Origin of the sequence: Phycicoccus elongatus Lp2 (assembly GCF_000367525.1) — a bacterium.
GTDB lineage: Bacteria > Actinomycetota > Actinomycetes > Actinomycetales > Dermatophilaceae > Phycicoccus_A > Phycicoccus_A elongatus.
In genome coordinates, this window is sequence record NZ_HF570956.1 from 2485020 (window position 1) to 2531097 (window position 46078).

Annotated in this window: 43 protein-coding genes; 26 read left to right on the top strand and 17 right to left on the bottom strand. The window is 69.0% G+C overall.

Features of this window, described 5'->3' with window-relative positions; genetic code table 11:
• Positions 1-49 precede the first annotated feature (49 nt).
• The 3 genes from tpiA to BN10_RS11955 all read left to right on the top strand — a co-directional run bounded on the left by tpiA (position 50) and on the right by BN10_RS11955 (position 1563).
• Positions 50-844 (top strand): triose-phosphate isomerase, encoded by a 795-nt coding sequence (tpiA, locus tag BN10_RS11945; protein ID WP_010851507.1) that lies wholly within the window; start codon positions 50-52, stop codon positions 842-844.
• 70 nt (positions 845-914) lie between these two features.
• Complete coding sequence (gene secG, locus BN10_RS11950) at positions 915-1157, top strand: preprotein translocase subunit SecG (protein ID WP_010851508.1); 243 nt, start codon at positions 915-917, stop codon at positions 1155-1157.
• A gap of 55 nt (positions 1158-1212) precedes the next feature.
• Entirely contained in the window at positions 1213-1563 is a 351-nt protein-coding gene (locus BN10_RS11955) for an RNA polymerase-binding protein RbpA (RefSeq protein WP_010851509.1), read from the top strand.
• Between the two features lie 17 nt (positions 1564-1580).
• On the opposite strand, the gene BN10_RS11960 is transcribed toward BN10_RS11955, so the two are convergent.
• Genes BN10_RS11960 through tkt form a run of 5 tightly spaced genes read right to left on the bottom strand, consistent with a single transcriptional unit; the run spans position 1581 to position 7912 of the window.
• A complete protein-coding gene (locus tag BN10_RS11960) occupies positions 1581-2072 on the bottom strand; it encodes a DUF3806 domain-containing protein (protein ID WP_010851510.1) in 492 nt (163 codons plus the stop codon).
• 5 nt (positions 2073-2077) lie between these two features.
• Positions 2078-3010: a glucose-6-phosphate dehydrogenase assembly protein OpcA gene (opcA, locus tag BN10_RS11965; RefSeq protein WP_010851511.1), complete on the bottom strand. Its 933-nt coding sequence runs from the start codon at positions 3008-3010 to the stop codon at positions 2078-2080.
• On the bottom strand, positions 3007-4551 hold the full coding sequence (gene zwf / locus BN10_RS11970) for a glucose-6-phosphate dehydrogenase (protein ID WP_010851512.1): 1545 nt from the start codon (positions 4549-4551) through the stop codon (positions 3007-3009). Before zwf ends, opcA begins: the two co-directional genes overlap by 4 nt.
• Positions 4548-5660 carry a transaldolase gene (gene tal / locus BN10_RS11975; protein ID WP_010851513.1) on the bottom strand — a complete coding sequence of 371 codons (1113 nt, stop codon included), beginning with the start codon at positions 5658-5660 and terminating at the stop codon, positions 4548-4550. Before tal ends, zwf begins: the two co-directional genes overlap by 4 nt.
• Positions 5661-5662: 2 nt before the next feature.
• Positions 5663-7912, bottom strand: a complete 2250-nt coding sequence (gene tkt, locus BN10_RS11980; protein ID WP_010851514.1) for a transketolase — start codon at positions 7910-7912, stop codon at positions 5663-5665.
• 169 nt (positions 7913-8081) lie between these two features.
• On the opposite strand from tkt, the gene BN10_RS11985 reads away from it, so the two are divergent.
• On the top strand, positions 8082-9023 hold the full coding sequence (locus BN10_RS11985) for a heme o synthase (protein ID WP_010851515.1): 942 nt from the start codon (positions 8082-8084) through the stop codon (positions 9021-9023).
• A 20-nt stretch (positions 9024-9043) separates the two neighbouring features.
• Here the strand turns inward: BN10_RS11985 and BN10_RS11990 are convergent, their stop codons facing one another.
• Positions 9044-9988, bottom strand: a complete 945-nt coding sequence (locus BN10_RS11990; RefSeq protein ID WP_084311204.1) for a COX15/CtaA family protein — start codon at positions 9986-9988, stop codon at positions 9044-9046.
• 259 nt (positions 9989-10247) lie between these two features.
• Between BN10_RS11990 and BN10_RS11995 the strand changes: the two genes are divergently transcribed.
• Complete coding sequence (locus BN10_RS11995; protein ID WP_198014126.1) at positions 10248-11027, top strand: polysaccharide deacetylase family protein; 780 nt, start codon at positions 10248-10250, stop codon at positions 11025-11027.
• On the opposite strand, the gene BN10_RS12000 is transcribed toward BN10_RS11995, so the two are convergent.
• Together BN10_RS12000 and BN10_RS12005 are read right to left on the bottom strand one after the other, a co-directional pair.
• Positions 11028-11804 carry an ABC transporter permease gene (locus tag BN10_RS12000; RefSeq protein ID WP_010851518.1) on the bottom strand — a complete coding sequence of 259 codons (777 nt, stop codon included), beginning with the start codon at positions 11802-11804 and terminating at the stop codon, positions 11028-11030. It abuts the gene before it with no gap.
• Positions 11801-12505, bottom strand: a complete 705-nt coding sequence (locus BN10_RS12005; protein ID WP_010851519.1) for an ABC transporter ATP-binding protein — start codon at positions 12503-12505, stop codon at positions 11801-11803. The genes BN10_RS12000 and BN10_RS12005 overlap by 4 nt, the downstream gene beginning before the upstream one ends.
• Positions 12506-12587: 82 nt before the next feature.
• Between BN10_RS12005 and BN10_RS12010 the strand changes: the two genes are divergently transcribed.
• From BN10_RS12010 to BN10_RS12060, 11 genes are read left to right on the top strand one after another with little or no spacing between them, the layout of a single operon-like run.
• Positions 12588-13247 (top strand): phosphatidylserine decarboxylase, encoded by a 660-nt coding sequence (locus BN10_RS12010; RefSeq protein ID WP_010851520.1) that lies wholly within the window; start codon positions 12588-12590, stop codon positions 13245-13247.
• Entirely contained in the window at positions 13244-14224 is a 981-nt protein-coding gene (pssA, locus tag BN10_RS12015; protein WP_010851521.1) for a CDP-diacylglycerol--serine O-phosphatidyltransferase, read from the top strand. The genes BN10_RS12010 and pssA overlap by 4 nt, the downstream gene beginning before the upstream one ends.
• A 48-nt stretch (positions 14225-14272) precedes the next feature.
• The gene (locus tag BN10_RS12020; protein WP_010851522.1) at positions 14273-14998 is read left to right on the top strand and encodes a helix-turn-helix transcriptional regulator; all 726 of its coding nucleotides are present in this window, start codon (positions 14273-14275) and stop codon (positions 14996-14998) included.
• Positions 14995-16428 carry a Fe-S cluster assembly protein SufB gene (sufB, locus tag BN10_RS12025; RefSeq protein ID WP_010851523.1) on the top strand — a complete coding sequence of 478 codons (1434 nt, stop codon included), beginning with the start codon at positions 14995-14997 and terminating at the stop codon, positions 16426-16428. The genes BN10_RS12020 and sufB overlap by 4 nt, the downstream gene beginning before the upstream one ends.
• 1 nt (position 16429) lies before the next feature.
• Positions 16430-17650 carry a Fe-S cluster assembly protein SufD gene (sufD, locus tag BN10_RS12030; RefSeq protein ID WP_010851524.1) on the top strand — a complete coding sequence of 407 codons (1221 nt, stop codon included), beginning with the start codon at positions 16430-16432 and terminating at the stop codon, positions 17648-17650.
• Positions 17647-17994, top strand: coding sequence for a non-heme iron oxygenase ferredoxin subunit (locus BN10_RS12035; protein ID WP_010851525.1), 348 nt, complete (start codon positions 17647-17649; stop codon positions 17992-17994). The genes sufD and BN10_RS12035 overlap by 4 nt, the downstream gene beginning before the upstream one ends.
• Before the next feature lie 3 nt (positions 17995-17997).
• Entirely contained in the window at positions 17998-18753 is a 756-nt protein-coding gene (gene sufC / locus BN10_RS12040; protein WP_010851526.1) for a Fe-S cluster assembly ATPase SufC, read from the top strand.
• A gap of 8 nt (positions 18754-18761) precedes the next feature.
• Positions 18762-20102 (top strand): SufS family cysteine desulfurase, encoded by a 1341-nt coding sequence (locus BN10_RS12045; protein WP_010851527.1) that lies wholly within the window; start codon positions 18762-18764, stop codon positions 20100-20102.
• Entirely contained in the window at positions 20102-20560 is a 459-nt protein-coding gene (gene sufU / locus BN10_RS12050; RefSeq protein WP_010851528.1) for a Fe-S cluster assembly sulfur transfer protein SufU, read from the top strand. Before BN10_RS12045 ends, sufU begins: the two co-directional genes overlap by 1 nt.
• A complete protein-coding gene (locus tag BN10_RS12055; protein WP_010851529.1) occupies positions 20557-20886 on the top strand; it encodes a metal-sulfur cluster assembly factor in 330 nt (109 codons plus the stop codon). The genes sufU and BN10_RS12055 overlap by 4 nt, the downstream gene beginning before the upstream one ends.
• An 8-nt stretch (positions 20887-20894) precedes the next feature.
• Entirely contained in the window at positions 20895-21422 is a 528-nt protein-coding gene (locus tag BN10_RS12060; RefSeq protein ID WP_010851530.1) for an acVLRF1 family peptidyl-tRNA hydrolase, read from the top strand.
• A 3-nt stretch (positions 21423-21425) separates the two neighbouring features.
• On the opposite strand, the gene ypfJ is transcribed toward BN10_RS12060, so the two are convergent.
• Complete coding sequence (ypfJ, locus tag BN10_RS12065) at positions 21426-22349, bottom strand: KPN_02809 family neutral zinc metallopeptidase (protein WP_010851531.1); 924 nt, start codon at positions 22347-22349, stop codon at positions 21426-21428.
• Between the two features lie 155 nt (positions 22350-22504).
• Between ypfJ and BN10_RS12070 the strand changes: the two genes are divergently transcribed.
• On the top strand, positions 22505-24106 hold the full coding sequence (locus tag BN10_RS12070; RefSeq protein WP_040753357.1) for an ABC-F family ATP-binding cassette domain-containing protein: 1602 nt from the start codon (positions 22505-22507) through the stop codon (positions 24104-24106).
• 93 nt (positions 24107-24199) lie between these two features.
• On the opposite strand, the gene BN10_RS12075 is transcribed toward BN10_RS12070, so the two are convergent.
• Entirely contained in the window at positions 24200-25585 is a 1386-nt protein-coding gene (locus BN10_RS12075; RefSeq protein ID WP_010851533.1) for a TrpB-like pyridoxal phosphate-dependent enzyme, read from the bottom strand.
• A gap of 285 nt (positions 25586-25870) precedes the next feature.
• Here BN10_RS12075 and BN10_RS12080 point away from each other — a divergent pair, with 285 nt between their 5' ends.
• Entirely contained in the window at positions 25871-27745 is a 1875-nt protein-coding gene (locus BN10_RS12080; RefSeq protein WP_010851534.1) for an ABC transporter ATP-binding protein, read from the top strand.
• Here BN10_RS12080 and BN10_RS12085 read toward each other — a convergent pair.
• Together BN10_RS12085 and BN10_RS12090 are read right to left on the bottom strand one after the other, a co-directional pair.
• Positions 27706-29010, bottom strand: a complete 1305-nt coding sequence (locus tag BN10_RS12085; protein ID WP_010851535.1) for a hypothetical protein — start codon at positions 29008-29010, stop codon at positions 27706-27708. The two genes, BN10_RS12080 and BN10_RS12085, sit on opposite strands and share 40 nt — an antisense overlap.
• 31 nt (positions 29011-29041) lie before the next feature.
• Positions 29042-29851 carry an SURF1 family cytochrome oxidase biogenesis protein gene (locus tag BN10_RS12090; protein WP_040751676.1) on the bottom strand — a complete coding sequence of 270 codons (810 nt, stop codon included), beginning with the start codon at positions 29849-29851 and terminating at the stop codon, positions 29042-29044.
• 34 nt (positions 29852-29885) lie between these two features.
• On the opposite strand from BN10_RS12090, the gene moaA reads away from it, so the two are divergent.
• On the top strand, positions 29886-30896 hold the full coding sequence (gene moaA, locus BN10_RS12095; protein ID WP_010851537.1) for a GTP 3',8-cyclase MoaA: 1011 nt from the start codon (positions 29886-29888) through the stop codon (positions 30894-30896).
• A 9-nt stretch (positions 30897-30905) separates the two neighbouring features.
• Here the strand turns inward: moaA and BN10_RS17840 are convergent, their stop codons facing one another.
• A complete protein-coding gene (locus BN10_RS17840) occupies positions 30906-31211 on the bottom strand; it encodes a DUF3099 domain-containing protein (protein ID WP_010851538.1) in 306 nt (101 codons plus the stop codon).
• A 187-nt stretch (positions 31212-31398) separates the two neighbouring features.
• Between BN10_RS17840 and fabG the strand changes: the two genes are divergently transcribed.
• From fabG to BN10_RS12115, 3 genes are read left to right on the top strand one after another with little or no spacing between them, the layout of a single operon-like run.
• A complete protein-coding gene (gene fabG / locus BN10_RS12105) occupies positions 31399-32112 on the top strand; it encodes a 3-oxoacyl-ACP reductase FabG (protein ID WP_010851540.1) in 714 nt (237 codons plus the stop codon).
• A 49-nt stretch (positions 32113-32161) separates the two neighbouring features.
• Positions 32162-32920 carry an enoyl-ACP reductase FabI gene (gene fabI / locus BN10_RS12110; protein WP_010851541.1) on the top strand — a complete coding sequence of 253 codons (759 nt, stop codon included), beginning with the start codon at positions 32162-32164 and terminating at the stop codon, positions 32918-32920.
• Between the two features lie 25 nt (positions 32921-32945).
• Positions 32946-35153 (top strand): tetratricopeptide repeat protein, encoded by a 2208-nt coding sequence (locus BN10_RS12115; protein WP_010851542.1) that lies wholly within the window; start codon positions 32946-32948, stop codon positions 35151-35153.
• Positions 35154-35480: 327 nt separating this feature from the next.
• Here BN10_RS12115 and cphA read toward each other — a convergent pair whose 3' ends face one another.
• From cphA to glgC, 4 genes are all read right to left on the bottom strand, one after another.
• A complete protein-coding gene (cphA, locus tag BN10_RS12125; RefSeq protein WP_010851544.1) occupies positions 35481-38342 on the bottom strand; it encodes a cyanophycin synthetase in 2862 nt (953 codons plus the stop codon).
• Between the two features lie 43 nt (positions 38343-38385).
• Complete coding sequence (locus BN10_RS12130; RefSeq protein WP_010851545.1) at positions 38386-39258, bottom strand: cyanophycinase; 873 nt, start codon at positions 39256-39258, stop codon at positions 38386-38388.
• Between the two features lie 3 nt (positions 39259-39261).
• Positions 39262-40722 (bottom strand): phosphoserine phosphatase SerB, encoded by a 1461-nt coding sequence (serB, locus tag BN10_RS12135; protein WP_010851546.1) that lies wholly within the window; start codon positions 40720-40722, stop codon positions 39262-39264.
• A 105-nt stretch (positions 40723-40827) separates the two neighbouring features.
• Positions 40828-42081, bottom strand: coding sequence for a glucose-1-phosphate adenylyltransferase (glgC, locus tag BN10_RS12140; protein ID WP_010851547.1), 1254 nt, complete (start codon positions 42079-42081; stop codon positions 40828-40830).
• 97 nt (positions 42082-42178) lie between these two features.
• Here glgC and glgA point away from each other — a divergent pair, with 97 nt between their 5' ends.
• The 4 genes from glgA to BN10_RS12160 all read left to right on the top strand — a co-directional run bounded on the left by glgA (position 42179) and on the right by BN10_RS12160 (position 46023).
• Positions 42179-43387, top strand: a complete 1209-nt coding sequence (gene glgA, locus BN10_RS12145; RefSeq protein WP_010851548.1) for a glycogen synthase — start codon at positions 42179-42181, stop codon at positions 43385-43387.
• 52 nt (positions 43388-43439) lie between these two features.
• Complete coding sequence (locus tag BN10_RS12150) at positions 43440-44225, top strand: ABC transporter ATP-binding protein (RefSeq protein ID WP_010851549.1); 786 nt, start codon at positions 43440-43442, stop codon at positions 44223-44225.
• Between the two features lie 107 nt (positions 44226-44332).
• Complete coding sequence (locus tag BN10_RS12155) at positions 44333-44803, top strand: NfeD family protein (RefSeq protein ID WP_010851550.1); 471 nt, start codon at positions 44333-44335, stop codon at positions 44801-44803.
• A 56-nt stretch (positions 44804-44859) separates the two neighbouring features.
• Entirely contained in the window at positions 44860-46023 is a 1164-nt protein-coding gene (locus BN10_RS12160; RefSeq protein ID WP_010851551.1) for an SPFH domain-containing protein, read from the top strand.
• Positions 46024-46078 lie beyond the last annotated feature (55 nt).

Genomic DNA, 46078 nt, shown 5'->3' on the forward strand with positions numbered 1-46078 from the left:
CGGCATACCAACCACCTTGCCGGACGCAACGAGAGAAAGGTGACGCCTGATGGCGACCCGCACCCCGCTCATGGCGGGCAACTGGAAGATGAACCTGGACCACCTGCAGGCAACCCATCTGGTGCAGAAGCTCGATTGGAGCCTGCGCGACGGCAAACACGACCACGGGGCCGTCGAGGTTGCCGTCCTGCCCCCCTTCACCGACATCCGCAGCGTCCAGACCCTGATCGACGGTGACCGGCTGCCGCTCAAGTACGGCGCTCAGGACCTGTCCGTCCACGACTCCGGCGCCTACACCGGCGAGATCTCGGGGGCCTTCCTGGCCAAGCTCGGCTGCACCTATGTCGCGGTCGGCCACAGTGAACGCCGTGAGTACCACAACGAGACCGACGCGGTCGTGAACGCCAAGATCAAGGCGGCCTACACGCACGGACTCACGCCGATCTTCTGCTGCGGAGAGGGCCTGGAGATCCGGCAGGCGGGCGAGCAGGTGGCGCACGTCCTGGGCCAGATCGAGGCCGGCCTCGACGGGCTGCCCGCCGAGCAGGCCGCCTCGATCGTCATCGCCTATGAGCCGATCTGGGCCATCGGTACCGGTGAGGTTGCCACGCCCGAGGACGCCCAGGAGGTCTGCGCAGCGATCCGTACCAAGGTTGCCGAGCTCTACAGCGGAGACCTCGCCGACGGCATCCGCATTCTCTACGGCGGCTCGGTCAAGTCCGGCAACGTCGCGGCCATCATGGCCAAGGAGGACGTCGACGGGGCACTTGTTGGTGGCGCCTCCTTGGATGCCGAGGAGTTCACCGCGATCTGCCGCTTCCGCGACCACCTGCAGACGTCCTGACGGCTGCTCGGGTTATCCTGATCGCCGCGACCTCGGTCGCGACCGTTCGATACTTCTGATTGGTGATCCCGTGAACGCCGTCCGCATCGGCCTACAGGTCCTCCTCGTCCTCGGAGGCCTCTTCCTGACCATGCTCATCCTCCTGCACAAGGGCAAGGGTGGCGGTCTGTCGGACATGTTCGGTGGAGGCATGTCCAGTTCGCTGGGTGGCTCCTCGGTTGCCGAGCGCAACCTCGACCGAATCACCATCTCGGTGGCTGTCGTGTGGTTCACCTGCATTGTCGGGCTCGGGATCCTCGACCGATTCGCCTGAGCCAACCCGTCCCGCACCGCCGCGGGACCGTCTGCTGTGAAGGAGCGCCGCTGTCATGGCTGGTGGGAACGCAATCCGGGGAAGCCGTGTCGGCGCCGGGCCGATGGGCGAGGCCGAGCGGGGCGAGACGGCACCACGCGTCTTTGTGACCTTCTACTGTGCCAACGGGCACCAGACCCGTCCGAGCTTCGCGCGGGAAGAGGGCGTCGTGGTCCCCGAAGAGTGGGACTGCCCACGCTGCGGCTTCCCGGCGGGCACCGATCAGGACAATCCGCCGGCTCCGCCGCGTGTCGAGCCCTACAAGACGCACCTTGCCTATGTGAAGGAGCGTCGCTCGGACACCGACGGCGCCGCGATCCTCGAGGAGTCCCTTCAGGCGCTGCGTGACCGCGGCCTGATCACCTGATCTGCCGACCGATCAGCTCAGCGCGACGCGGCCACGCGGGCGAGGTGCCGCACCACGCCCTCGACCCAACCGGTCTCCCGACGCATCCACCGCGCCGCGACGAGATTGCTCGGCACCACTGTCGTCGTGCCACGGCGGGACTCCAGGCCCACATCGCTCCCGAAGGGGTCGGTGATGAAGGCCCAGCGAAAGCCGCCATGCCGAGCCAGGTGCTCACCCAGCGCGGTGGCCACGGCATCGAGGTCGGCGCGGCTCACCGTGTCATCCGGCAGGCTGCGCAGCCGATCAAGGGTGTGGCCGATCGACGCGATGTCCTCGGGGTCGGCGCCAAGGGTGATCGCTTGTCGTAGGCGCTCCTCGACCTGCGCGTGCTGACCTGCGTCGAGAGCGGTCGTGATGATGCTCTCGACGACGGCGTCCGAGCCATCCAGATCGTCGGCAGAGGGCACCTCGGTCGACTCCGCGGCGTGGTCGCCCGCCCCGCTGGGTTTCTTCCGGAACCAACCCATGATCGTCAGCTCCGTGCAGTTCCCACGCCGGCCAGACCCACGGTGAGGGCCTCCTGGTAGACATCGTCCGGGTCAAGGCGCCGCAGTTCTTCGGCCAGGCACTCGGCATCCGAGCGGTGCGCGAGGGCGATCGTTCGGTCGGGTTGGCCGGGTGTGGACAGCGTGGCGGCGTTGCCGTTGACCGGCCGGTGGAGCTCGAGAACCCCACTCGCGCGAGTCAACTCGACCGCGATCACCCCGGAGGACTCCTTCGAGCGGCGCAGTCTCACCGGGCACTTCAGTCTTGCGTGCAGCCAGGCCGCGAGCAGATCCGCGGACGGTGAGTCCGGGGCTCCGACGACGACCGCACTCTCGACCGACTCATAGGGAGCCTGATCAAGCGCGGCCGCGAGCAGACCTCGCCAGCGCGTGATCCGGCCCCAGGCAAGATCGGTGTCGCCGGCCGCATAGGCGTCGGCGAGTCGGCGCAGAGCGGTCCGGGGGTTCTTGGCCAGATACACCGAGTCCGTGATCCGCCGCTGGGCCATCGAGCCGATCGGGTCCTTGGCTGGGGCCTTCGGGGCGTGGCGCGGCCACCACACGACGATGGGGCTGTCGGCGAGCAGCAAGGGGGTCACGATGCTGTCCGCGTGGGCGACGACTCGGCCCACCAGTCGGGCCACGACCACCTCGCTGGCGCCCGCATCGCCGCCCACCCTGATCTGGCCGTCGAGGCGGGCGCGCCCGCGGGTCTCGCCCTGCACGATGACGATGATTCGACAAGGGTGCTGGCGGCTGGCCTCGTTGGCGATCGTGATGGCCTCTTCCGCCTCCACGTCGTCCACGACGACGACGAGGGTGAGGACCCTGGACAGGGCCATGGCGCCCACCTCGGAGCGGATCTTGACCAACCGTTTGGACAACTCCGTCGTCGTGGTGTCGGGCAGATCGACGATCACGGGAACCTCCACTCGCGGCCGTCACGGCGCATCAACTTGTCGGCCTCCGCCGGGCCCCACGTGCCGGCCGGGTACTGGTCGAGGCCGCCCTTCATCCCTGCCCAATGCTTCTCGATCGGGTCCAGGATCTGCCAGGACAGCTCGACCTCCTCGTGCCGGGGAAAGAGCGGTGGGTCCCCGAGCAGGACATCGAGGATCAGACGTTCGTAGGCCTCCGGCGAGGTTTCGGTGAAGGCCCGGCCATACCCGAAGTCCATGGTCACATCGCGGACCTCCATGGTGGCGCCGGGAACCTTGGCGCCGAAGCGCAACGTCACGCCCTCGTCCGGTTGCACCCGGATGACGATGGCGTTCTGGCCGAGTTCCTCGGTCGCGGTGTCGTTGAACGGCAGGTGCGGCGCCGTCTTGAAGACCAGGGCGATTTCGGTGACCCGCTTGCCCAGCCGCTTGCCGGTGCGGAGGTAGAACGGCACCCCCGCCCACCGGGCGTTCGCGACGTCGAGGCGCACTGCGGCATACGTCTCCGTCGTGGAGCCGGCCTTGACCCCCTCCTCCTGGAGGTAGCCGACGACCTGCTCGGCGCCCTGCCAACCCTCGGCATACTGACCACGAGCGGTCGCCGACCCGAGGTCCTTGGGCAGGCGCACCGAGGAGAGGACCTTCTCCTTCTCGGCGCGCAGATGATGGGCCTCGAAGGAGACCGGCTCCTCCATCGCGGTCAGAGCGAGCAACTGCAGCAGGTGGTTCTGGATGACGTCGCGGGCCGCACCGATGCCGTCGTAATAGCCGGCGCGGCCACCGATGCCGATGTCCTCGGCCATCGTGATCTGGACGTGGTCGATGTAGTTGCGATTCCAGACCGGCTCGAACATCGAGTTGGCGAACCGCAGGGCGAGCAGGTTCTGGACCGTCTCCTTGCCCAGGTAGTGGTCGATCCGGAAGACCGAGTCGGCGGGGAAGACGCCCTCGACGATCTTGTTGAGTTCCTGGGCTGATGCCAGATCGTGCCCGAACGGCTTCTCGATGATGACGCGCCGCCAGGAGTCCGAAGGACCGCCGGCCAGGCCGGAGCGTTGCAACTGCTCGCAGACCAAGCCGAAGAATCCGGGTGGAATTGACAGGTAGAAGGCGTGGTTGCCGCCTGTGCCGCGGTGCTCGTCGAGTTCCTTGACGACCCGCGCCAGCTCGTCGAAGGCGGCATCGTCGTCGAAGCTGCCCGGGACGAACCGGAAACCCTCGGCCAGGGACTTCCACACCTCCTCGCGGAAGGGGGTGCGGGCGCCGGCCTTGACCGCGTCGTGGACGATGTCGCCGAAGTCCTGGGTCGCCCAATCCCGGCGGGCGAAACCGACGAGGGAGAACCCGGGCGGCAGCAGGCCACGGTTGGCCAGGTCGTAGATCGCCGGCATCAACTTGCGACGCGCCAGGTCGCCGGTGACCCCGAACATGACAATGCCGCAGGGCCCGGCGATCCGGGGGAGACGCTTGTCGCGTTCGTCGCGCAGCGGGTTGCGTTGCGGCGTGACTCGGGCCGGGCTCATCGGGCTCGCTCGAGGGCGGCGGTGACTCCGTCGAGGAGTTCGGCCCAGGACTTCTCGAACTTCTCGACGCCCTCACGCTCGAGTTGGTCGACGACGTCGGAGTACGAGATGCCGAGGCCTTCGAGGGCATCGAGCACGGCGGCCGCGTCGCCGTAGTGGTCGGTCACCGTGTCACCGGTGACAACCCCGTGGTCCGCGACGGCGTCGAGTGTCTTCTCGGGCATCGTGTTGACGGTGCCGGGGGCGACCAACTCCGTGACATACATCGTGTCGGGGTATGCCGGGTCCTTGACTCCCGTGGACGCCCACAAGGGCCGCTGAGGCCGGGCGCCGGCCGCTGCCAGGGTCTCCCACCGCGCCGAGGAGAAGACCTCCTCATAGGCCTGATAGGCAAGGCGCGCATTGGCGATCCCGGCCTTGCCCTTGAGGGCCTTGGCCTCCTCGGTGCCGAGGACATCGAGGCGCTTGTCGATCTCGGTGTCGACTCGCGAGACGAAGAACGAGGCCACCGAGTGAATCGTCGACAGGTCCCGACCGGCCTCCTTGGCCTGCTCGAGGCCTGTGAGGAAGGCGTTCATGACGGCGCGATACCGCTCGAGGCTGAAGATGAGGGTGACGTTGACGCTGATTCCCTCGGCGAGGGTGGCGGTGATCGCCGGCAGCCCCTCGACCGTCGCAGGGATCTTGATGAGCACGTTGGGGCGGTCCACCGCGGCGTGCAGGGCCTGGGCCTGGTCGACGGTGGCCGCGGTGTCGCGCGCGAGCCGCGGATCGACCTCGATCGAGACCCGACCGTCCACCCCGTCCGTGCGCTCGTAGAGAGGGGTGAAGAGGTCGCAGGCGGCCCGGACGTCGTCGGTGGTCATCGCGAAGACGGCGTCGTCGACGCCGGAATCCGCCGCCGCGAGGTCGGCGACCTGCGCGGCATACGCCTCACCATCGGCCAGTGCCGCCTGGAAGATGGAGGGATTGGTCGTGACGCCGACGACGCCCTTGGTCTCGATGAGATCGGCGAGATTGCCGGATTCCAGCCGCTCCCGGGAGAGGTCGTCGAGCCAGATCGAGACGCCGGCGTCGGCCAGGTCGGTGAGTGCCTTGTTCGTCGTCATGGTCACTTTCCCCTCGAGGTCTTGGCAGCGAGCCGGTGTGTCGCCTTCGCGGCCGGCTTGTCGGTGCGAGCGCTGTCGGGCGTGACTGCCGGGATCACGTCGGCGTCCGCCGCAGCCTTGAGCGACCGCTTCGCTGCGGCCACGACCTTGTCGGCCGTGAAGCCGAACTCGCGGAACAAGGTCGCGGCGTCGGCTGACGCACCGTAGTGGTCGATGCCGATGACCTCGCCGGCGTCCCCGACGAGCTCGCGCCACCCGGTCGGCACTCCCGCCTCGACAGCCACCCGCGCGCGCACCGCCTTGGGCAACACCTTCTCGCGGTAGGCCGCGGACTGCTCCGCGAACCACTCGACACAGGGCATCGACACCACGCGCGTGCCGATGCCGGCCTTCTCGAGGGTGGTTCGGGCCTCGACGGCGAGCTGCACCTCGGAGCCCGTGGCGACGAGGATCACCTGCGGGGTCGCGGTGCTGGACTCGAGCAGGACGTAACCGCCTTTGGCGACGCCCGAGGCCGGTGCGGCCGCGCCCTTGCCACGCTCGACCACGGGGAGCGCCTGCCGCGAGAGGGCGAGGCCGGCCGGGGCAGCCCGCTCGAGAATGGCCAGCCAGGCGGCCGCGGTCTCGTTGGCGTCGGCCGGGCGGACGACCGAGAAGCCGGGGATGAGCCGCAGGCTGGCCAGGTGCTCGATCGGCTGGTGCGTGGGTCCGTCCTCCCCGAGCCCGATCGAGTCGTGGGTCCAGACGAAGGTGACCGGGAGCTGCTGGATGCAGGCCAGGCGGACGGCAGCCCGCATGTAGTCGGAGAAGACGAGGAAGGTGCCGCCGTAGGGCCGCGTCAGGCCCTCCAGAGCGATGCCGTTGAGGATCAGGCCCATCGCGAACTCGCGGATGCCGAAGTGGAGGGTGCGGCCGTAGGGGCCGCCCTTCCACTCGTGGGTCTGCTTGGACCTCGGGATGAAGGACGGCTCGCCCTCCATCGTCGTGTTGTTGGACTCGGCGAGGTCGGCCGACCCGCCCCACAGCTCAGGCATGACCGGAGCCATGGCGCCGAGGACCTTGCCGGAGGCGGCCCGCGTCGCGATGCCCTTGGCGTCGGCCGGGAAGGTGGGCAGGGCCTTGGCCAGCCCCGCGGGCAATTCGCCCTTGACGAGCCGGTCGAGCAGGGCCGCGCCGTCCGCGTTGGCCTTGCGCCAGGTCTTGTAGGCCTTGTCCCACTCGCGATGGGCCGCCTTGCCGCGGACCTTGACCTTGCGAGCGTGCGCCAGCACTGGGGCGTCGACCTCGAAGGTCTTGGCCGGGTCGAAGCCCAGCAACTGCTTCATGCCCTGGATCTCGGGATCGCCGAGGGCGGAGCCGTGGGACTTGCCCGTGCCCTTCTTGGTCGGGGCCGGCCACGCGATGACGGTGTGGAGGCGAATGAGGGTGGGGCGCTTGGCCTTCCGGCTCTTGGTGAGTGCGTTGTAGAGGGCGTCGACGTCCTCGGTGTAGTCGGGGGTGCCGGCCGGGTCGTTGCTCTTGCGCCAGTCGACGTCGACGACATCCCAGCCGTATGCCGCGTAGCGCGCGGCGACGTCCTCGCTGAAGGAGATGTCGGTGTCGTCCTCGATCGAGATCTGGTTGGCGTCGTAGACGACGGTCAGGTTACCGAGTTCCTGGTGACCGGCCAACGATGACGCCTCGCCGGAGACGCCCTCCATGAGGTCTCCGTCGGAGGCGATGACCCAGATGTGGTGGTCGAAGGGGCTCTCACCGGGCTTGGCGTCGGGATCCAGCAGGCCGCGCTGGCGCCGCTGCGCCATCGCCATGCCCACCGCGGAGGCCAGGCCGGACCCCAGCGGCCCGGTCGTGATCTCGACACCCGTCGTGTGGTGCACCTCCGGGTGACCCGGCGTCTGCGACCCCCAAGTGCGCAGAGCCTTGAGGTCGGCGAGCTGCAGGCCGTAGCCGGAGAGGAAGAGCTGGATGTACTGGGTCAGGCTGGAGTGCCCGCAGGACAGCACGAACCGGTCACGACCCAGCCAGGTCGGATCGCTCGGGTCGTGGCGCATGACGTTCTGGTAGAGCAGGTAGGCGACTGGAGCGAGGCTGATCGCCGTGCCCGGGTGGCCGTTGCCGACCTTCTGCACGCTGTCGGCGGCCAGGATGCGCACCGTGTCGACCGCACGGACGTCGAGGTCGGTCCACTGGGCCTTGCGCGCCAGCGGGCGCTTGAGGCTGGGGGAGCGCTTGGCAGAGGCGGCAGCAGCCACGTCAGGGCCTTTCTGTTCGACGTGAACGGCGCGCGCTGTCGGCGCCGGGTGGGGTGCACGATCGGATCCAGCCTAGTCACTCGGGTCGAGCACTCGGGCGGTGACCACGCGCGGCTTCACGGTCGGTAGACTCGCTGGGACCACCACTCGTCGTGAGAAGGCATCCTTCGTGTCCGCTGTTGCCCCGTCCGCGCCCGCGCAGACCTCTCCGGGTGGCTGGCGACGACAGGTGGCGAACTACGTCGCCCTGACCAAACCACGGATCATCGAGCTACTGCTCGTGACGACCGTTCCGGTCATGTTCCTCGCGCACCGCGGCGTGCCGGACCTCTGGTTGGTGGCTGCAACTGTCATCGGTGGCTACCTGTCGGCGGGTGCTGCGAACACCTTCAACATGGTCTACGACCGCGACATCGACGCCCTCATGCACCGGACCGAGAAGCGGCCGATCGTCACCGGCGAGGTCTCCGTGCGGGCCGGGATGGTCTTCGGTGTGTTGCTCACGGTCGTGTCGACGGTGTGGTTCGCGTGGTTGGTGAACTGGCCGTCCGCGGTCCTCTCCGTCGCCGCGATCGCCATGTATGCCGTGGGCTACACGATGCTCCTCAAGCGGCGGACCTCGCAGAACATCGTCTGGGGTGGCGCCGCCGGGTGCATGCCAGTCCTCATCGGTTGGTCGGCGGTGACGGGCACGGTCGGGTGGCCGGCGATCATCCTCTTCCTCGTCATCTTCTTCTGGACGCCGCCGCACTACTGGCCCCTGTCGATGGCCTTCAAGGACGACTACGCCAACGCACACGTCCCGATGCTGCCCGTGGAACGCGGCGCGGCCACCGTCGCTCGCCAGATCGTCGCCTACTCGTGGGCCATGGTGGCGACATCGCTCGCCCTTGTCCCGGTTGCCGGCATGGGGTGGATCTACCTCGTGACCGCCCTGCTCAGCGGTGGCGTCTTCATCACCGAGGGCCACCGCCTGCTGCGCCTGGCCAAGGCCGGCGCGGCCTCGAAGGTGCTCAAGCCGATGCGGCTCTTCCACTTCTCGATCACCTATGTGACCTTGCTCTTCCTCGCGGTTGCGATCGACCCGATCCTGCACCTCGCCATCGGCTGACCGAGCCCCCTTTCGCGCCGTCAGGCGTGGCGCGTGCGAAGCGCGACCATCGCTCGCGTCAGGGTGACGACGAGGAGGGCGGCCAGCAGCATGTGCCCGAGCACGAGCAGCCAAGGCAGGTCAGTGAGGTACTGCGCGTAGCCGACCACTCCTTGGGCCACGGTGACGAGGAGCACCGCATGCCAGGCGCCGGCTGCGCGGTTGTCGTCGGACCCGGTGAGGCGAACCGCAACCCACGTGGCCACGACCAGACCGACGAAGAGCATCACCGCGTCGGCATGCAGCCAGGAGATGGTGCGCGGGTCCAAGCCGAAGCGCGCCGGGGTGTCGGCATCCCCTGAGTGCGGTCCCGAGCCGGTCACCACCGTGCCGAGGGTGAGCACGATGGCCGCGACGAGGCAGGTCACGGTGCCGAGTTGTCGGACGAGCGAGGGGACCAGCGATCGTGCAGCCACGTCCGGCTCGTGACGGGTCAGGTGGAGGCGGGTGGCGATCGCGACCAATCCGGCAGACACGAGGAAGTGCGTGGCGACGGTCACCGGGTGCAATCCGGCCAGGACGGTCAGGCCGCCCAGCAGGGCCTGCAGGACGATGCCGCCGAGCACGAGCAGACTGTCGCGCTTGAGGTGTCGTCGAGGCGCGACCTGCCAGACGGCGATCACGGCGAGCAGAGCCGCCACCCCCAGGACGCCCGTGAGCGTGCGGTTCCCGAATTCGATGAACTTGTGGATGCCCTGCTCCTGGTGCGGGACCGGGACGTAACTCCCCGGCACGCACTGTGGCCAAGTCGGGCAACCCAAGCCGCTCCCGGTGAGTCGGACCAGCCCACCGCTGACGATGATGAGGACCTGCAGCATCGCGTTGACCCACAGGATCCGGTCGAACCACCGCGCGAGCAGTCCCTGGACCGGACCGGCGGGACCAGTGGGGGTGGCGTCGACGCGGGTGACCTGGCTGGACGGCATACTCACACCTGCAGGGTACGAGCCGCCCGCGGGTGGTCCACCCGCGGGGGCGGTCAGCAGAGAGGGTGACGTGGGCAGGCAGGAGGTCTCGCGTCGAGCCGCGGTGCTCGGAGCGCTGGGCGTGGTCGGGGCGGCCGCCGGATGTGCGGACACGGCCCCAACAGCCACGCCCACGTCGTCATCCACCCCTTTCGGGTCCTCGACGCCGACCCCCACCCCGAGTGCCACGCCGACACCGGCACCCACTCCGACACCGTCCGTGACCGACACCCCTGAGCCGGCACCCTCGACGGCGCCGTCGGGACCGATGTCGCCGCCATGGGCGGCGGCACCCATCCCCACCCGGGCCGCGACCGTGGCCGCCTTCTCCGGGCGGCGGCCCGGGCAGTGGGGCCTGGATGTCGAGGGGGTGACCTCCCGGCTCGAGCAGGCACTGGGGGTTGCGTTGACCTTCGATGCCTGCGGCGGAGGCAACGGTGGCGACGGCTACGACGCCGCCCTCATCGACCTTCTCCGCGCGCGGCAGGTGCCCGCCACGCTTTTCCTCAACCGCCGGTGGATCGTCGCCAACCCGGCCCTCGCCGCTGAACTTGCGGCCGACCCGCTCTTCGAGCTCGAGAGCCACGGCGTGCGGCATGTGCCGCTCTCGGTGACCGGCAGCGAGGCCTATGGAATCGCCGGGACCGCGTCGGTGGGGGAGGCCTACGACGAGGTCGTGGCCGCCAACGACTGGTTCGCTGCGACGCTCGGGCGGACCCCGTGGTTCTTCCGGTCGGGCACCGCGCACTACGACGAGGTGGCGGTGGCGATCAGCAGGTCCGTCGGCCAGGCAGTCGCCGGCTTCTCGGTCAACGCCGACGCCGGTGCCACCTACACGGCGACACAAGTGGCCGGCGAGCTCGCCCGCGTGCGGCCGGGCGACATCGTGATCTCCCACATGAACCGCCCAGGTCGCGGCACGAGCGGGGGGTATGCCGCGGCGCTGCCGACGTTGCTCGACCGCGGCGTGCGTTTCGTGCGCCTGCGCGACGGGTTCTGACTAGGGGGCCCACCGGAACAAGCGACCGGCCAGGGCCCAGCACGCCGCCGACCAGGCGAGCAGAACCCCCAGGGCACCCCATGACCAGGTGCCATGCGCCAGGGCGCCGCGCATGGCCTCACCGAGGGCACCCGAGAGGAGTGCACTCGCCAGGGGTTCGGCCCACGTGGGCAGGGTGGTGACCGGGAGCAGCAGACCGAGCCCGAGGAAGAGGACCCACGCAAGGTTGGCCAGGGCCAGGACGGCTTCGGCCCGCAGGGTGCCGGCGATGAGCAGACCCAGACCGAGGAAGGCCGTTGTCCCCAGCACGCCAGCGACGAGCGCGGCGGGAATTCCCACGAGCTGGGGGCGCCAGCCCAGGGCAAGCGCCAGCCCGCCGAGGAGCAGGACCTGCACGAGCAGGACCGCGCCGACGGCGATCAGTTTGCCCATGAGCAGTCCGGAGCGCCCAAGGGGGCTGACGCCGTACATGCGCAGCACGCCGTACCTGCGGTCGAAGGCCGTGCTGATCGCCTGACCCGTGAAGGCCGTCGACGCGACGGCCAGGGCCAGCACCCCCGGTGCTGTCACATCGATCCGGTGCACGTCGCCGAGCGCCGGATAGGGACTCAGGGTGAGACCGACCAGGGCCATCGCCGGCAGCACCACGGACACGAGCAACTGCTCGCCATTGCGCAGCAGGGTCAGGGTCTCGAAGCGTCCCTGCGCGAATAGCCGCGCCGGACGGGCGGCAGCGCGCGGCCGAGCCGTCGATTCGGGCGCGGCGGAGGGGGTCATCGTAGGTCTCCGGTCAGCGCGAAGTAGCGGTCCTCGAGGCTCTCCCCATTTCGCACGTCGTCGACCGTGCCGGTGGCCAGGACCCGACCGCGACCCATCACCACGACGTCGTCGGCCACCCGCTCGGTCTCCTCGAAGGAGTGGGTCGTGACGACGACGCAGGCCCCTCGCTCGGCCTCCTCACGCATCAGCTCCCACACCTCGCGCCGAGCGTGCGGATCCAGCCCGGCTGTCGGCTCGTCGAGGAAGACGACATCCGGGCAGCCCACGAGAGCTGCTGCGAGGCCCACGCGTTGGCGCTGCCCGCCGGACAGCCGGCGCAGGGGAGTGCCGGCGAAGGAGTCGATCCCCAAGCGGCGGGTGAGGGCCTCGACATCTCGCGGCGCGGCATACAAGGCGGCGAGGTGACAGAGCAGGGCGAGGGGTTTGGCAGTGTTGGGGAGTCCGCCGTCCTGGAACATCACACCGACCCGCGCTCGATGATCGGGTCCCGCCCGCCAGGGGTCCGCCCCCAACACCCGTGCCGTGCCGCCGTCGGGTCGCTGCAAGCCCTCGAGACACTCGATCGTCGTCGACTTGCCGGCGCCGTTGGGGCCGAGGACCGTCGTGACCCGACCGGCCTCGGCCTGCCAGCTGGCCCCGGCGACGGCGACGACCTGGCCGAAAGTGCGCACGAGGTCGGTGATCTCGACGGCGGCCATGGCCCCGATCCTAGGCAGCCCGATGGTCGCAGCCGACAGGCGCCACCCAATAGGGTCAGGGGCAACGACGGGAAGGACCACCATGCTCTCCATCGACCGCGAAGCCGGACCGGCCACCGCGATCGCTGCCATTCCCGCGGCGCTGGCGCTGGCCGCACGACGCCCCGGGCTCGCCACCGTGCTCGCCGCCCTGCCGGCCGGAGTGGCGCTCTTCTTCCGCGACCCCGAGCGGACCCCTGACCACGCGGCGGTGCCGGCCGACGAGGTGCGCTCCCCGGCCGACGGCAAGGTCATGTATGCCGGCCCGGGCCAACCCGACGTCGCCCCCGAGGGCGAGTGGAACCAGGTCTCGATCTTCCTTTCCGCCTTCGACGTCCACATGAATCGGGCGCCCTTCGGTGGGCGCGTGACCGAGGTGGAGTTCCGGCCGGGGAAGTGGCTGGCGGCCTACAAGCACGAGAGTGCCTACCTCAACGAGCGCAGTGACATCACGGTCGAGCAGGAGGTCGACGGTGAGGTGCGACGCGTGCACTTCCGCCAGATCGTGGGCCTGATGGCGCGTCGTGTCGTCACCCGCGTCCAGGTGGGCGATGTGCTGCACACGGGGCAGCGCATCGGTCTGATGAAGTTCGGGTCGCGGATGGATGTCTTCGTGCCACCGCACGTGCCCCTGTCGGTCCGCAAGGGGGATCGGGTCGTCGCCGGCGAGACCGTCCTGGCCCGATGGCCGGGGATGCCATGAGTGACGACCAGTCCTCGCGCTGGCGTCGGCCGAGTGGTCGCCGCCCCTTCGACCGCTGGCGTCTGGTCGCCCCCTCAGGGGTGGAGGTGGTCTCGCTGCGCCAGTTGCGGCCCAAGGAGCGGCTGCGTCTGGTCTCCCCGAGCATCTTCACGACGCTCAACATGTTCTCCGGGCTCTCGTGCGTCCTGCTGGCCTTCCGGGGCCACTACCGCGAGGCGGCTGTCCTCATCGCTGTCTCGATCCTCATGGACATCGCCGACGGCTTCGTCGCCCGCAAGGTCGGAGCCACCTCGCCCTTCGGCATCCAGCTGGACTCGCTGGCCGACCTCATCTCCTTCGGGATCGCCCCCGCGGTGCTCATCCACACGTGGGCCCTGCCGACCTGGCCGTTCCTGGCCTGGGTTGCGGCCTGCCTGTGGCTGGCGTGTGCGGCCTTCCGATTGGCCCGCTTCAACGTGACGACGGATCCGACGGCGGACAAGCGCTATTTCATCGGCCTGCCCAGCCCGGGCGCCGCGGCCGTCGTGATGGCCACGATCTTCGCCCTGGACACCCCTGAAATCGGCCCGGATCCGGCCAAGTTCGCGCTTCCGGTGGCGATCTCGGCGATCCCGGCGGTACTCATGGTGACCACCATTCGCTTCCGGTCCTTCCGCCACCTGTTGCAGCCCCGGACCCGCCACGCACGACTGGTCTCGCTCGGGGTGCTTGCAGCCGTCCTCATCGGCCTGGTCGTCGCGCCCGGCCTCACCGGCCTCGCCATTGCCTACGGCTATGTGCTCCAGGCTCCGTTGGGTGTGCTCACCGCGCCGCTGCGTCGGCGCCTGTGGGGACCGGAGTCCATCGCTCCACCGCGCACCCGGCTCCGCTCGGTCTTCCTCGGCGTCATCGATGACGACGGGCTCGACGATCCGGTGGGTGAGGAGTGTCACGGAGCCGACGCGCCGGCCCCGCGGCATACCGCTGGGGCGGAGTAAGGCACACCTGAGTTGGACTTGGTTTGACCACATACCTAACATGGATGTGTGGATATTCGCGCAACGGCCTCGACGGGCAACCGCCCGGTGGAGTCCAGCACGCGCGAGCGCGTCCTGCGCGACATCTCCACCCTCGGCCCGATCACGACCTCGACGCTCGTCGAGCGGCTCGGCCTGACCGAGACCGCGGTGCGTCGACACGTCGAGAACCTCCACGCCGAGGGACTCATCGAGGGTCGTGACCAGGTCGGCCAGCGCGGCCGCGGCCGCCCCGCCCGCGCCTGGGTGCTGAGCGCCCAAGGGCATGCCCACCTTCGCTCCGACTACGACCATCTGGCCGAAGGCGCGATCCGCTTCCTCGCCACCCACGCCGGCCGCGGCGCCGTGCGTTCGTTCGCCGACGAGCGGGCGCGCGGGCTCGCCCAGCGCTGTCAAGAGCAGATGCCGGACGCGAACGCCCCCGTCGCCGAGCGCACCGCGGCTCTCGTGACCGCCCTCCAGCGCGAGGGGTATGCCGCGAGCGCGCGACCCGTCGCCGTCCCCGGTGCCGCGGCGCTCACCGGCATCCAACTGTGCCAGGGCCACTGCCCGGTGCAGCACGTCGCGGCCGAGTTCCCCGAGTTCTGTGACGCCGAGACGGAGGCCTTCTCCGAGCTGCTCGGCGTCCACGTCCAGCGACTGGCCACCCTCGCGCAGGGTGACCACGTCTGCACCACCTTCGTTCCGGGAGCCGCCGCTCCCGGGGCCACCACCGAGGAGAGGTCGCAATCATGACGACGACCAACGAGCCCACGATCGAGGACCTGAACCCCGGTCTGAAGGGGCTGGGCACCTACGAATACGGCTGGGCCGACAGCGACACCGCTGGCGCCACGGCCAAGCGCGGCCTCAACGAGGCCGTCGTCGAGGACATCTCGGGGCGCAAGAGTGAGCCCGCGTGGATGCGCGAGCTCCGGCTGAAGTCGTTGCGGCTCTTCGACAAGAAGCCGATGCCGACGTGGGGCAGTGACCTGTCCGGGATCGACTTCCAGAACATCAAGTACTTCGTGAAGTCGACCGAGAAGCAGGCGACCTCGTGGGACGAGCTCCCCGAGGACATCAAGAACACGTACGACCGGCTCGGCATCCCCGAGGCCGAGAAGCAGCGCCTGGTCGCCGGCGTGGCCGCGCAGTACGAATCCGAGGTCGTCTACCACCAGATCCGTGAGGACCTGGAGGAGAAGGGCGTCATCTTCGTCGACACCGACACCGGACTGCGGGAGTACGAAGACCTCTTCCGTGAGCACTTCGCGACCGTGATCCCCGCCGGAGACAACAAGTTCGCGGCGCTCAACACCGCGGTCTGGTCCGGTGGGTCCTTCATCTACGTCCCGCCGGGTGTCCACGTCGACATCCCGTTGCAGGCCTACTTCCGGATCAACACCGAGAACATGGGCCAGTTCGAGCGGACGCTGATCATCGCCGACGAGGGCTCCTATGTGCACTACGTCGAGGGGTGCACTGCGCCGATCTACAAGTCGGACTCGCTGCACAGCGCCGTCGTGGAGATCATCGTCAAGAAGAACGCCCGAGTGCGCTACACGACGATCCAGAACTGGTCCAACAACGTCTACAACCTCGTCACCAAGCGCGCGACCTGCGCCGAGGGCGCGACGATGGAGTGGATCGACGGCAACATCGGCTCCAAGGTGACGATGAAGTACCCCGCCGTCTTCCTCCTCGGCGAGCACGCCAAGGGCGAGACCCTGTCCATCGCCTTCGCCGGCGAGGGCCAGCACCAGGACGCCGGCTCCAAGATGGTCCACGCCGCCCCCAACACGAGCAGCTCGATCGTCTCCAAGTCGGTCGCACGCGGCGGCGGCCGCACGTCCTACCGAGGCCTGGTGCAGATCAACGAGGGTGCCCACGGGTCGAAGTCCTCGGTCGTCTGCGATGCCCTGCTCGTCGACAACATCAGCCGCTCCGACACCTACCCCTATGTCGACATCCGCGAGGACGACGTGCAGATGGGTCACGAGGCGACCGTCTCGAAGGTCTCCGAGGACCAGATGTTCTACCTCATGTCCCGAGGCATGACCGAGGAGGAGGCGATGGCGATGATCGTGCGCGGCTTCGTCGAGCCGATCGCCAAGGAACTCCCGATGGAGTACGCCCTCGAACTCAACCGCCTCATCGAACTTCAGATGGAAGGAGCCGTAGGCTGACATGCCGCTGCTCACCACGTCCGACGTCGGGACCGACGTTCACCCCGGCCTGAAGGGCCCCACGGATCCCACTGCCGGAGCCCACACCCACTCGGCCGCGACGATGGTCCCCGACCAGTCGCGCGCCGAGCGGACCCAGTCGTATGCCGTGGCTGACTTCCCCGTGCCGCACGGGCGCGAGGAGGACTGGCGTTTCACGCCGGTCGCCGAGTTGGCCGCGCTGTTCGCTGACGAGTCCACCGGCAACTGCCTCGACTGGGCCGAGCAACTGCCGCAGGGCGTCACGCTGACGAGCATGTCGGTCCAGGAGTGGCAGGCCACCGGGGCACCCAGGCCCGCTGACCGAGCTGCCGTCGTGGCCGCGGCCAACAGTGGGGGAGTCGCCGTCCTCGACGTCCCCGCCGAGGCCGAGCTCACCGAGCCGGTGCGCATCAACCTGACCGGCGACGACCAGGGTGTTGTCCATGGGCACCTCCTCGTGCGCGTCGGTCGACACGCTCGCGCCACGATCGTGGTCGGCCACAGCGGAACGTCGACCTACTCCGAGATGCTCACCCTCGATGTCGCTGACGGCGCCCAGGTGACCTTCGTGAGCCTGCAGGAGTGGGCGGACGATGCGATCCACCTGGGCCAGCACGATGTCATCGTCGGTCGCGATGCGTCGGTGCGCCACATCGCGGTGACCCTCGGCGGCCACCTCGTCCGGCTCAACACCAACGCGAGCTATCGAGCCCCGGGCGGCTCCTTCGAGGCGCTCGGCGTCTACTTCGCCGACGCAGGCCAGCATCTCGAGCACCGGCTCTTCGTCGACCATGGTGTGCCGCACTGCCGCAGCAATGTCGAGTACAAGGGCGCCCTCCAGGGGGAGACCGCGCACACGGTGTGGGTCGGGGACGTCCTCATCCGGGCTGCCGCCGAGGGCACCGACACCTACGAGCTCAACCGCAACCTCATCCTCACCGAAGGTGCTCGCGCCGACTCGGTGCCCAACCTCGAGATCGAGACCGGCCAGATCGAGGGTGCCGGACACGCGTCTGCGACAGGGCGATTCGACGACCAGCAACTCTTCTACCTGATGGCACGTGGGATCCCCGAGGACCAAGCACGTCGTCTCGTCGTTCGTGGCTTCTTCGCCTCGGTCGTGGCCCGGATCGGGGTCCCCGAGGTCCAGGAGCGCCTCATGGCCGCCATCGACCTCGAGCTCGAGCAGGCCTCCGTATGAGCGCCCAACCCAACCCCGCGGCATACGGGGAGAGGGTGTTGGTCTGCCGGCTCGACGAACTCCCCGAGGTGGGGTCGGCGGCCGCCGACGTCAACGGTCGCCTCGTCGCGCTCGTGCGCACCGACGACGGCGTCGTGCACTGCATCGACGACACCTGCACCCACGCCAACGTCTCGCTCGCCGAGGGCGAACTCGACGGCTGCACCCTCGAGTGCTGGCTCCACGGGTCCCGCTTCGACCTGCTCACCGGTGACCCCTCGGGGCCCCCAGCGACCGTCCCGGTCGCCGTCCACCACGTCACGATCGAGGGTGACGACGTCTACGTCGCCCTGAAGGAGAACTGAGCCATGTCCACCCTGACCATCACCGATCTCCACGTCACGGTCGAGACCGACCAGGGCACCAAGGAGATCCTGCGCGGGGTCAACCTCACGATCAACTCCGGTGAGGTGCACGCGATCATGGGCCCCAACGGTTCCGGCAAGTCAACCCTCGCCTATGCGATTGCCGGCCACCCGAAGTACACCGTCACCTCGGGCACCGTCACCCTCGATGGCGAGGACGTCCTCGCGATGAGCGTCGACGAGCGCGCGCGGGCCGGGATCTTCCTGGGCATGCAGTACCCCGTCGAGGTCCCCGGTGTCTCGGTGTCCAACTTTCTGCGAACCGCCAAGACGGCGATCGAGGGCGAGGCCCCCAAGCTGCGCACCTGGGTGAAGGACGTCAAGGACGCCATGGCCGGTCTGCGGATGGACCCGGAGTTCGCCAACCGCAATGTCAACGAGGGCTTCTCCGGTGGCGAGAAGAAGCGCCACGAGATCCTCCAGATGGAGCTCCTCAAGCCGAAGTTCGCGGTTCTCGACGAGACCGACTCCGGCCTCGACGTCGATGCGCTTCGGATCGTCTCCGAGGGTGTCAACCGGGCCAAGGCGAGCACCGACGTGGGCATCCTCCTGATCACCCACTACACGCGGATCCTGCGGTACATCACCCCCGACTTCGTCCACGTCTTCGTCGACGGCCGGATCGCCGAGGAAGGTGGCCCCGAGCTCGCGGACCGTCTCGAGGCCGAGGGCTACGACCGCTTCCTGACGAACGCCTGAGGTTCCGTATGCCGTCCGCTCCCTTCAGCGAGGAGGAGGTCGCCGCGATCCGGGCCGACTTCCCGATCCTGGCGCGCACCGTGCGTGACGACCGGCCGTTGGTCTACCTCGACTCGGGCGCGACCTCGCAGAAGCCGCGCCAGGTGCTCGACGCCGAGCGGGACTGGTACGAACGTCTCAACGCCGCACCTCACCGTGGCGCCCACGCGCTCTCCGAGGAGGGCACCGAGGCCTACGAGGCCGCGCGGGCGACGATTGCTGCCTTCATCGGCGCACGGTCCGACGAGGTCGTCTTCACCAAGAACGCCACCGAGGCGATCAACTTGGTCGCCTATGCCTTCTCCAACGCCTCCCAGAAACCCACCAATAGTGAGCTTTCTGTCGACCAGCCGCGACAAGAACTCACCAATAGTGAGCTTTCTGTCGACCGGTTCGTTCTCGGTCCGGGCGACGAGGTCGTCGTCACCGAGATGGAGCACCACGCCAACCTCATCCCGTGGCAGGAACTCTGCCGCCGCACCGGGGCAACGCTGAGGTGGCTCGACGTGACCGAGGACGGTCGCCTCGACCTGTCCCACCTCCACGACATCGTGAACGAGCGCACCAAGGTGCTCGCCTTCGCTCACCAGTCCAACGTGCTGGGCACGATCAACCCGGTGGACCAGCTCGTGAGCCGGGCCAGAGAGGTCGGGGCGCTCACCGTCCTCGACGCCTGCCAGTCAGTGCCGCACATGGGTGTCGACGTCCACGCCCTCGGTGTCGACTTCGCCGCCTTCTCCGGGCACAAGATGCTCGGCCCGATGGGCATCGGTGTCCTGTGGGGTCGGGCCGAGTTGCTCGATGCGATGCCCGTCTTCCTCACCGGCGGCTCGATGATCGAGACCGTCACGATGGAGGGCGCGACCTACGCCCCGGTTCCGCAGAAGTTCGAGGCCGGGGTGCCCAATGCGGCCCAGGCCATCGGGCTCGCCGCAGCCTGCGACTACCTCACCGACCTGGGAATGGATCGGGTCGCGGCCCACGAGCACGCCCTTGCCGAGCGGCTGCTGACCGCCCTGGCGACGCGTCCGTGGGTCCGGGTCGTCGGCCCGACCGACCTCACCGACCGTGGGGGAGCGGTGTCCTTCGTCGTCGACGGCGTTCATGCCCACGACGTCGGGCAGGTTCTGGACGCTGCCGGTGTTGCAGTGCGCGTGGGACATCACTGCGCGTGGCCGCTGCACCGGACGATGAAGGCGGCGGCGACGACGCGAGCGAGCTTCGCGGCATACAACACCGCGAGCGAGGTCGACGCGCTCGTGGCTGCCCTGGACACCGTGCCGCAGGTCTTCGGACTCGAGGTGGCGTGATGGACCTCTACCAGCAGCTGATCCTCGACCACAGCAAGCGCCCGGTGAATGCCGGTCTGCGCGAGCCGTTCCAGGCCGAGGTGCACCACGTCAACCCCACATGTGGTGACGAGATCACTCTGCGCGTCCACGTTGACGGCGACGTCATCGACGACGTGTCCTACGACAGCCAGGGGTGCTCGATCAGTGTCGCCTCGGCCTCCATCCTGGCCGAGGAGGTCACCGGCCACGACCTCGGCGAGGTGCGCGAGACCTTCGCCGCCATGAAATCCATGCTCACCTCCAAGGGTGAGGATCCCGGCGACGAGGAGGTCATCGGCGACGGCGTCGCCCTGGCCGGCGTCGCGAAGTACCCCGCGCGCGTCAAGTGCGCCCTGCTCTCCTGGATGGCACTCTCCGATGCGCTGGCGCGCAGCGGCCACCAGATCGACACCGACCCCGATGGAGGGACCCGATGAGCGACATCGACACCAAGCCGACGAACGTCGCCGACGTCGAGGAGGCCATGCGCGACGTGGTCGACCCCGAGCTCGGCATCAACGTCGTCGATCTCGGCCTCGTCTACGGCATCACCGTCGATCCGCAGAATCACGCGGTCATCGACATGACCCTCACCTCGGCGGCCTGCCCGCTCACCGACGTCATCGAGGACCAGACCGCCCAGTCTCTCGAGGGGCTCGTCGAGTCCTTCCGGATCAACTGGGTCTGGATGCCGCCGTGGGGCCCGGACAAGATCACCGACGACGGCCGCGAGCAGTTGCGCGCGCTCGGCTTCAACATCTGAGATCGGCTGTGGCGCAGCGGATCGTCGAGGTCGCGCCCGAGCGCCTCGACGGTTGGCTGGAGCGTTTCGAGGCCAACAACCCCGGGGGTGAGCCCCAACGCGTGGTGAACCTGGAGCGCTTCGACCACTCACCGCTCGCGGTGCTCCTCCTCCGTCGAGGTGGGTATGCCGTCGCGCTGGCCGCCGAGGACGGCCTCCTGGCGCACAAGGTCGGCTCGCGCCACGTCCAGTCCCGCACGGCCGCCGGTGGCTGGTCGCAGCAACGCTTCGCCCGGCGTCGGGGCAACCAGGCCGATGCGCTCGTCGGGGCGGTGCAGGACCATTTCGTGCGGATCCTCGACGGGCAGCCGGCACCGATGGCACTGCTCGTGGGCGGCGACAAGGCACTGGCCGCCGAGGTCCTGGCCGACCCACGGCTGGTGCACCTGACCACGTTGCCCAGCCGCGCGGCATACGACATCGGGGACCCGAAGCGGTCCGTGCTGGACGAAACCCTCCGGCGCAGCCGGAGGGTTCGCGTCACGATCGAGGAGTAGGCCTCACTCGACGGTTGCCACCGAGAAGGTGTCGCACTGGTTGAGGTCACCGGTCTTGTAGCCCTGGAGGAACCAGCGCTGGCGCGCCTCGGCCGATCCGTGGGTCCACGCCTCAGGGTTGACCTGGCCCTGGGTCTTGGACTGGATCTGGTCGTCGCCGACGGCGGCTGCTGCGGACAGCGCCGACTGGATGTCCTGGTCGGTCAGCGGCTTCAGGAAGGGCTTGCCGTCGGCGCCGTTGGTCGTGGAGGCGTGCTTGGCCCACACGCCGCCGAGGCAGTCGGCCATGAGCTCGATGCGCACACCGTTGCTGTTGGGTCCGGTTCCGCCCTGCTGAGCGCGGCCGAGCAGGCCGAGTTGGTCCTGGAGGGCGTGGCCGTACTCGTGGGCGACGACGTACTCCTGGGCGAGGGCTCCGTCGTCGGCGCCGAACTTCTGGGTCAGCAGGTCGAAGAAGGAGGCGTCGAGGTAGACCTTCTGGTCGAGCGGGCAGTAGAACGGGCCGACCTGGTTGCTCGCTGTCCCGCACTGGCTCTGGGTGGCGCCGCTGTAGATGACCGACTTGGTCGGCTGCCACTGCTTGCCGTATCGCGGGAGCTCGGCGGTCCAGTAGGCCTGCACCGAGTTGACGGTACCGATGATCCGACACTCGGCGTTCTGGTTGGCGTCCGCGCCGGTTTTGCACTCGGAGAAGTTGTCGGCCTGCGAACCACCGGGCTCCACCTGGCTGGTGTCGTCGCCTGATGTCGTGCTCCCGCCGCCCCCGGGCAGGTCGGCCGGGTTGATCCCGAAGATGAGGGCGAGGATGAGCATGATGATGCCGCCGATGCCGCCGCCGACCACGAGGCCGCCGGGCCCGCCACCGCTGCTGCGACCGCCGGACTCGACCTGTGAGGTGTCGAGCCGGACGTCGTCGTTGAAGCTCATGAGTGCGGCCTTCCTGAAAAGGGCGTTTCGAGCCGCACGTGCGGCGGCACCTACACTAAACCGTCCTTTGACGTCGATGGCTTCCCGCGAGTCGCTCGGTCGCCGTGTCGTCGCCACAGGACTTTCTCAACGTCCACCGCACCGAGGGCTCGACCATGATCTCCGCTGCCGCCGTCGAACTGCGGGCCGGCTCCCACCTCCTGCTCGACGCAGCGACCTTCCGCGTCGCCCCGGGGGATCGGATCGGGCTGGTCGGGCGCAACGGTGCCGGCAAGACGACCTTGACCAAGGCGCTGGCGGGCCAGACCTTGCCGGCCGCCGGGACGATCACGCGATCCGGTGACGTGGGCTACCTGCCCCAGGATCCGCGCACGGGCGACCTCGACGTGACGGCGCGGGATCGGATCCTGTCGGCTCGGGGGCTGGATCAGATCGTGCGGGACCTGCGTGCGGCCGAAACGTCGATGGCCGCCGAGACAGGCGAGAAGCAGGAGCGCGCCATGAGGCGCTACGCCCGGCTCGACGCCGAGTTCACCGCTGCCGGCGGGTATGCCGCGGAGTCCGAGGCCGCGCAGATCGCCGGGGCTCTGGGTCTGACCGAGCGGCAACTCGACCAAGCGCTCGGGACCCTCTCCGGTGGTCAGCGGCGCCGCATCGAACTGGCGCGCATCCTCTTCTCGGGCGCCCAGACTCTGCTCCTCGACGAGCCGACCAATCACCTCGACGCCGACTCGATCGCCTGGCTGCGCGACCACCTCAAGGGCTACAAGGGCGGTCTCATCGTCATCTCGCACGACGTCGACCTGCTCGATGCGGTCGTCAACAAGGTCTTCCACCTTGATGCCAACCGCGCCGAGCTCGACATCTACAACCTGGGCTGGAAGGCCTACCTGGGCCAACGCGAGACCGACGAGCGCCGCCGAAAGCGCGAGCGCGCCAACGTCGAGAAGAAGGCCGCTGTCCTGCTGGCCCAGGCCGACAAGATGCGCGCCAAGGCGACCAAGACGGTCGCGGCCCAGAACATGGCGCGTCGGGCTGAGCGGATGCTGGGTGGTCTGGAGTCCGAGCGGGCCCACGACAAGGTGGCCAAGCTGCGCTTCCCCGAGCCGGCTGCGTGTGGCAAGACGCCGCTGCGGGCATCCGGTCTGTCGCGGTCCTATGGCTCGCAGGAGATCTTCACCGACGTCGACCTCGCGATCGACCGCGGATCACGGGTCGTGGTTCTCGGCCTCAACGGTGCCGGCAAGACGACCCTGTTGCGGATGCTCGCGGGCGTCGACACCCCCGACACCGGGCAGGTCGAGCCCGGGCATGGGCTCAAGGTCGGCTATTACGCCCAGGAGCACGAGAACCTCGACACCACGCGGTCGGTGCTGGAGAACATGAAGTCGGCGGCACCGGACAGTTTCGGGGAGACGGACGTCCGCAAGGTGCTGGGGTCGTTCCTCTTCTCCGGTGACGCGGTCGACAAGCCAGCCGGAGTCCTGTCCGGTGGCGAGAAGACGCGGCTCTCACTGGCGATGCTGGTCGTCTCCTCGGCCAATGTCCTGCTGCTCGACGAGCCGACCAACAACCTCGACCCGGCCTCACGCGCCGAGATCCTCGGAGCCCTCTCGACCTACAAGGGCGCCGTCGTGCTCGTCACGCACGACGAGGGTGCCGTCGACGCCCTCGAGCCCGAGCGAATCCTGCTCCTGCCCGACTGCGTCGAGGACCTCTACAACGCCGACTACCGCGATCTGATCACCCTCGCCTGAACCCAACTTCTGCGTCACGCAGAAGTTGGGTTCTCGCGCAGTTATTGCCGGTCGCCGGGTCAACTTCTGCGTGACGCAGAAGGTGTCGTTCACTCAGGAGTTGGCGATCTCGGGGAGGCGGGTCAGTGCCTTGGCCACCGATTCCTGCAGCTCGGTGTCTGCCCAGGTGTGGTCGACGAGGCCGCCGCGAAGGTAGGCGTCGTAGGCCATCATGTCGACATGGCCGTGCCCCGACAGGGCGATGACGATGCAGGTCTGGTCGCCGGCAGCCGTGGCTGCGTTCGCGGCATCGACGGCCGCCGCGATGGCGTGGGTCGACTCCGGAGCGGGCAGGATGCCCTCCGTCTGGGCGAACAGCACGCCAGCGGCGAAGCAGTCCTTCTGCGTCTTGGCCACGGCCTCGATCATCCCCTCCTCGTAGAGGTGGCTGATGATGGGGCTCATCCCGTGATAGCGCAGTCCGCCCGCGTGGATCGGGTCCGGCATGAAGTCGTGGCCCAAGGTGTGCATCTTGAGCAGCGGCGTCAGGCCTGCGACATCGCCGAAGTCGTAGGCGTAGACCCCCTGGGTCAGTGACGGGCACGACGCCGGCTCGACCGCCCGGATGATCGGCCCGGCCCCGCCCGCGGCCAACTTCTCGCGGATGAACGGGAAGGTCAGCCCGCCGAAGTTCGAGCCGCCACCGGTGCAGCCGACGATGAGGTCCGCGGTCTCGCCGATCTTCGCGAGCTGCAGCAGTGCCTCCTCGCCGATGATCGTCTGGTGCAGCAGCACGTGGTTGAGGACCGACCCGAGCGCATAGTTCGCGTCCGGGTCCTGCGCGGCGACCTCGACCGCTTCCGAGATGGCCAAGCCGAGAGAGCCGGGGGAGTCCGGGTTCGTCGCCAGCACCGCACGCCCCGCGTCCGTGAGGTCCGAGGGTGAGGGGTGGATCGTCGCGCCGAAGGTCTCGATCATGATCTTGCGATAGGGCTTGCCGTCATAGGAGGCGCGAACCTGCCAGATCTCGCACTCGAGCCCGAACTGCGCGCAGGCAAAGGCCAATGACGTGCCCCACTGTCCGGCACCCGTCTCGCTCGTCAGCTTCTTGATGCCCGCCTTCGCGTTGTAGTAGGCCTGCGGCACAGCGGTGTTCGGCTTGTGGGAGCCGGCCGGCGAGACACCTTCGTACTTGTAGTAGATCCGAGCGGGTGTCCCCAGCGCCTTCTCCAGACGGTGCGCGCGGTACAGCGGGGACGGCCTCCAGAGGCGATAGACCTCCTGCACCTCCTCGGGGATGTCGACATAGCGCTCCGTCGTGACCTCCTGCGCGATGAGGTCCATCGGGAAGATCGGTGTCAGGTCGTCAGGTCCGACCGGTTGCCCGGTGCCCGGGTGCAGCGGCGGCGGAGGTGGAGTGGGCAGGTCGGCGAGGAGGTTGTACCAGCGGGTCGGCATCTCCGACTCGTCGAGGATCACCTTGTGCTGTTGGATTGCCACTCTTGCGCCCTTCGTCGGTTGCCCGGCCCACCCGGGAGTTTGCGGCACATCGTGCCCGGCCCCGCGGCATACCGGAACGGGGAGTCCACGGGTTGGCGACGACGCACGTCAGTCCGCGACGTGACGAGCTGATGTCATCGCTCTGACCTGCTGACGACACGAAGTCGCGACCTTCCACGTTGATGTCGGGCCGCGATCGCGACTGCCGCCCGGTGGCTGGGGGAATGGCTGTCAGGGGTCAGTGGTTGACTTCGGGGCGATGACGAGGATCACAGGAGGCCGCCGATGAGCATGCAGCAGGGCTGGCAGGTGATGCGGAGCATGTCGCGCGACTCCAGCGTCAAGGAGCAGACTCTCGCCGAGGGCACGACCAAGCGGGTCATGTCCTATGCGCGGCCCTACCGAGGCCGGATCGCCGCGTTCCTCGTCCTCGTCGTCATCGACGCCGTCCTCGTCGTCGCCACCCCGTTGATCCTCAAGTCGCTCGTCGACGACGGGGTCGTCCCCGGCGACCGACAGGTCGTCGTGCGGCTTGCTGTGCTCGTCGCAGGGCTGGCTCTCCTCACGGCCATCGTCGCCCTCGCCGAGCGCTGGCTGTCCTCCCGGATCGGTGAGGGCCTGATCTACGACCTGCGCACCCAGGTCTTCGGCCACGTCCTGCGCCAGCCGATCGCCTTCTTCACCCGCGCGCAGACGGGGGCCCTGGTCTCCCGGCTGGGGCAGGACGTCATCGGCGCGCAGCAGGCCTTCACGTCGGTCCTGTCCAACACCGTGAGCAATGCGATCTCGCTGGTCCTCATCCTCGTCGCCATGGCCAGCCTGTCCTGGCAACTCACCCTGGGCGCGGTGCTCCTCGTGCCCCTCTTCCTCGTCCCCGCCAAACTGATGGGGCGCCGACTGGCCGACCTCAGCCACCAGCAGATGGGGCTCAACGCTGATCTCTCGTCCCGGATGACCGAGCGGTTCAACGTCGCCGGTGCGTTGTTGGTCAAGTTGTTCGGGCGGCCCGCCACCGAGGACGAGGAGTATGCCGCGCGCGCCGCCGGTGTGCGCGACATCGGCGTCCGGATCGCGATCAACCGAGCGGTCTTCTTCGTGGCCCTCACGACCGTCGCGTCGCTGGCAACCGCCATGGTCTATGGCTTCGGCGGCATCCAGGCGATCGAGGGAGTGCTCACGGTCGGCACCCTCTTTGCGCTCACTGCGCTGCTCGCCCGCCTCTACGGCCCCCTCACCGCGATCTCCAATGTGCGCGTCGACATCATGACCGCGCTCGTCAGCTTCCAGCGGGTCTTCGAGGTCCTCGACCTCCAGCCGCTCGTCGCCGAGGCTCCCGACGCCCGTCACCTTCCCAGTGGCCCGGTCGGGGTGGAACTGCGCGATGTGTCCTTCAGTTATCCGTCAGCGGACAGGGTCTCCCTCGCCTCCCTGGAAGGAGTCGCCCTCGGAGACCGGCTCGGTGGAGGTGCGGTGCTGCGTGGCATCGACCTCACCGTCGAGCCGGGGCAGCTCGTGGCCCTTGTCGGCCCGAGTGGTGCCGGCAAGACGACCCTGACCGGGCTCGTCGCGCGGCTTTATGACCCCGATGCCGGCTCGGTCCGGATCAACGGCGTGGACCTGCGGGACGCCACACTGGCCTCGATCAGCGACACGGTCGGGGTCGTCACCCAGGAGGCGCACCTCTTCCACGACACCATCCGCGCCAACCTTGCGTATGCCGCGCCGGAGGCCACCGACGCGCAGATGTGGGCCGCCCTCGAGGCCGCGCAGGTCCGCCGGCTGGTGGAGTTGCTGCCCTCCGGGCTCGACACCGTGGTGGGTGACCGCGGGCACCGCCTCTCCGGCGGCGAGAAGCAGCGGCTGGCCATCGCCCGGCTGCTGCTGAAGAGCCCCGGCCTGCTGGTGCTCGACGAGGCGACCGCGCATCTGGACAGCGAGTCGGAGGTCGCTCTCCAGCGAGCGCTCGACGAGGCCTTGCGCGACCGGACGGCGATCGTGATTGCGCACCGCCTGTCGACCGTGCGGGGTGCCGACCAGATCCTCGTCCTGGCCGACGGGAAAATCGTCGAACGCGGCACGCACCTCGAATTGCTCGAGCGCAGTGGCCTCTATGCCGACCTCTATCGCACCCAGTTCGCGACCGAGTCGGTCCGGATCTGACGGTCGCGATCCAGCTCGTAGGCAGCGAGCACGACAAGCGCAGCGGTCCACGCCAGCGGCGCTGGTCCGGCCGGGGCGCCGTCGTTGAGCACCTTCTCGGGCAGTGACCCCCACGGCGTGCGGATGCTGTCGAGCCAGGTCAGCCACTGTTTGGCCAGCGGCGCGCGACCGGACGACGCAGCGTTGAAGGCAACCAGTGCCGTTTGCGGGGTCCACGACTCCCCGTGTTGCCACCAATCGGTCCCGGGTGCCAGTCCACCGCTGGCTCGAGCCGCCCCTTGCTGATAGCCCAACCAGGCCTCGAGCACGGCGGGCTGCTCGTCGGTGAAGGGTGGCATGAGCATGGCGGTGCCGGCGTCTCGACCGCCCCGGTCGCCGTGCCGCTGGAAGGTCGGCCCGAAGTGGCTGAGGATGACCGGCTCGAACGTTGCCGCTGCCGACGCGGCCCTCGCCGCTCGTCCGGGATCGTCCAGCGTGGTGAAGAAGGTGGCGGCGCCCCGCAAGCCGGCGAGCATCGGCGCGACGAGTCCGAGCGAAGCTCGTGACTGCTCCACCTCCCAGAAATCAGCGGTGACGACCGGCAAGGTGGTGCCGGCGGACGTCGAGGTGAGCAGGTGGTCGAGGCAGCCCGTCGCGAGGCGGCGGAGATCCACGGCGAGCGACGGTTGTGCCTCCAGCAGGCGGCCCAGGCCGATCGCTGTCAGGGACCCCAGCGCCCAGAGCACCCAGCCGGGGCCGTCGGACTGCGCCGGCCGCGCATCGGGGACACCCGACCCGTCGAGCAGATAACGCGACTCGAGACCTCCGCCCGGCAGTTGGAGGGGCGCGAAGAAGCGCAGCGCCGCGGCCGCCTCCTCGAGATGACCAGCGCAGGCCAGCGCGAGTGCGCCGAAGGCGGCGTCGCGCGGCCATGAGTAGTTCCACTTCATTCCCGCGCCGGCAGCCAGGGCGCCGCTGGGCGCGGTCAATCGGCGCAGGTCGAGCAGGGCCGACCGCACCATGTCCTCGATGTCGGTGCCGCGCCCGGGCACGCTGCCCGAGACCAGCCACTCCTGGTTGAGCAGGTCGAGTTCGGCTCGAGCGCCTCGGTTGGTCAGGTGCGCGGCATACCAATCGGGCGCGGTGTGGAGCCGTGGCACCCCCGGGCCCCAGACGTGGGTCGCGCCGGCGGTGATGGTCGCGACCGCCAACCCGGCACCGGCGGCCAGGACCCAGCGCCGATCCGGTCGGGTCACCCGACCCGCACCACGGTCGGCCCAAGCCATGCCGTGGAGTCTGGCACATGCGGCCGCGGACTCAGCCGTCCTCCTCGTCCCAGACGCGGACCTTCTTGGGCCTGGGCGGGCTCTTCGCCGCCCCGTCACCGGCCACGTCCTCGGCTTCCATCCGCAGTTCCCGGCGAATCCCGAACCAGATGAGCACCAAGCCCAGCGGCATCGTCAGCCACCACTGGTAGGCGTAGGCCTGGTGTGGGCCGAGCGATCGATCGGGGGGGTCGAGGGGCGTCGGGGCGGGTGCCACGTCTCCCGAGGCGCTGCGCTCCTCCTGGAGGCGCACATAGCCGCCGAGCAGGTCCTCACCGGTGGCCCGGGCCGCTTCAGGGAGATTGATCGAGGCCAACTGGCCGGCGGGCAGTTTCCGACCCTTGCTTGCTTCCCCTGGCAGAGCCCACCCGACGAGCGTGACCGTCTCCGTGGGGGGCGCCGGTGCGGCGGGCAGCACGTCCGCGCCGCTGCTGGACGCCTCGACCCACCCGCGGTCGACCAGAACGACCTGGCCGGTGTCGAGGCGGAAGGGGGAGACCAACTCGAAGCCCGTGCTGCCCAGGTTGGGCCGGTTGCGCACGTAGATCGGGTGCGTCGTCGTGTACTCCCCACGGGCGGTCACCCGTGTCCACTGTCGGGTGAGCGGGAGTGGAGAAGACGTCATCACCGAGGCCAGCGGCACGGGCTCGGCCCGGTAGTTCGCATCGAGACGGGCGTTGCGCTCGGCCTTGTAGAGGTGTCGGCCGTACTGCCATTGACCGAGGTGATAGCAGGCGATCGCCGCAAGGATGGCCAGGACGAAGGCCCCCAGCCACTTGCGAGTGAGGAACCGCCGGAGCACCCCGTCACGGTACCCGTCGTAGATTGGTCCCCTGATGCCACCCACGACCTCGCTCCCGACCCCGCGCCTGCTCGACCGTTTCGGTCGGGTCGGACGCGACCTGCGGGTGTCTGTCACGGACCGCTGCAATCTGCGGTGCACCTACTGCATGCCAGCCGAGGGCCTGCCGTGGCTGCCCAAACCGGAGATGCTCACCGATGAGGAGCTGCTCAGGCTCATCGCGATCCTCGTCGGATTGGGCGTGGACACGGTGCGCCTCACGGGAGGCGAGCCGTTGCTGCGCCGCAGCCTGGTCGACGTCGTGGCCGGCATCGCGGCCCTCGACCCGCGGCCTAGGATCGCCATGACGAGCAATGGTGTCGGCCTCGACCGGCTCGCGGCGCGCCTGGCCGCCGCCGGACTCGACCGGGTCAACGTCAGCCTCGACACCACGGACCCACAGCACTTCGCCAGGCTCACCCGGCGCGACCGCCTCGAGGACGTCATCGCGGGTCTGGCGGCCGCCGCGGACGCCGGGCTCACCCCGGTCAAGGTCAATGCAGTCGCGATGCGTGGACTCAACGACGTGGACGCTCCCGACCTTCTCCAGTGGTGTCTTGACCGCGGCTACGAGCTGCGCTTCATCGAGCAGATGCCGCTCGACGCGCAACACGACTGGGACCGCGGCCAGATGGTCACCCAGGACGAGCTGCTCGCGCGGCTGGGCGAGCGCTTCACCCTGACCCCGGTGCCCGAGCGTGGCAGTGCACCGGCCGAGCGCTTCCTGGTGGACGGTGGACCGGCCACTGTGGGGATCATCGCGAGCGTCACCGCGCCCTTCTGCGCGGCCTGTGATCGAGTGCGGCTCACCGCCGACGGGCAACTGCGCAACTGCCTCTTCGCTCGCCGGGAGGTGGATCTGAGAGGGCCGCTCCGCGAAGGCGCCACCGATGGCGAGCTGGGCCGGCTGATCATCGACGAGATGGCCGCCAAGGCCGCCGGGCACGGCATCGACTCGCCCGACTTCGTGCAACCCGACCGACCGATGTCAGCGATCGGCGGTTGACGGATTCGCTCAGGGCTGCAGGTAACGAACGTCGTCCGCGCGCGGCACCACCGGCGTCACGGTGCCCGGGGTCCGTGGAGCTCGGGCGTTGGCCAGGACGACCGCAACATAAGGCAGGAAGGCCGCGCCGGCGAGGAAGACCCAGCGCAGCCAGCCGTCCACAACGACCATGAGGACGAAGCAGGCGGTGCGAATCGCCATCGTGATCAGGTAACGCTTGATCCGGGCGCTCTGCTCGGCGTCCCCGGGGGAGGTAGCGGTCGTGACCGACACCACCCGGTTGGTGGTGTCATTCGCATGCCGGTCCTCACCCACGACTCCACTGTATGCCGGTGGGCTGGCCTGGGTTGCCGGCCCCCGCACGCGGTCACCACCGACTCCCGCCGCAAGCCGGTCGCCACCGCCGTCATCGCGGTCGCCACCGCTGGGACGCTGCGCGATTACCAACCGGTAGCCACTAGGTTCGTCGGGACAGCAGCGCTTGCGGCCACGAAGGGAAGTCATGAGCGAGCCACGCAACGTCCTGGTCACCGGTGGAAATCGAGGCATCGGCCTGGCCATTGCCCGGGCTTTCGCCGCTCAGGGGGACAAGGTCGCCATCACGCACCGATCCGGTGAGCCACCCGAGGGCCTGGTGGGCGTCATCTGCGAAGTGACCGACTCGGCCTCGGTCGATGCCGCGTTCGCCGCCGCCGAGGAGGCGCTCGGCGGGCCGATCGAGATCCTCGTCGCCAATGCGGGCATCACCAAGGACACGCTCCTGCTCCGAATGAGCGACGACGAGTTCGCCTCCGTGGTCGACACCAATCTCGCCGGCGCTTTTCGCTGCGCCCGCCGCGCCTCCAAGGGGATGATCCGCCTGCGCCGCGGCCGGATGATCTTCATCTCCAGTGTTGTCGGCCTCTACGGCTCGCCCGGCCAGACCAACTACGCGGCGAGCAAGTCCGGTCTGGTCGGTCTGGCCCGATCGATCACCCGTGAGCTCGGCGGCCGCGGCATCACCGCCAATGTCGTCGCCCCCGGATTCATCGACACCGACATGACGGCCGAACTGCCCGAGGACACCAAGAAGGCCTATCTGGCCGCCATTCCGGCCGGCCGGTTCGCCACCCCCGACGAGGTCGCGGCCGCCACGACCTTCCTCGCCAGCCCTGAGGCCGGATATATCTCGGGCGCCGTCATCCCCGTCGACGGCGGACTCGGGATGGGGCACTGACCCGGCCCCACGGCATACCTCTCACCACCGACGAACCGAAAGGACCGCCATGCTCCTCGAGGGCAAGAAGCTGCTCGTCACCGGAGTCCTCATGGACTCCTCCATCGCCTTCCACGTCGCGCGCCTGGCCCAGGAGCAGGGTGCCGAGGTCGTGCTGACCTCCTTCGGCCGCACGATGAAGATCACGTCGACGATCGCCAAGCGGCTCCCGCAGACCCCGCCGGTCGTCGAACTCGACGTCTCCAACTCCGAGGACCTCGACGCTCTCGCCGAGCGTGTCCGTGAGCACGTGCCGCACCTCGACGGGGTGGTGCACTCGATCGGCTTCGCACCGCAAGGCGCCTTCAACTTCATGGAGGCCGGCTGGGAGGACGTCTCGACTGCAGTGCAAATCAGCGCCTTCTCGCTGCAGGCTCTCGCCAAGGCGAGCCTGCCGCTCATGGGCCCTGGCGGCAGCATCGTCGGCCTCACCTTTGACGCACGCTACGCATGGCCGGTCTACGACTGGATGGGTGTGGCCAAGGCGGCCTTCGAAGCCACCAACCGCTACCTGGCCCGTGACCTCGGCCCTCAGGGCATCCGCTGCAACCTCGTGTCCGCCGGGCCGATCCGCACGACCGCGGCCAAGTCGATCCCCGGCTTCGAACGCTTCGAGGAGGAGTGGGAGAGCCGCGCGCCGCTGGGCTGGGACATCAACGACCCGGTCGGTGCGGCGAAGGCGTGCGTGGCTCTGCTCTCTGACTGGTTCCCGGCGACCAGCGGTGAGATCGTGCACGTCGACGGTGGCTTCCACGCGATGGGCGTCTGAGCCCGCCCCCATTAGGCTCGCGTCCGTGACCAACGCCGCTGTCTTCGCCCGTGAGGTGCGGGTCCTCGAAGGACCCAACCTCTATTTCACGCGACCGGCCGTCAAGGTCGTGCTCGCCGTCCCGGGTCTGGTCGGTATGCCGGACGCGGACTTCGCGGCGTTGTGGGACCGGGCCGGTGCTCGGGGCGGTGGCGGGCGTGCACTTGCGCCCGCAGGTTCCGCCGGGCGCCAGCGAATGGTTCTGCGCCTGATCGAGTCGATGACCCGCAGGCTCGTGCGCGCTGTCGGGGTGACCCGTGTCGGCCTGCGGGTGCGAGCCGGGTCGGGTGTCGACGAGGTCGTCGTGGCCTTCGTGTGGCGCCACCGTCACCGGGCCGTCGCCTTCGGTGAAGCCTTGGCGCCCCTGCTGGACCAGATCACCGGTGGTGCGGACATCGACGAGGCGGCGGTCGCCGCCGCGGCGCCGATCGTCGCGGCGACCGGTGGGGACCCCGCCCGACTGATCACCCCGAAGGTGCCGGTGGTAGCCGTCACCGGCACCAACGGCAAGACGACGACCACACGCCTGCTCGCCCACATCGGGATGACCGCGGGCCGGACGGTGGCGTGGAGTTCGACAGATGGCGTGCTGGCCCAGGGCGTGCTCGTCGAGCCCGGGGACTACTCCGGCCCGGCCGGGGCGCGCACGGTGCTCGCCACCCCGGGGGTCGAACTGGGCATCCTCGAGACGGCGCGCGGAGGAATGCTCCTCAAGGGCTTGGGCGTGACCCACAACGATGTCTCCGTCGTCACCAACGTCTCGGCGGACCACCTCGGCCAGCAGGGCATCGACACCGTCGACCAACTGGCCGAGGTGAAGGCGATCATCACCAAGGTCACCCGGCCCACCGGCTGGAGCGTCCTGAACGGCGACGACCCACGTGTCTGGGCGATGCGCAGCGGCACCCGCGCCAAGCCTTGGGTCTTCACTCTTGACCCCGACTCGCCGGCGATCCGGGAGGCTCTCGGTGCCGGCGGCCGCGCGATCACGGTCCTCGACGGGTGGGTCACCGTCCTCGACGAGCACCGCGTCCACGACCGCCTCGTCGCGGTTGTCGACCTGCCCATGGCGCTGTCCGGCCTGTCGGTCCACAACGTCGCCAATGCCCTGGCCGGTGCGGCCGCCGCACTCGCCATCGGGATCCCGCGTGCCTTCGTCGTCGAGGGCCTGCGGTCCTTCGCGCCCGACGATCGTCTCAACCCCGGACGGATGAACACCTACACCGTGCCGGTGACGGTCGGCACGGCCACGGTGATCGTCGACCTTGCCCACAATGAGGCCGGCCTTGACGCTCTTCTGGACGTCTGCCATGGACTCTGCGCGCCCGGCGCCAAGGTCCGCTTGGCACTCGGCACGGCGGGGGACCGGACCGACGACATCTTGCGTTCCCTCGGTGAGATCGCGGGCCGCCGGGCCGACGAGGTCGTGCTGGCCCACAAGGAGCACTACCTGCGAGGTCGGACCATCGAGGAGATGGAGCGTCCACTGCGCGAGGGCCTGCTCAGTGTCGGTGTCGCCCATGCTGATTCGACGCCCACCGAGCTCGAGGGGATGACCCGGCTCCTTGCCAACGCCCACGACGGCGACGTGGTGGCCGTGATGTGCCACTCCGAGCGAGCGGCCATCGCCGAGTGGATCGCGGCCCACGGTGGTCGTCCGGACGACGCCGCAGCGATCCGCCGCAAGGTGGTCCGGAACCGCGGCGAGCATCCTGCCCAGGCCGACATCGACGCCTTGTGGGAGATCGACGATCCACAAGCGCGGATCGCGGCGGGCGCTGCTCTCCGTGCTGCGCATCCGGGCGATCCGGTGGTCGCCTACGAGTATGCGGGCACCTTCGACTCCGCCGGGCAGGAGGCCGCGGCCGTCGGGCTCTACGAGGAGGCCCTGGACGGTGGGCTCCGTGAACCGCTGCGGCATCGCTGCCTCATCCAACTCGCCTCGACGCTGCGTAATCTCGGTCGGCTCGACGAGGCCACCGCGCGAATCGAGGACGCCGTCGCGGCCGAACCGACGAGCATCGGTGCCCGGATGTTCCGCGCGATGATCCTGCACGACGCAGGCCGGGCGACCGAGGGCTTGCGTGGCCTCCTCGAGGTTGTGGCGGCCGAGTCCTCCGATGCTGATGTGCAACGCTATCGCCGCTCGCTCACCGCATATGCCGCGGAGTTGGGAGACCGGGTTTCACCGTGATGACGGAGGGAGCCTGGTGTCGGTGCGTCCGGCGGCGGCCGTGCGTGCCGACTCATGGAGGGCGGCCCGCACCCTCGTGACAGCGGGTAGGTCCTTCGACGTGGACGTGCAAGATCGGGACACCGGCCTCGCGCTCGAGCCGGGTCAACTGCACCGAAACGAACGCGGCACTGAAATTGAGGGCCTCAGCGACATTGGCGATCGTTCCACGGTTTCGCAACTCGGCCGTGCTCGGGCACACCGACGCGACCGCGGCCCTGGTGGCCGGGGTCCTGGCATCCGCGACGGTGTTCGCGCTCTGCGGGCGGTGGCCGAGGACCTCCCGGGTCAGGCCTCCGCAGGCTTGGGCTCTCCCAAGTCTGCGGCTGCGTCGTCGCCCTCCTGACGAGCCCTTTCCGACAACGCATTCGGGTCGAGGTCAGGATCGCCGACACCGTCGCGCGTGGTGTGCGTGCCCGGCTGCGCCTGTTGGGTCATGGCCTCGAGCTCGGACATGACCGCGGCATGGGAGTCGACGCAGAGCACGACGAGGTCGCCCGGATTGGCCCGTGCCATGACATGCCGGACGGCGGCCGTCTCGTCGAGGACGATCTCGACCTGGCGGCACCGCGCGCCGCCCTCGGCCATCCGGGCTCGAGCGCCCTCGGCGATCAGGCCCGAGGTCTCGCCGGACTTTCGACCACGCAAGCGCGCGTCCTCGCGGACCACCAGGACGTCGAAGTGGTCGGCCGCGATGGCGCCGAGCTCGCGCATGTCGTCGTCCCGTCGGTCGCCGGCCGTCGCGATCATGCCGATCCGCGACATCTTGCCGAGCTCCGCGGACCGGGCCTTGTGCGCGGCATACCGCTCGACAAAGTCGCCGAGGACACGCATACCGGGGGCGTTGTGGCAGTAGTCGACGATGACCTCGACGTTGTGGACGTCGACAAGGTTCATGCGCCCGGGGGAGAGGTAGTAGGAGGTGCTGAACGTCCGCAGCCCCTGTCGGATCTCGTGCAGGCCGGTGCCGAGCGCGAAGGCTGCTCCGGCGGCTGCCATCGCGTTGGCGACGTTGAACATCGCGGTGCCACCCAGCGTTGCCGGCAGCAGGTGGGTCCATGCCAGCTGCATGGAGCGGCGCCCGTGACGGATGACGATCATGTCGCCTCGGTCGGTCGGCTCGAGCACAATCGCGCGCCCGCCACGCCGGCAGTGGTCGTCGATCAACTCGCGCACGCGACTGCCCGGGGCAGCGATCGAGAACCACACGATGTCACCGGAGCAGCGGCGGCGCATCCGTCGGACGAGCGGGTCATCGGCGTTGAGCACGGCAACCCCGTTGCGCGGAACGGCTTCGACGATCACGGCCTTGACGTCGGCGAGCTGCTCGACCGTGTCGATGCCACGCATGCCCAGGTGGTCGGCCGCCACGTTGGTGACCACGGCGACGTCGTTGCGGTCGTAGCCCAGCCCCTCGCGCAGGATGCCGCCGCGCGCCACCTCCATGACGGCGAAGTCGACCCTGGGGTTCTGCAGGACCATCCGGGCCGACTTGGGCCCGGAGGCGTCGGCTTTCACGACAAGACGTTCGTCGATGACGATGCCATCCGTCGACGTCATGCCGACCTTGCGGCCGACGCCCTTCATGATGTGCGCGATCATCCGCGAGGTCGTCGTCTTGCCGTTCGTGCCGGTGACGGCGACGATCGGCACTCGGCTCGGCGCACCGGGGGGAAAGAGCAGGTCCACCACGGGCTTGGCGATGAACTGTGGCTCACCGATCGTCGGGTGCGTGTGCATCCGGAACCCCGGAGCCGCATTCACCTCACAGATGGCGCCACCGGTCTCACGCACCGGTGAGGCGATGTCGGGGGCGATGAAGTCGATCCCCGCGACATCGAGGCCGACCAGGCGGGCGGCCTCCTCGGCGATCTCGACATTGTCCGGGTGGGCGTCGAAGGTCCGGTCGATCGAGATTCCACCGGTCGACATGTTGCCGGTCAGGGCGAGTTTGACCATGATGCCCTTGTCCGGGACCGAGTCGAGCTCGAAGCCCTGGTCGCGGACGCGCTCGATGGCGGCCTCGTCGACCTTGATCTTGGTGAGCACCTTCTCGTGGCCGACACCGCGGCGAGGGTCGCTGTTGGTGATCGCCACCAGTTCCTCGATGGTGTGCTCGCCGTCGCCGATGACATGGGCGGGGACGCGCTCGGCAATGGCCTGCATGCGGCCACCGACGATGAGGCAGCGATAGTCCCGGCCGGTGATGAAGGACTCGACGACGACATAGCCGCCGCGCGACTCCGCCTTGGCCAGGGCAAAGGCGGCCCGCACCGCGTCGTCGTCCATGAGGTTCAGCCCGACGCCGCGGCCGTGGTTGCCGTCGAGCGGTTTGACGACCACTGGGTGCCCGATCTCGCGGGCGACCTGGACCGCGCCGGCCTCGGTGCGCACGACATCCTGCTTCGGGACCGGCAGACCGGCCGAGCCCAACAACTTGGCGGTCAGGTCCTTGTCCCCGGCGATGTCGACGGCCAGGGCGCTGGTCTTGGACGTCATCGTGGCGCGAATGCGCTGGGCATGCACGCCCTGCCCGAGTTGGACGAAGGATGCACTGTTCAGCCGGATGTAGGGGATGTCGCGGCTGATTGCCTCCTCGAGAATGGCCAGGGTGGAGGGACCGAAGGCTGTCCGCTCGGCACGCCGCAGGAAGGACTCCAGCTCGGCCTCGAAGTCGAAATCCTCGGCGGGCGCCACCAGGTCGTTGACGAGCCGAACGGCCAACTGCCCGGCAGCCAGACCCACCCCCTCGTCCTGGTAGCCGTAGATCACGTTGTAGCGCCCCGGCTGACCCTTGACGCCGCGCGTCTTTCCGCGGCGCAGGTCATGGCCGGCCTCCTGCTGCAACTGCAGGGCGACGTGCTCGGCGACGTGACCCAGCCAGGTGCCTTCGCGCAGGCGCTCGATGAAGCCACCCTTGACCCCGCGCGAGCAGCCGTGATTCTCCAGCGCGGGGAGGAGCTCGAGGAGCCGATCGGTGAATCCGTCGATCGTGTCGGACGGATAGTCCTCCAGCACACCGAGATCCACGACCAGGTGGATCGCCGGCTCATAGGACCAGATGTTGCCGCCGCGGTACACGCGGGACTCCACGATCCGCAGGTCGGGCGCGATCGGGCCAGAAGGGGTGGGCCGTTCGGTGGGTGCCATTGCCGTCCTGTCCTGTGGGGATGGGTGGTGTGACTCTAGAGCCTCACGGCCGTGCCGTCGCGACCTCTTCGGCTGCAGTCTCGGCAACGATGACCGCGTCGGGGTGGTGCTCGACAAAGTCGGCCAGTCGTCGGCCGACCAGATCGAAGGTTGCTCCGGCGGGCAGCGCGTGGACGACGGCCCCGGAGACGAGCAAGGGCGCATAACGCCGAGCGTCCGGGGCATCGCTGACGGCGCGGGCACAATCGATGACGAAGGCGGTGCTGCGGCCGTGCACCGTGAACAGGCCGTCGGAGACCTCGATGGCCGTGTCCTCGTCGATGCCGATGCCGAGCAGCCCGGGGGAGCGGGCGATGACGGCCATGAGCCGACCGTAGCGCGCCCGCTCGGCGAAGTGCTGGTCGATGACGACACCTTTGAGCAGACCCAGGCCCTGGCTGACGCCGCTGCTGCGTTGCAGGGGGACGGCACCGTCGGCGCCCAGGGCGATCATGAACTCACTCATGATCGAGGCGCCCGCGGACGTGCCACCGATCACGGCACCACGGGCGTGGGCCCGGTGAATGGCCTCTCCGAGGGCGGTATTCGCGAACATCTGACTGAGCACGAGTTGATTGCCGCCGCTCATGAAGACCCCGGTGGCGGTGTCGAGGGCAGCGATCTCCTCGACCATGTCGACCTGGTCGCGGGTCGTGGGGTCGACGACGGAGATGCGGGAGGCCCCGAATCGCGTGAAGACGGTGGTGTAGGCCTCGACGACCTCGGAGCGGAAGGAGGACGCGGTGGGGATGACGACGATGTGCGCCTTGCGCCCACCGGCCAACTTGGTGAAGCGCCGCAGCAGGGTCGCGCGGCCGACCTTGTCCTCGGCGCCGCCGATGATGAACAGGGTGGAGCGCGGCGGTCTGGCAGGCATGGGCTACACCCTAGGAGGCACGGTGGTGCCCTCGTCGAGCAGGTCGGCCTCCTCGACCTCTTCGCGAGTGATCCCCAGCAGGTAGAGCACCGCGTCGAGGTAGGGCACGTTGACGGCCGTGTCGGCCAGCGCCCGGACCACGGGCTTGGCGTTGAAGGCGATCCCGAGTCCGGCGGCCTCGATCATGTCGAGGTCGTTGGCCCCGTCACCGATGGCCACCGTTCGCGCCAGCGGGAGCCCCTCATCGGCCGCGAACTCGCGCAGAGCGGCCGCCTTGCCGGCCCGGTCCACCACCTCGCCGAGAACTCGGCCGGTCAGTTTCCCGTCGACGATCTCCAAGGTGTTGGCCCGGGCGTGGTCGATGCCCAACTCGTCGGCCAAGGGTTGGACGACCTCGATGAAGCCGCCGGAGACAACCGCCACGGTGAAACCGAGGCGCTTGAGCGTCCGGACCAGGGTGCGGGCGCCGGGCGTCAGTTGGACGGCGTCGCGCACGCGGCCCAGGACGCTTTCGTCGAGTCCTTCGAGCGCGGCGACGCGGGCGTGCAGGCTCGCGGCGAAATCGAGCTCTCCCCGCATGGCCTGCTCCGTCACCGCCGCCACCTCGGCCTCGCGGCCGGCGTGGGCGGCGAGCAACTCGATGACCTCGTCCTGGATGAGGGTGGAGTCGACGTCCATGACGACCAGGCGCCGTCCGCGGCGGGCGAGGCCGGCGGGCGAGCTCGCGATGTCGACTCCCTCGGCCGCGGCGACCAGGGCGAGGTCGCGCCGCAGGACGTCGAGATCGGCCCCCGAGACGTCGAACTCGATGGTCGTGACCGGGTAGCGCGAGAGCCGTCGGATCCGATCGATGTTGGCCCCGTGGCCGGCGATGACACCACTGACGGCCGAGAGGTGTCGGCCGGTCAACGGGTGTCCGAGCAGGGTGATGGCGACGCGACCACGTCGTCGGGGTTCGTTGTCACCCCGGCCGCGGGTCACCGTCGCCGTCATCCCCAGTCCGTATGCCGCGCGCTGGACCAACGCGCTCACCTCGGTCTCGCGGCCGGTCACCTCGAGGAGGGCGGACAGGGTCAGGTGACCGCGTGTGACCGTCTGCTCGACGTCGAGCACGACGGGGTGGACGGTCGCGAGGGTGTCGAAGAGGGTGCGGGTCACGCCCGGCCGGTCAGCGCCGGTCAGCGTGAGCAGGAGGGTCTCGGTCTGGTCCTCGGGTGGCACGGGGCACAGGCTAGTCAGCGTCGCGCCCGATGCGGGCGTCGGGGCCACACCGGCCGAGCGCACGATCTCGGACGGGTCGCGTCCGACTCGCTCGCACCAACGGTCGAGAACGTCGTGCTTGTGGGCGATCGTCTCCGCATCGCCGAAGCCGTGCCAGATGTCTGCGTGCTCGGCCACGATGCGCAGGGTCCTGAGTTCACCGCCGCCACCGCGCGCGGAGATGTGGTCAACGGTGCGGGCCATGTCCGCGAGAAGATTCGGGTTGCGATAGGGCCGCGCAGACGCGACGGATCTCCGCGTACGACGTGTGCTGCGGCTGGACCTGGGCGGCGATCCGGACCTGCGGTGTCACGGTTCGACGATGTCGCCCTTGCCGATGACGACGACACCGTTCTCGGTGAGGGTGAATCCCCGGGCGGCGTCCCGTGCCGGGTCCAGCCCGATCTCGGTGCCTTCCGGGATCTCGACGTTCTTGTCGATGATCGCTCGCTGGATCCGGCACTGACGCCCGATCGTGACGTTGTCGAGCATGACGACCTGGTCGAGCTCGCTGTAGGAGTGGACCCGACAGTTGGCCCCGATGACGGAGTTCGTCACGCGCGCGCCGGAGATGACCGTGCCCGGAGAGACCGCCGAGTTGAGTGCCTCACCGAAGCGGCCGTGAGCGCCGTGGACGAACTTCGCCGGAGGGTAGGGACCGTAGTCGGTGAAGATCGGCCAGTCATAGTTGTAGAGGTTGAAGATCGGGTGGATCGAGATGAGGTCCATGTGGGCGTCGAAGTAGGAGTCGAGGGTCCCGACGTCACGCCAGTAACCCTTGTCGCGATCGGTGCCACCGGGAATGACGTTCTTCTTGAAGTCGTAGGTGTAGGCCGCGTCCCGGGCCACGAGGGCGGGGACGATGTCGCCACCCATGTCGTGCCTGCTCCCGGCGAGATCGTGGTCGCGGGTCACGGCGTCGACGAGGACGTCGGCGGTGAAGACGTAGTTGCCCATGCTGGCGAGGATCTCGTCCGGGCTGTCCGGGAGTCCCTTGGGGTCCGAAGGCTTCTCGCGGAAGGCCGAGATCTTTGTCGGGTCCTCGTCGTCGACCTCGATGACTCCGAACTGGTCGGCCATGCCGATCGGCTGGCGGATGGCCGCCACGGTCACGCCCGCGCCCGACTGGATGTGCTGGTCGACCATCTGGGAGAAGTCCATCCGGTAGACGTGGTCAGCGCCCACGACGACGATGATGTCCGGCTTCTCGTCGGCGATGGTGTTGAGGCTCTGGTAGATCGCGTCGGCGCTGCCGAGGTACCAGTTCTTGTCGATCCGCTGCTGGGCCGGAATGGGTGCCACGTAGTTGCCGAGCATCGTCGACATCCGCCAGGTCTTGGTGACATGGCGGTCCAGGCTGTGCGACTTGTACTGCGTGAGCACGACGACCTTGAGGTAACCGGAGTTCACGACGTTGGAGAGCGCGAAGTCGACGAGGCGATAGATCCCGCCGAACGGCACCGCCGGCTTGGCGCGGTCGCGCGTCAGCGGCATCAGCCGCTTTCCCTCCCCACCGGCCAAGACGATTGCGAGCACCTTCGGTCCACCGCTGCGGTATGCCATGCCCACACGCTATTGCGATCCGGCTCCGTCGTGCAGCCCCTGTCCGGGATTGACTTCGGCATGTCGCAGCACGCCCTCCCTCGCTAGGGTGATCGTCGTGCGCGTCGACATCCTCTCCAAGGAATATCCCCCCTCGATCTACGGCGGAGCGGGGGTGCACGTCGCGGAACTGACGCGGGCCCTGCGCGATCGCGGCGACATCGACGTCCGCGTCCATGCCTTCGGCGGCCCCCGTGACGAGGAGGGGACGACCGACCACCCGGACCTGCCGCAACTCGACGGCGCCAACGCGGCCCTCGCGACCATGGGGGTGGACCTGACCATGGCGGCCGCCTGCGAGGGCGCGGACCTCGTCCACTCGCACACCTGGTACGCCAACTTCGCCGGTCACGTCGCCGGCCTGCTCAACGATGTGCCGCACGTCGTCTCGGCCCACAGCCTGGAGCCCATGCGCCCCTGGAAGGCCGAGCAGCTCGGCGGCGGCTACCGGCTCTCGTCGTGGATCGAGAAGACGGCCTATGAGGCCGCCGACGCCGTCATCGCCGTCTCCGAGGGAATGCGGCAGGACGTGCTGAAGTCCTATCCCTCGATCAACCCTGACAAGGTCAAGGTCGTCCACAACGGCATCGACTCCCAGCTCTGGCAGCGTCACCGCGACGATGACGTCGTCCGCTCGCACGGCGTCGACCCGGACAAGCCGTCGGTGATCTTCGTCGGGCGGATCACCCGCCAGAAGGGACTGCCCTACCTGCTCCGCGCCGCCGCGCAGTTGCCGCCCGAGATCCAACTCGTCCTCCTGGCCGGCGCTCCGGACACCCCGGAGATCAAGGCCGAGGTGGAGGAACTCATCGCCGGCCTGCGCGAGCAACGAGACGGTGTCGTGTGGGTGCCCGAGATGCTGCCCCGGGGCGAGGTCATCGCGATGCTCAGCGCCGCCACGGTCTTCGTCTGCCCATCGGTCTACGAGCCGCTCGGCATCGTCAATCTCGAGGCCATGGCGTGCGAACTCCCGGTCGTCGCAACGGCGACGGGCGGCATACCCGAGGTCGTGGTCGACCAAGAGACCGGCTGGCTGGTGCCGATCGAGCAGGTGCAGGACGGCAGCGGCACACCGGTGGATCCCGACAGGTTCGTCGCCGACCTCGCCGCGGCCCTCACCGAAGCCGTCAGTGACCCGGCGCGGGCCGATCGCTTCGGACTCGCCGGTCGTCGGCGCGCGGTCGAGTCCTTCTCCTGGGCCACCATCGGCGACCGCACCATGCAGGTCTACCTGGACGTCCTCCGGCGCCGCCTGCTGGCTCGCTGACCCGCCGACACCGCTCCCGAGAACGGGCGCACGCGTCTACTAGGGTCGCGGTATGAGTGATGTGCTGGCCTTCGCCGGAGTCGGCGTGGTCCGTGGCCAGAGCATCCTGCTCGACGACATCAACTGGGAAGTCGAGGAGGGCCAGCGCTGGGTCGTCCTCGGCCCCAATGGCGCGGGCAAGACCACACTCCTCCAGTTGGCGTCGGGCCGCATGCACCCCAGCCGGGGTGTCGTCGGCATCCTCGACGAGGTGCTCGGAGCAGTCGACGTCTTCGAACTGCGGCCGCGGATCGGTCTGGCAAGTGCCTCGCTGGCCGAGCGCATCCCGCCGCGTGAGCGCGTGGGAGATGTCGTGGTCACGGCGTCCTACGGTGTGGTCGGCCGCTGGCGGGAGAGCTACGACTCGCTCGACCACGGTCGTGCCCTGCAACTGCTCGATGCTCTGGGCGCCGCCCACCTGGTCGACCGCACCTACGGCACCCTGTCCGAGGGGGAACGCAAGCGGGTCCAGATTGCCCGGTCGCTCATGACCGACCCCGAGTTGATGCTGCTCGACGAGCCCGCGGCGGGGCTGGACCTCGGTGGCCGCGAAGACCTGGTGCGTCGGCTCGGCGACATCGCCGGTGACCTCGCCGCCCCGGCGCTCGTGCTGGTCACCCACCACGTCGAGGAGATCCCGCCGAACTTCACCGACGTCCTCCTGCTGCGGGAGGGCCGCGTGGTCGCGCAGGGGCCGATCGAGATCACCCTCACCGAGGGCAACCTGAGCGCCACCTTCGGGCTGCCTCTGGTGCTGGAACGTCACGGGATGAGGTATTCCGCGAGGGCACGCTCCTGACGCCGGCACGATTCGCGGTGGCGGAGAGTTGGGAACCTGAGAGCGTGTTGTGACGTCACAGGGTTACCCGCGCCCGCGGGAGGCCCAGTCTCGGAAAGGCACCGGCAATGGAGTGGCTGACTGACAGTCCTTGGCTGGCCTGGATCGCGATCGCGCTGATCCTGGCCGCCATCGAGGCAGCGACCGTCGACTTCGTCTTCGTGATGCTCGCCGGTGGCGCGCTCGCCGGAGCCCTCACAGCCGGCCTCGGCGGGGGACTCGCAGCCCAGGTGATCATTGCGGTCGCCGTTGCTGCTCTGCTCCTCGCGGTGGTCCGCCCCATCATCAGACGCCACTTCGTCGAGGGCGAGGTGGACCACGGGATCGGGGCGAGCAGCCTGGTCGGACGCGAGGCCCGCGTGATCGAGACCGTGACCGAGACCAACGGCCGGATCAAGCTCGGCGGGGAAACCTGGTCCGCGCGGGTCCCGGCCCACGCCGAGTCCTGTCCCCCCGGCAGCGATGTGCAGGTGATCGCCCTCCACGGGGCCACGGCGATCGTCGTGGCAGCCCCGCATCCCGTCGCCGAGCCCACGTGAGCCGGCTCCGCGGCATACCGACCCTGACCTGACCCGACAACAGAAACGGACTCGACATGATCGAACTCGTCGTCCTGGGCCTCTTCCTCCTCTTCGCGCTCGTCGTGCTCTTCCGCACGGTGCGGATCGTGCCGCAGCAGACGGCGCTCATCATCGAGCGCCTCGGCCGCTACTCGCGCACGCTCGAGGGCGGCATCCACTTCCTCATCCCGTTCGTCGACAAGGTGCGAGCGAACGTCGACCTGCGTGAGCAGGTCGTCTCCTTCCCACCGCAGCCGGTGATCACCAGCGACAACCTGGTCGTCAACATCGACACCGTCATCTACTACTCGGTCATCGATGCCAAGTCCGCGGTCTACGAGATCGCCAACTTCATCCAGGGCATCGAGCAGCTCACCGTCACCACCTTGCGTAATGTCATCGGCTCGCTCGACCTCGAGCAGACCCTGACCAGCAGGGACCAGATCAATGCCCAGCTGCGCGGGGTGCTGGACGAGGCCACGGGCAAGTGGGGGATCCGGGTCAACCGCGTCGAGCTCAAGGCCATCGACCCGCCGATGTCGGTTCAGGAGTCGATGGAGAAGCAGATGAAGGCCGAGCGGGACCGGCGAGCCGCCATCCTCAACGCCGAGGGTGTCAAGGCCAGCCAGATCCTCACGGCCGAAGGTGAGAAGCAGTCCGCCATCCTGCGCGCCGAGGGTTCTGCCCAGGCGCGGGTCCTCGAGGCGCAGGGTCAGGCTCGAGCCATCCAGCAGGTGTTCGAGGCGATCCACCGCGGGAAGCCAACCGAGAAGCTGTTGGCCTACCAGTACCTTCAGGTCCTGCCCCAGATCGCCCGCGGCGACAGCAACAAGATGTGGATCATCCCGAGCGAACTCACCGATGCCCTCAAGGGCATGGGCGGGATGCTGGGCCGTGTGACCGGCGCCCCCGCAGGTGGTCTCGACAGCGGCAGCGAGGAGCAATGGGTCGACCCGGGTGACTCGATCCCGAATGCCTTCGAGGAGACCGTGCTGGAGGACCCGGCCCGAGCCCTGGCCGAAGCACGGGGCCAGGCAGAGCAGTCGAGCCGAGAGGCCAGTGAGCACGCGGCACCGGTCAGCCGGCCACAGCCGCCGATCGCTCCTGATCCGGATGCCGTGCCCCCGCGCCCACCGGCCCCGCCTGCCCCTCCGGTCGAGGATGAGGCCACGCGTCGGATCCCACCGCCCACGACCTGACCCTGCAGGCACCGTCACCGCCGCACCCGACTTAGGGTGTGGCGGGGGGGGGGGG

Coding starts and splice junctions, on each gene's coding strand:
- tpiA (WP_010851507.1), top strand. CDS start 50: ATGGCGACCCGCACCCCGCTCATGGCGGGCAACTGGAAGATGAACCTG.
- BN10_RS11955 (WP_010851509.1), top strand. CDS start 1,213: ATGGCTGGTGGGAACGCAATCCGGGGAAGCCGTGTCGGCGCCGGGCCG.
- BN10_RS11960 (WP_010851510.1), bottom strand. CDS start 2,072: ATGGGTTGGTTCCGGAAGAAACCCAGCGGGGCGGGCGACCACGCCGCG.
- zwf (WP_010851512.1), bottom strand. CDS start 4,551: ATGAGCCCGGCCCGAGTCACGCCGCAACGCAACCCGCTGCGCGACGAA.
- tal (WP_010851513.1), bottom strand. CDS start 5,660: ATGACGACGAACAAGGCACTCACCGACCTGGCCGACGCCGGCGTCTCG.
- BN10_RS11990 (WP_084311204.1), bottom strand. CDS start 9,988: ATGCCGTCCAGCCAGGTCACCCGCGTCGACGCCACCCCCACTGGTCCC.
- BN10_RS12000 (WP_010851518.1), bottom strand. CDS start 11,804: ATGACCCCCTCCGCCGCGCCCGAATCGACGGCTCGGCCGCGCGCTGCC.
- BN10_RS12005 (WP_010851519.1), bottom strand. CDS start 12,505: ATGGCCGCCGTCGAGATCACCGACCTCGTGCGCACTTTCGGCCAGGTC.
- BN10_RS12010 (WP_010851520.1), top strand. CDS start 12,588: ATGCTCTCCATCGACCGCGAAGCCGGACCGGCCACCGCGATCGCTGCC.
- pssA (WP_010851521.1), top strand. CDS start 13,244: ATGAGTGACGACCAGTCCTCGCGCTGGCGTCGGCCGAGTGGTCGCCGC.
- sufB (WP_010851523.1), top strand. CDS start 14,995: ATGACGACGACCAACGAGCCCACGATCGAGGACCTGAACCCCGGTCTG.
- sufD (WP_010851524.1), top strand. CDS start 16,430: ATGCCGCTGCTCACCACGTCCGACGTCGGGACCGACGTTCACCCCGGC.
- BN10_RS12035 (WP_010851525.1), top strand. CDS start 17,647: ATGAGCGCCCAACCCAACCCCGCGGCATACGGGGAGAGGGTGTTGGTC.
- sufC (WP_010851526.1), top strand. CDS start 17,998: ATGTCCACCCTGACCATCACCGATCTCCACGTCACGGTCGAGACCGAC.
- BN10_RS12045 (WP_010851527.1), top strand. CDS start 18,762: ATGCCGTCCGCTCCCTTCAGCGAGGAGGAGGTCGCCGCGATCCGGGCC.
- sufU (WP_010851528.1), top strand. CDS start 20,102: ATGGACCTCTACCAGCAGCTGATCCTCGACCACAGCAAGCGCCCGGTG.
- BN10_RS12055 (WP_010851529.1), top strand. CDS start 20,557: ATGAGCGACATCGACACCAAGCCGACGAACGTCGCCGACGTCGAGGAG.
- ypfJ (WP_010851531.1), bottom strand. CDS start 22,349: ATGAGCTTCAACGACGACGTCCGGCTCGACACCTCACAGGTCGAGTCC.
- BN10_RS12070 (WP_040753357.1), top strand. CDS start 22,505: ATGATCTCCGCTGCCGCCGTCGAACTGCGGGCCGGCTCCCACCTCCTG.
- BN10_RS12080 (WP_010851534.1), top strand. CDS start 25,871: ATGAGCATGCAGCAGGGCTGGCAGGTGATGCGGAGCATGTCGCGCGAC.
- BN10_RS12085 (WP_010851535.1), bottom strand. CDS start 29,010: ATGGCTTGGGCCGACCGTGGTGCGGGTCGGGTGACCCGACCGGATCGG.
- moaA (WP_010851537.1), top strand. CDS start 29,886: ATGCCACCCACGACCTCGCTCCCGACCCCGCGCCTGCTCGACCGTTTC.
- fabG (WP_010851540.1), top strand. CDS start 31,399: ATGAGCGAGCCACGCAACGTCCTGGTCACCGGTGGAAATCGAGGCATC.
- fabI (WP_010851541.1), top strand. CDS start 32,162: ATGCTCCTCGAGGGCAAGAAGCTGCTCGTCACCGGAGTCCTCATGGAC.
- cphA (WP_010851544.1), bottom strand. CDS start 38,342: ATGGCACCCACCGAACGGCCCACCCCTTCTGGCCCGATCGCGCCCGAC.
- BN10_RS12130 (WP_010851545.1), bottom strand. CDS start 39,258: ATGCCTGCCAGACCGCCGCGCTCCACCCTGTTCATCATCGGCGGCGCC.
- serB (WP_010851546.1), bottom strand. CDS start 40,722: ATGGCCCGCACCGTTGACCACATCTCCGCGCGCGGTGGCGGCGGTGAA.
- glgC (WP_010851547.1), bottom strand. CDS start 42,081: ATGGCATACCGCAGCGGTGGACCGAAGGTGCTCGCAATCGTCTTGGCC.
- BN10_RS12150 (WP_010851549.1), top strand. CDS start 43,440: ATGAGTGATGTGCTGGCCTTCGCCGGAGTCGGCGTGGTCCGTGGCCAG.
- BN10_RS12155 (WP_010851550.1), top strand. CDS start 44,333: ATGGAGTGGCTGACTGACAGTCCTTGGCTGGCCTGGATCGCGATCGCG.
- BN10_RS12160 (WP_010851551.1), top strand. CDS start 44,860: ATGATCGAACTCGTCGTCCTGGGCCTCTTCCTCCTCTTCGCGCTCGTC.